Genomic DNA, 56,597 nt, shown 5'->3' with positions numbered 1-56,597 from the left:
GCTTATGCCGGAGCCGGTGAGGATCAGAACTCGATGGCGACCGGTACGGCTGGGAACCTTGGTATCGTCACCGCCTATAACGACATGCTCTCGGCCCACCAACCGTTCGAGCGGTATCCCGAGTTGATCCGTCAGGCGATCCGCGCGGCAGGTGGCACAGCGCAGGTCGCAGGCGGGGTTCCCGCCATGTGCGACGGCGTGACCCAAGGCGAGGCGGGGATGGAACTGTCTCTGTTTTCGCGTGATGTGATCGCGCTGGCGACGGGCGTGGCGCTCAGCCACAACACCTATGACGCGGCGGTGTTTCTGGGCGTTTGCGACAAGATCGTGCCCGGACTGATCATCGGCGCACAGGCCTTTGGCCATCTGCCGGCCGTCTTCCTGCCCGCTGGTCCGATGACCAGCGGTCTACCGAATGACGAAAAAGCCAAGGTGCGTCAGCAATTCGCTGCCGGAGAGGTTGGTCGCGATGCTCTGATGAAGGCTGAAATGGCAGCTTACCATGGCCCCGGCACCTGCACCTTCTACGGTACCGCCAACACCAACCAGATGCTGATGGAGTTCATGGGCTTGCACCTGCCGGGCTCTAGCTTCGTCAACCCAAACACGCCTCTGCGCGATGCGCTGACTGAGGAAGGCGCACGCCGCGCCCTGTCTCTCAGCGCGTTGGGCAATCACTACACACCGGTCTGCCAGATCCTCGATGAACGCGCCTTCGTCAATGGTATCGTTGGCCTGATGGCCACAGGCGGCTCGACCAACCTGCTGATCCACCTGATCGCCATGGCGCGCGCGGGTGGTATCGTTCTGGACTGGGAGGATTTCTCGGATATTTCTGCCGTGGTCCCTCTGGTCGCGCGGGTCTATCCCAACGGTCTGGCCGACGTGAACCACTTCCACGCCGCCGGGGGCTTAGGCTTTACCATAAGCACGCTGCTGGACGATGGGCTGCTGCATCCTGACACGCTGACTGTCGCGGGGCAGGGGCTTCACAACTATACCAAGGAGCCCAAGCTAAAAGACGGCCAGTTGGTCTGGGAAGACGGCGCTGGCCATAGCCTGAATGAAAAGATCGTGCGCCCGGCCAAGGACCCGTTCCAGCCCACCGGTGGTCTGTCGCGCCTGACCGGAAATCTGGGCACCGGCGTCATGAAGGTCTCGGCTGTGGCACCCGAGCACCAAGTGGTCGAAGCGCCCGTCCGTGTGTTCCACGACCAAAACGACGTCAAAGCCGCATTCAAGGCCGGAGAGCTCACTGATGACGTCATCGTGGTAGTTCGGTTCCAGGGTCCAAAGGCTAACGGTATGCCCGAGCTGCATTCGCTGACGCCGATATTATCGATCCTTCAGGGCAGGGGCCAAAAGGTCGCTCTGGTCACCGATGGCCGCATGTCTGGTGCGTCGGGCAAGGTTCCCGCCGCCATCCATGTCTGCCCCGAGGCGCTGGACGGTGGTGCCATCGGCTATCTGCAAGACGGTGATCTGCTGCGCGTCGATGCCGTAAAGGGTGAGCTGGAAATCCTCACCCCTGGCGTCCTCGACCGCAGCCCAGCGACTGCTGATCTGTCTGCCAACCAGCACGGCGTTGGTCGCGACCTCTTCGGCTCGTTCCGCCAGAATGTCGGGTCCGCCGACACAGGTGCCAGTATTTTCGGAGTTTAACCCATGTCCAAAACCCAACGCACCCGCGAGATCTGCGCGCTGGCCCCAATCGTTCCGGTACTGGTCGTGGATGACGCCGCCCACGCCCGCCCCTTGGCCGAGGCGCTGGTCGCAGGTGGTCTTCCTGCGCTCGAAGTCACCCTGCGCACCCCTGCCGCGCTGGACGTGATCCGCGCCATGGCCGCTGTGCCCGGAGGCGTCGTGGGCGCAGGCACGCTGGTCACCCCCGAAGACGTCCGCGCCGCCAAGGAAGCTGGCGCGCAGTTTGGCGTCTCACCCGGCGCAACCGATACCCTGATCGCCGCCTGTGAAGCTGAAGGCCTGCCCCTTCTACCTGGCGCGGCTACCGCGAGTGAGGCCATGGCCCTGCTAGAAAAGGGCTATGACATGCTGAAATTTTTCCCTGCCGAGGCCTCGGGCGGTGCGCCGGCCCTCAAAGCGATAGGGGCACCTCTGCCGCAGATCACCTTCTGCCCCACAGGCGGAGTATCGCCCTCAAATGCCCGCGACTACCTTTCGCTGTCCAACGTGGTCTGCGCCGGTGGAAGCTGGGTCGCGCCAAAGCAGATGGTTCAAGAGGGCGACTGGTCCGGGATCGAAGCGCTTGCGCGTGAGGCGACCCACCTGACGGATTGACGCCGCAAGGCGAAACGCTAGGGTAGGCCACAAGTTAAGCAGGTTACCCTCATGACAAACCAAACCTCCCTCGTGCATGGGCGCGAGTATCTGGCCATTCCGGGCCCTTCGGTTATGCCCGACGCGGTGTTGCAGGCCATGCATCGCCCTTCGCCCAATATCTACGATGGCGCGTTGATCGAGATGATGCCCGCGCTGACGCAGGACCTGAAGCGCGTGGCCGGAACCCAGCACAACGTCGCCATCTATATCGCCAACGGCCACGGCACGTGGGAGGCCGCGCTTTCGAATGTGATCGCCCCCGGAGAAACCGTTCTGGCCCCAGCCTCGGGTCGTTTTACCCATGGCTGGGCCGAGATGGCTGAGGGGATCGGCGCAAAGATCGACCTGATAGACTTCGGCTTGTCTTCACCCTGGGATCTCGACCGTATCGCCGAGGCTCTGAACGCCGACAATGAGCACAAAATCAAAGCTGTGCTTGCCGTCCACGTGGATACCTCCACCTCGATCCGAAATGACATTCCAGGCCTGCGCGCCCTGCTGGATGACTTGAACCACCCAGCGTTGCTAATGGCCGACTGTATCGCCTCAATGGGTTGCGACCGGTTCGAGATGGACGCTTGGGGAGTCGATGTCACCGTGACAGCCTGCCAGAAGGGCCTGATGACCCCGGCGGGCACCGGCTTTGTCTTCTTCAACGACAAATCGCAGGCGAAACGCGCTGCAATGCCCCGTGTTTCGCAATATTGGGACTGGCAACCGCGCGCCAACCCCGAGCTGTTCTATCAGTATTTCAACGGCACCGCGCCCACCCATCACCTCTACGGCCTGCGAGCTGCGCTGGACTTGATCCATGGCGAGGGTCTTGAAAACGTCTGGGCCCGGCACGAACGCCTCGCCAAGGCTATCTGGGCCGCCTGTGATGTCTGGGCGCAAGGCGGAGCGCTTCATTTCAACGTCACCGACCCGACCCATCGCAGCCACGCGGTCACCGCCCTACGCCTGACCGAGGGGCGCGGCACACCGCTGCGCAACTACACCGAAAACCAGCTTGGCCTGACGCTCGGCATCGGCTTGGGGATGGAGGACTGGGACGGTTGCTTCCGTCTGGGCCATATGGGGCACGTCAACGCGCAGATGATCATGGCGATGCTGGGTGGCATGGAAACCGCCATGGCGGCACTTGATATCCCCCGCGGCCAAGGCGCGCTGGAAGCAGCCGCCGCGACATTGGCCATATAGCGCCAATCCGCCCCTTCATCTGGCCGAAAATATCCTCGGGGGGAATCGCGCCTTGGCGCGATGGGGGGCAGACAGCCCCCCTATACCGCGCGAGCTTGCGCCAAGGCCAAAGGCAGGGCCGCTTCAAAAGCCGCCATCTCTGCCTCTGCACCACAACTCACCCGGATGCAGCGGTTCTGCGGCACCGCAAATGGCATCCGCACAAACACACCCTGTTCGACCAGCGAGTCCAGAACAGCCTTCGCAAACACCCCGTCACGCCCGCAGTCAATCGCAACGAAATTCGTGGCCGAAGGCAACGGGATCAAACCGTTGGCCTGCGCAATGCGTCCGATACGATCCCGAGCTTCAGTGATCCGGGCCTGCACCTCTGACAGCCAGTCGCCATCCTCAAGTGCCGCCAGCGCGCCGGCTTGCGCAGCCCGGTTCATGCCGAAATGGTTGCGTACCTTGTTGAACGCCGCAATCAATTCGGGGGCACCGATGGCATAGCCCACCCGCGCGCCTGCCATCCCGTACACCTTGGAGAACGTCCGCATCCGGATCACACGGGGATCATCGGCGACAACAGGCGCAGCAGTGCCGTCAGGCGCACATTCGACATAGGCCTCGTCCAGAACCAGCAGGCATCCTGAGGGCAGAGCCTCCATCGCGACCACGATATCGGCGCCCGAACGCCAGCTTCCCATCGGATTGTCGGGGTTTGCCAGATAGACCAGCTTGGCATCCACCTCTGCGGCCTTGGCAAACAAAGCGGCAGGGTCTTCGTGATCGTCGCGATAGGGAACCTTGTGCAAAACGCCTCCAAAGCCCGCCACATGGTAGTTGAATGTGGGATAGGCCCCGTCTGAAGTCACCACCGCATCGCCCGGCCCGATCAATAGTCGCACCAAGTAGCCCAACAGCCCGTCAATGCCTTCGCCCACCACGATATTTTCGGGGGTAACTCTGTGATGCGCAGCCAACGCATGGCGCAGATCGTGATTCTCGGGATCACCATACATCCAGATCTCACTGGCGGCCCGTTGCATCGCTTCAATTGCTCGAGGCGAGGGGCCAAACACGCTTTCATTCGCACCAAGCCGTGCCTTGAAGGGGGCACCGCGTTGGCGCTCCTGCGTTTCCGGCCCCACAAACGGGACGGTTGCGGGCAGGGATTGGGCGAGCGATGTGTAGCGAGGTTTGGTCATAGGCGCAGATAAGCCCACCGTGCGGGTTGCTGCAAGCCCGAGCCTCGACATGCCTCAACGTCGCGGTGGAACTGCACTCGCATTCGGGGCAGTCTTACTAAGACTGCAAAACAAGGAGGTCCGGAATGGCGCGCGTATCTGTCGAGTACAAGGATCACATCGCTCATGTCACGCTGACGCGCGGCGACAAGATGAATGCTCTGGACGAGGCGATGATCAAGGCGCTGCTGGCCGCTGGGCAAGAGGTTGCGGCCTCAGACGCCCGCGCCGTGGTCTTCTCGGGTGAGGGCAAAAGCTTCTGCGCCGGTCTCGACATGGCGAGTTTCGCGAAAATGGCCCATATGGACCCGACCGAATGGCTGATGACCCGCAGCCATGAAGACGCCAACGAGATGCAGGAACTGGCCCTGATCTGGCGGCGCATCCCCGTTCCTGTCATCTGCGCTATCCAAGGCGCGGCTTATGGGGGCGGCCTGCAGATCGCTCTGGGCGCGGATATCCGCATCGCCCACCCCGAGGCGAAGCTAGCGGTGATGGAGATGAAATGGGGTATCATTCCCGATATGGGGGGCATGGTTCTGCTTCCGAAATTGGTCCGCTCGGATGTTTTGAGGCTGCTGACCTATACCGCGCGTCCCATTGGGGCTGCACAGGCGGCCGAGTGGGGCCTGGTCACCAAGCTGTCCGATGATCCACAGACCGAAGCACTTGCATTGGCTGAAAACATCGCCTCGCAAAGCCCCTCAGCCATCCGCGCCGCTAAGCGCCTCATAGACTTTGCCGAAACCAATCCGCGCGCCGATGTGTTGCTGGCCGAGTCCTCGGAACAGGTGGATCTGATTGGAAAGCCTGACCAGATGGAGGTTGTGATGGCACAGATGCAGGGCCGAAAGCCCGAGTTCAAGTGATCACCGCATGAAGGCACGCCGCGCGTCTCGGGCCATGTTGTAGCGCATTTCGAGATCGGCGATCTTAGACATCGTGGCTTTGCGGGCCTCGGGATCGGTCAGTCCGGCATATTCCTTGCGGGCCTCGTCCAACTGTTTTTTGATGTCGAACTCCTCGGGCAGTACCCCGGCTTGCGCCATGATCCGATGACCGGCCGAAATGGCGGGATCGCTTTGCGCTTCGCCAGAGCGATCAGGCAGAGGCGCACCTTCGCCCTCAAGACCCTGTAATTGACCCTCGGCCTGAGCCTTCTTGATCTGGCGTTCCACCAGTTTTCCAAGTGATCCGAACATGGGCAAAGGATAACTTTTTCAGGCGTGGGGAGAAAGGGATCATCGCAGCTTGGTGGTGAAGATGTAGGCGACGCCTCCAGCCATCAAGCCCCAAACCGCAGCGCCCAGACCAAACACCGTGATCCCTGAGGCGGTGATGGCGAAGGTCAAGATCGCGGCTTCGCGTTCGGCGGGTATTTCCAGTGCTGCGAAGGTCGCGTTGGCCATAACGCCAATCAGGGCCACGCCGGTCAGCGTACCCATCAGAAGCGGGTCGGCATGGGCGGCAAAGCCGGTGATCGCCACGGCAAAGATACCGAAGACGCAATAGAACACGCCAGCCATGATTGCTGACCAATAACGCAAAGAGCGGTCTGGGTGGCTGTCTTCGTTCGAACACATCGCAGCGGTGATCGCCGCCAGACAGGTTGCGGGGGCTCCAAATGGGGCCGACAACAAGCTGGCCCCCCCGACGGAGGAGAACAGCTTGCCAGGTGCGGGTGTGTAGCCAAAGCTGCGCATCACGGCGATGCCAGGGATGTTTTGGGTTGCCATTGTGACGACGAATAGCGGCAGGCCGATGCCGATGGCTGACGCAAGCGAGAATGAGGGCATCGTCCAGACAGGCGCGGCCAGATAGGCCTCGGGTCGGACGGACGCACCATCGGCGCTGAACACAACCACCAGCGCTGCTGCGACGACGGCTGCCGGAACAGCAAAAAGACGGTTGAGACGTCCAGAGATGAACCATGTCAGGATCACGGGCAGGGCCTGCCAGGGTAGCTCAACAGCCGCTTTGAACGGGACAATGCACAGGGGCAACAGCACTCCGCCGAGCATCGCCTGTGCCAGAGTGGTCGGGATTGCGGCGGCCAGACGTCCCAGTGGTTTCCAAAGCCCGGCTAGAATCGTCAAGGCTCCGGCGCAGAGGAAGGCTCCGATTGCGCCTGAGAAGCCTGCGACAGGGGTAGCCGAAACCGCCAGTAATGCCGCTCCGGGGGTAGACCAGGCCACGCTGATTGGTTGCTGGTAGCGCAGGCTGAGAGCAATCGCGGCCAGCCCCATGGCAATTGCAGCACTCATCAGTCCCGAGGCTGCTTGGGCAGCTGTTGCGCCCATCGCACCCAGCCCTTGCAGCACGATGGGAAAAGAGCTGAAGAACCCGACAATGGCGACTACGAGTCCTGTCGAGACGGTCTGCATCGGAGGGAAGGGTCGTGCCATAGGGGCCTCGGAGGGTTGTTGTTCCGAACTGCTATCAAGCGCGGGCTGGCGCGAACAAGGGGAAAGCTCTGAAGGAAAAGAAAAAACCTCACCACCGGTTCGGTGGTGAGGTCGGGATTTCCGTATTTGGAACGAGAAGAAGATCAGGCGAGTTCGGCCAGACGAGCGAGGGCTTCGTTCAGCTTGGCCTCTTCTTCTTCGCGAGCAGCAAGGTTGGCTTTGGCTTCCTCAACCACCTCTTCCGGGGCCGAAGCCACGAATTTGGGGTTGTTCAGACGTCCCCGCAGACCGCCGAGTTCCTTGGCCAGTTTGCCTTTGGCTTTTTCTAACCGTTCCTTCTCGGCGCCGATGTCGATGATGTCGGCCAGCGGCAGGCCGAAGCTCGCGCCCGGGGCGGCAATCGAGATCGTGCCTTTTGGCAGCTCATCAGCCTTGGTCAGACTATCGATCCGGGCAAGACGTTTGATCAGTGCTTCGTTGCGGCCCCACGCGGCTTGACCGTGATTGTCGATCTCGGTCACCAGCATCGGTACGTAGAGGCCCGCCGGAACCCGCATTTGCGCACGGGCGGAGCGGGTGTTTTCGATCACCGAGATCACCCAGTTCATTTCGCGATCCGCGTCGGCATCGATCAGGTCGGCAGCGGCGTAGGTCGGCCAGTCGGCGTGGACAACCATCTTGGCGCGGTTGCCGGTCAGCGCCCAAAGCTCTTCGGTGATGAAGGGCATGATCGGGTGCAGCAGGACCATGCACTGATCCAAAACCCAGCGCATGGTGGCGCGGGTCTCAGCCCGCGCCTCGGTGTCGTCGCCTTGCAGCAGTGGTTTTGACAGCTCCACATACCAATCGCAGACTTTGCCCCAAACAAAGGCATAAAGCCCATTCGCAGCATCGTTGAAACGATAGCTTTCCAGCGCAGCATCGACCTCTTCCCGCACGCGGGCAGTTTCACCGATGATCCAGCGGTTGACGGCCGCCTTGGGCTGTAGGTCAGCCACATCCAGTTGTGGGACGGCGACGGTGAAGACCTCGTTCATCTCAGCAAAGCGGACGGCGTTCCACAGCTTGGTGCCGAAGTTCCGGTAGCCGGTGATGCGCTCGCGGGACAGTTTCAGCACACCGCCAATCGCCGCCATCGAAGCGTTGGTAAAGCGCAGCGCGTCGGCACCGAATTCGTCCACGATCTCCAGCGGGTCGATGACGTTACCGGTGGTCTTGGACATCTTCTTGCCCTTCTCGTCGCGGACGAGCTGGTGCAGGTAGACGGTGTGGAACGGAATCTGATCGACTACGGCCAGTTGCATCATCATCATCCGGGCGACCCAGAAGAACAGGATGTCGAAACCAGTAACCAAGACATCCGTGGGGAAGTAGCGCTCCAATTCTTCAGTCTGTTCAGGCCAGCCCAGCGTGCCAATGGGCCAAAGACCGGAAGAGAACCAGGTGTCGAGTACGTCCGGGTCGCGCCAAACCGGGTAGACCAGCTTGGTCGGGTCCTGTTCGACTGCGTAATGAGCAAGGCTTTCAGCGAACTGATGCATCGCTTCCTGCTTGTCGGCAACTTCGACAACCGTCGCGTGGCTCAGAGGGCTGGGAATGTTTGCGTTGTCGTCGAGGAATTTCTCGGTGACAGCTTCAAGGCTCGCTGCACATTCCATGACATTGCCACGGTGCAACATGCCGCCTTCGTTCAGCAAACGGCCCAATTCGACCAGATCAAGGTCGCCGTCGTTTTCGTCGTCCTTGAAGTTCTCAGCCGAGAGATCGAGGCCATACCAAACCGGAATCTGATGCCCCCACCACAGCTGGCGCGAGATGCACCAGGGCTCGATGTTTTCCAGCCAGTGGTAATAGGTCTTCTCGCCCGACTCGGGGATGATCTTGACCGTGCCGTCCTTGACTGCATCCAGCGCGGGGCCGACCACCTTTTCTGCGTCGACAAACCACTGGTCGGTGAACATCGGCTCGATGACGACTTTTGAGCGATCGCCGAAGGGCTGCATGATCGGTTTGCTCTCGACCAGAGGGACCAGCTTGTCCGCGCCCTCATGATCGGGCTTCAGAGCGGTTGAACCCAGACGCGGATCATCCGCGCGGGTCATAACGGCCAGACCGTCCGCAGTGATTTCTTCGACAACCTTCGCGCGCGCTTCGAACCGATCTAGGCCGCGCAGGTGGCCAGGGATCAGGTTGATCGCGTCGATTTCGTTCTCGGTGAACTCACGTCCGCGCGCGTATTCCTGCGCCTTGTCCGCTTCTTCCGCGTAAGGCGCACCATCAGCCCGCATCGCGCCCTTGGTGTCCATCAGGCGGTACATCGGAATGCCGCCGCGCTTGGCGACCATGTTGTCGTTGAAGTCATGCGCGCCGGTGATTTTCACCGCGCCCGAGCCGAAATCGGGGTCCGGATACTCATCGGTGATGATCGGGATCTGACGGCGATGCTCTTTCGGACCAACAGGGATTTCGCAGAGTTTGCCAACGATTGGCGCATAGCGCTCATCCGAGGGATGAACCGCAACCGCACCGTCGCCCAGCATGGTCTCAGGTCGGGTCGTGGCGATCGAGATATAGTCGCGCTCTTCCTCAAGCACGATATTCCCGTCCTCGTCCTTCTCGACATAGGTGTAGGTCTCGCCGCCAGCCAGCGGGTATTTGAAGTGCCACATGTGGCCCGCGACTTCGATATTCTCGACTTCGAGGTCCGAGATCGCGGTTTCGAAATGTGGGTCCCAGTTGACCAGACGCTTGCCGCGATAGATCAGACCCTTTTCGTACATGTCGACGAAAACCTTGATCACGGCATCGTGGAAATTGGCCGAGTTCTCATGCCCTGTGCGCGGATCGCCTGCCGCCCCGGCCATCGTAAAGGCGTTGCGCGACCAGTCGCAGGAGGAGCCGAGGCGCTTCAGTTGCTCGATGATCGTGCCACCGTATTCGCCTTTCCACTCCCAGACTTTCTCAAGGAATTTCTCGCGACCCAGTTCGCGCCGACCCGGCTGCTGCGTGGCGGCAAGCATCTTTTCAACCTGCATCTGCGTGGCGATGCCCGCGTGGTCTTGGCCGGGTTGCCAGAGAGTGTCGAAGCCGCGCATCCGGTGCCAACGGATCAGGATGTCCTGAAGCGTGTTGTTGAACGCATGGCCCACGTGCAAAGCACCTGTCACGTTGGGCGGCGGGATCATGATGGTAAAGCTCTCGTCACGCGATTTGTTTGCGCCTGCCTTGAAGGCTCCGGCCTGTTCCCAGGCCTCGTAGATGCGGGCCTCAGCCTCGGCCGCGTTGAATGTCTTTTCCATCGCCATGGGGTGCGTCCTGCGTCATCAATCTTGGGTTAATGCGTGCAATAGCGAAAGGATGGCAAAAGGGGAAGGCTTTGCACTCAAATCCACAAGGCATTCGGTCCGCCGGGACCGTGAACCAGGCCACAGACGGCCACTGGGTTGTTCAGCTACACTTGTAACGTGCAGTCACGAGACGGTGCGACCCGATAAGATGCGGCTTCACTGCTCGTTTCGTGATCTGTCGTCAGACGGTTTCGGGAATTTTGCAATGCGTTTGAGCTTTCGTAATATATTCAGACATATGGTGGCTGTAACGATGAGGTCACGCATGCCGAACGCCTTAGTCATGATGATGCCCAAATGCCCACTTAGGCTTGCAGCTATGCTTCAACGTCTCACGGTTTCGTTGGATCTCTTGTCCAGCATGCGGATGATACCCATCCTTGAGTATACCTCGCCTCTACCGGCGCGCGGGCAAGTGATGGGCCGGCGGTCGAACGGAGGCGGGATATGGGCGCGTGGGCCTCAGTTGCCGATGCACCGTGAAGGCCAGGGCGGCGCAATGCTGAGACGCGCGCGCACCCTCGAAGAGTACAGGAGTGGCTGAGATATGATTCTGTCACGGTTAAGCAGAAAGGTACTTGGATGGCTCGGGCGGCCCTTACGCTCTGAGCATTCCGCCGAGGCGCTGCACCGTGAGCCGATCAGCCATGTTGTCATTCTCGATGGAACCATGTCGACGCTGGAGCCCGGCCTCGAAACCCATGCCGGGCAGACGTTTCGCCTGTGTCAGGAAATGGGGCCTCAGGTTTCCGTGTTTTATGAGGCCGGCGTCCAGTGGGAAAGCTGGAAGTCTTCGCTCGATGTGATGATGGGGCGGGGGATCAATCGGCAGATCCGTCGGGCCTATGGCTATCTGGCCTCGCGCTACAAACCCGGAGACCGGATTTACTTTATAGGGTATTCCCGTGGGGCCTACGGTGTTCGCAGCCTTGCGGGTGTGATCGACATGATCGGGTTGTTAAAGGCGGAACACGCGACCGAGCGGAACATCAAGCAGGCCTACCGCCACTATGAATGCAACCCGAGTGGCACGGCGGCCCGCGATTTCCGCCGCAAATTTTGCCATGAGGATGTGGCAATTGAGATGGTCGGGGTGTGGGACACGGTCAAAGCGCTGGGTCTGCGCCTACCGCTGCTGTGGCGTTGGGCAGAGGAAAAGCACGCCTTCCACAATCATCAACTGGGCCGCGCGATCCGCCACGGATATCACGCGATGGCCCTGAACGAGACCCGCGAGGTCTATGAACCTGTCCTGTGGAGATGCACACCAGAGTTCAAAGGCCATGTTGAACAGGTCTGGTTCCGGGGCACCCATGGCGATGTGGGTGGTCAGTTGAACGGCTATGAAGAAGCACGCGCCCTCAGCAACATCTCTCTCATCTGGATGCTGGACAAGGCCGAGCGGCACGGGCTGCCGCTGCCGGAGGGATGGCGCGCTCGTTTTCCGACCAATGCTCAGGGGGCGTCGGTTGGAACGTGGCGCGGGTGGGGCAAGATTTTTCTTCTGCGCAAAAGACGGATAGTGGGCAAGGACCAGTCCGAACACCTCCACGCCTCGGTCGCGCCGGAGGATGTGCCTGGGTGGCAACCTGAACCAGACCTACCATCCCATCCGGCGCAGTAAAATGCCGATCATGTGCCCGCGGCTCCAAGATCACCGCCACCTCAATGTCAGGTTCGAGCCCAATGCAGCAACCGAAATTTAATGAAAGCCCTACCCTAAATCCGCCGATTTCTTGAAGCCTTGCCAGACGAATTCAAAATCTGCAATCTTATTATGAGTCGGCTTCAAACTATTGAAAATTCCCGGTGGTCCTAATCGGAGGCAATTGCAATGGCTTTTTCCGCCCAAAACAGAAACTGTATTTTGGCGTTAATATCTTCGTTTTTTTTTGGCCTCGGCGAATACTTTAGGCGCGCAAAGTAATGATCCAACCGAGTGGTCTAGGACGGAACCGTTTCCTAACCAAACTGTTTATTATCCAGGAACCGAGGCTCTGGGTCCTGACGAAATGCGAGTTGTCGCCTGTGGCACCGGTATGCCTCAGCCGCGTCTGAAACAAGCTGCGGCATGTTTCTTAGTTGAATTGGGAAATGGCGAAAAGTTTATCTTCGATATGGGAGAGGGATCCTTTGAAAGGATCATGGCGCTTGGGATTCCACTGGATCAGCTGGATAAAGTCTTCTTGGGTCACCTGCACCTAGATCATGCTGGCGATTTTCCAGCCTTTTACTTCACCGGTCCCGTAAACAACCGCCTAACGCCTGTTCGCCTTTGGGGGCCCGAAGGCATCAAGCCTGAGTGGGGAACAAAGTCTTGGGCAGATCACATGAAGAAAATGTGGGCATGGGAAGAAGCCACTCGTGGGGCGGCGGTCGACCCCAGAGGGCTGCAACTTGAGGTTAACGAATTCGATTGGAAAATCGTAAATAACGTCATTTTTGACGAAAACGGTGTTCAGGTCAGAACCCTGCCAGCCATACATGGTGAACAATCAGTTAGTTTTCTACTTGAATGGAACGGTCTGAAGTTTGCTTTTTCATCCGACACGCTACCTACGCGATGGTGGAGAGAGCATGCGGTAGGTGCGGACCTTGCAATTCATGAATGCTTCACCCCTCCAGATTTCATGATCGAGAAATATGGGTTTGCCCCTTCCGAAGCAATATTTGTTGGTTCTCAAGGGCACACTTCCGCGCAAGCATTCGGCAAGATTATGTCCGAAACGGAACCAAGATTGGCGGTTTGCTACCACTTCCAAAACGATCATGACATTGCGCTGGCCGTCTATTCAGCAATCCGAGAGACATATGATGGGCCATTGGATTTGGCGGCTGATTTTATGACCTGGAATGTAACCAAAGATAGTATTCGTACTCGTCAAGGAGTGCCCAATGAAGAGTCTTTCCCGGCACCAGTACAAATGCCCAAGCAACCGCCTGACTCAGCTGCAGAGTTCCCGTTCTCCGAATTTGATCTCGAGAGCATGGATATCGGAGCAGCTGAAGCTACAAACGAAATGATCAGGGCATTCAACGAACGCACAGGAAATGACGAAGTCGGAGCTTATACAAGCATTCCCTTCCAAGAGTGAATAAGGCGTCTGATCACCCCAAAGAATTGGAAGTTCTGAGGTCGGCTTTGCCCGCACATCCGACGCCCCGATCTAAAACACCTTTGCAGAAAGCTGCGAGGGTGTTTTTGAAAGCGCCCGTTACGCCTAGCGTTGTTCTGACTTCGCAACTCTTCTGATAAGAGGCTCGGAGAAACCCCGTACCCTTCCCACATTCCAGAATAGAAATATGGTTCTGGCGTTCCCAATCACCGCCGACGGTCGCGGCGCGAGCTCATGGGTTGGAAGGCCACGCCGACATGCGCCTCGCAGTAGGGCTTGCCCGCTTCAACCGGCAGGCCGCAGAACCAGAAATCCTCGGTCGCGGGGTCGCCGACGGGCCATTTGCAGGTCTTTTCGGTCAGCTCCATCAGCGTCAGCTTTTTGGCTTTCTTCTCAACCTCGTTGACCTTGGCCAACGCCTCGGGGCTGATCTCATTCGCCGAAGGTTGCGGCGGCAGAGGTTGACCCGCCGGGATAATCTGACGACGGGCGGGAACCGCGGGCTTCGTCTCCGCTGCCGGGGCAGGGGCCGGACGCGCGGGTTCGGTCTTGGGGGCGGGCTTTGGTTTCGCCTCGGCCTTGGGCGCGGGTGCCGGTTTTTCTTTTGGCTCAGCCTTGGGGGGCGTTGCTCCGGTTGCGCGGTTGGACAGGCCCAGACGGTGGACCTTGCCGATCACCGCGTTGCGGGTCACGCCGCCCAGTTCCTTGGCGATCTGGCTGGCCGACTGGCCCTCGCCCCACATTTTCTTCAGCAGTTCTACGCGCTCGTCAGTCCAGGACATCGGTTGCCTTTCAAAAGCGGAAAGCGGCCCCGGATTCGGGCCGCCTTGGGAATTCATTTCAGCGCCCTATTCTAATCACTGCGGGCCGAGTTACAAGCGGTCTTCGAATCAGCTAAGAGGCTCTCATGCAGAATCTTATGGATCAGGACGCGCGCCGGTTTGGCGCGGTCAATTGGATGGGCCTCTACACGCTGGCCAAACGCGAAACCCTGCGCTTTATGGCGGTGTGGACCCAGACCTTACTGGCCCCGCTGGTGACGGCTGGATTGTTCCTGTTGATCTTCACCATAGCCATCGGCCCAAGCCGGCCTGACGTGATGGGTGTTCCGTTCCTGATCTTTTTGGCGCCTGGTATCATGATGATGACGGTGATCCAGAATGCTTTCGCCAATACCTCGTCTTCGATGGTGATCTCGAAAGTGCAGGGGAACATCGTGGATACCCTGATGCCGCCGCTGTCCCCTCTGGAGATCTTACTGGGTTATCTTGCAGGCGGCATCGCGCGCGGCGTTCTGATCGCCTGTGTCGTGGCCCTCGCGTTTCTGGTGTTTCTATCGATTGCGCCGCAGAACCTTTTCATCACCATGATATTTGTCATCTTGGGCGGTGCTTTCATGGGCGCCTTGGGTCTATTCGCCGGTATTTTTGCCAATAAATTCGACCAGATGGCGGCGATCACCAACTTCATCGTCACGCCTTTGGCCTTCCTGTCGGGGACCTTCTACTCGGTCGAGGCGCTGCCACCTGTGCTGAACAAGCTCAGCCACTTGAACCCGGTTTTCTATCTGATCGATGGTCTGCGCTATGGGATGATCGGAGTGTCCGACAGCTCACCTTGGCTTGGGATGGCAGTGTGCACCGGGGCGACGCTTTTCGTTGGTGCGGTGACCTGGCAGATGTTGCGGACGGGCTATCGGCTCAAAGCCTGACGGTGCAGGGTCTCGCGCCAGACCAAAATCAGCGCGCCTGTCAGGATGATGGATGAGCCGATGATGCTGATCCGATCCGGGATCACACTAAAGATCGCAAAGTCGTAGAACGCCGCGAAGATCAACGTGGCATAGCTGATGGGCGCAACGAACGAGGCATCGGCGCGGGCCATTCCGTTGACGAAACAGGCCTGCGCGCAGGCCATCAGCCCCCCGATTCCGGCCAAGGCCCCCCATTGCGCGGGGGTCGGCGCCTGCCATACTGAAATCACCGCGACTGAGGCGATGGTCAGGCCCAATCCGTTATTCACCAACAGAATCTGGATCGGAATCTCGCGGCCTGAGAGTTTTTTGATGAAAATCAGCTCCATCCCGATCACCGCGGCCGCCGTCAGGGCCAATAGGGCGGCTGGTTGGAAACTGGCAGGCGTTGGGCGCAAGAGAATCAGTGCCCCGGTCAAAGCCACCGCTGCGGCCAGCCAACGCCAAGGGCCGACACCTTCTTTCAGCAGCGGGATGGCGAGAACCATCGCAAAAACCGGGTTCAAGAAGGAAATCGCAGTGGCGTCCGCGATCGGGATATAGGCGACGGATGCAAACATCAGCGTGATCCCCAGCCATCCAAAACTTGTTCGGCCAATATGCAATCCCCAATGAGGGCGCCTCAGCGCCGGGCGCAGAACAGCTGTGGCGGTCACGATCACCACAAAGGCAAACAGAAACCGCCCGTGGCTGATCTGCATCGGATGCAGCGCAGGGCCAAGCGTGTCTGTCCCCAACGCTTTGGCCAGCAATGTTGTACCCGCCAGCAGGGCGCTGGCGGCGAAGATCAACAGGGCCGCAAGCGGCGGGTTCTGAGGTGTAGGCGTCATGGCCAAGCGGTGCGCCAGAGGAGTTGAAATAGCAAGCGTGAAATGGCGGCTTCTCATCTCATTGTGAAATTTCAGGGCTTTCCAATTATTAGTCTTCCCAGACAGATCGAACCTCGCTATACGAGCCGCCATGATCAAAACCGCACATATCCTGCGCCTCCGACGCCGACGCTTGACCGCGTAACCCGCCCGTTTGATCTATTTGCGCTGTCCAAATCCGCGCGTTCTCCACCAAATCAGTTGACGACCATGGCCCGGGTGTATCACTCACAGGGCTTAAGCTATCTTAAAAGGATGATCCGATGATCCCGTCCGTTCTGCCGACCTATAACCGTGCGCCCCTGACTTTCGTGAAGGGCGAAGGCGCCTGGCTGACCGAGGCGGATGGCCGACGGTTTCTGGATCTCGGAGCGGGCATAGCGGTGAACGCGCTGGGCCACGCGCATCCAGCGCTTGTGAACGCGCTGACCGAGCAGGCGCACGCGCTGTGGCATGTCTCGAACCTTTACCACATTCCGCAGCAGCAGGCGCTGGCCGACAAGCTGGTAGAACATACTTTTGCGGACACGGTGTTCTTTACCAACTCGGGCACCGAGTCCTGCGAACTGGCCGTAAAAATGGCCCGCAAGTACTTCTATGACAAAGGCCAGCCCGAGAAGGTCGAGATCATCACCTTCGATGGCTCGTTCCACGGACGGTCTTCGGCTGGTATCGCCGCCGCCGGGTCCGAGAAGATGACCAAAGGCTTCGGCCCTTTGTTGCCTGGCTTCGTGCATTTAACTTTCGGAGATCTGGACGGCATCACCAACGCGATTACCGAAAAAACAGCGGCAATCATGATCGAGCCGGTGCAGGGCGAAGGCGGAATCCGCCCCGTTCCCGACGCCGAACTCAAAGCCCTGCGTCAGATATGTGACGAACACGGCCTGTTGCTGATCTTGGACGAGGTCCAGTGCGGCGTGGGCCGGACCGGTAAGCTCTTTGCCCACGAATGGGCGGGTATCACGCCCGATATCATGATGGTCGCCAAAGGCATCGGCGGAGGCTTCCCTCTGGGCGCGGTGCTGGCCACGGAAGAGGCCGCCAGCGGCATGACCGCAGGCACGCATGGCTCGACCTACGGAGGAAATCCACTCGGTTGCGCCGTTGGTTGCGCCGTGATCGACCAGGTCGCCACGCCTGCCTTCCTCGAAGGCGTCAACCGCAAGGCTGGCTTGCTTCGCCAGAAACTCGAAGGCTTGGTGGCCGACCACCCCGAGGTTTTCGAAGAGGTGCGAGGCGCCGGCCTGATGCTGGGTCTGAAGTGCAAAGCGACAAATATCGAAGTGGTCAACGCGGGCTATGATAACGAGGTCATCACGGTTCCCGCTGCCGACAACGTCATTCGCCTGCTGCCGCCACTGACCCTGACCGAAGACGATATTGCCCAGGCGATGATCCGCCTCGACAAGGCCGCAGCGCAAATCGAAGCCAACCTGGCCACCGCCTGATCCTTCTCCTGTTCACAAATACCTCGGGGGCAGCGCCCCCGACCGTTGATAGCCAAAAGCGAAACGATATGAACCATTTCCTTGATATCCACAAAACCGGCGCAGCCGACCTGCGCAACATGATTGATCAAGCGGGCGCGATGAAACAGGCCCGCCTTGGACGGCCAAAAGCCGCGCTGGATGATGAACAGCCGCTCAAAGACCATATGGTCGCGCTGATCTTCGAAAAACCCTCGACCCGGACGCGTGTGTCCTTTGATGTCGGTGTTCGCCAGATGGGCGGTCAGACCATGGTTCTGTCCGGCAAGGACATGCAGTTGGGGCATGGCGAAACCATCGCCGACACGGCGCGTGTCCTGTCACGCTATGTCGACATGATCATGATCCGCACCTTTGACGAGACCGTCTTGACCGAGATGGCCGAATACTCGGACGTACCTGTGATCAACGGCTTGACCGACCGCACCCATCCTTGCCAGATCATGGCCGATATCCTGACCTACGAAGAACACCGCGGCCCTATTGCGGGTAAAAAAGTGGTCTGGACCGGCGACGGGAACAACGTTTGCGCCTCGTTCCTTCACGCGGCAGGGCAGTTCGGCTTTGACCTGACCTTCACCGGCCCGGCACAGTTCGACCCCGAGGAAGAATTCATTGGTTTTGCCCGTCAGAAGGGCTCGAAAATCGTCGTTGAGCGAGATCCCTACAAGGCCGTTGAGGGCGCAGATCTGGTGGTTGCCGATACCTGGGTCTCAATGCATGACAGCCAATCCGCGAAAGAGCGTCGCCACAACATGCTGCGACCCTATCAGGTCAATACTGAGCTGATGTCCCATGCCAAGCCGGACGCGCTGTTCATGCACTGCCTGCCCGCCCACCGCGAGGAAGAGGCGACCTCCGAGGTGATGGACGGCCCGAACTCCGTGATCTTTGATGAGGCCGAGAACCGCCTTCACGCCCAGAAAGCAGTGATGCGGTGGTGTCTGGGCGTCTAGGCCTGTCTCGTTACCTCCCAAACACGCAGTTTGGCGAGCGCCCGTCCGCTCGCCAATAGAACCAACGCGCATAGGGCTGTCTTGGTCATGATCTCCATCGTGCCTTCGATCAGCATGGCATGCACAACGCTTCCGATGATCGTCACGGAAGCCAGCATCGTATGCGTTAGCCGCCAGACACGAAACCGCAAGGCCATGCGCTGTCGGTAGATACCCAAAAACGCCGCGAAAAAAGCCGCCCACATCGCGATCACTCCCCACGCAGAAAACGGAGTCGCTGAGACGAAGAGCAACGCATCCACCACATCCGGAGGGCTGGTAATCCAAAGGCCGCCAACATGGATAAAGATCGCCACGATCAACGTAATCCCGACCCATCTGTGCAGGCGACGGCTGTTCATCGGGACAAGACCCGGCAAAATTCTGGCCGCCAGTAGAGGTTGAAGCAACAACAACCCAAGGCTCAGAACCCCGGCAAACCCTGCTAGGATGTAGATGGGGTCACGCCAAGCGAGATAAGGGCTGGTTGCAGTCGCGATCAACGGAACAAGCAGCGCCGCCCCAATCCCCAGCCAAATCAGAGCGCTGCGGATCACGTCGCTCAGGCAGGTTGCAGTACGAAATGTGCGGCCAGCGTTTTGTCTTTCGCGCTGGACATCACGGGCCGCAGGAACACCGTCTGGAACTCACCGCTGTCATAGGCCAAATGCCCATGCGGTTGGCCGAAGGCAGGCACGATCTGGGGCATTTCCAGCCGAAACTCACCATTAGCGTCGGTCAAGGTAGCTCCGTGACTGTGAAGATCGCGCTCGTGCCCTTCGGTCGTGTGCGCCCAGATCTGGATACGTTGACCGGGCAGGGGCGCTCCGTCTCCGGCGCGTCGCACGGAGCCTGTCATCCAGAACCCTCCGCCACCGATCCTGTCGACGACCGGCGCGCCGGGGCGATAATTGTTGGACCCACCGCGCATAGACTGGGTCGCAGCAAGCCCGCTGGCATGCGCTCCGCCCGATAGACCTGTCGCGAGGGTGCCAATGCCGGCAACAATTAAAGACCGGCGGGTTATTTGAAGGCGCGTCATGGAAACTCTCCTGTCATGTGGCCCACATTCTACCCCGACCTGACAGGCCGGGTTCGCCTATTCCAAAATATAGCACGCTTGTTTGGAAAACCGAGCGCGCGCCGTCTAAGCGTGGACGATTTAATGTTCACGGCTATGTGAGGGTGCATGGCCCACCGAGCTTCAACGAACCAGATGCCGCACCAAGTATGTGCATATTTGCGCGATACATGTCGTGAACTCTGCGCTACAGTGCATCCAGGAACGTTAGAAAGTTAGCCCGTCCGACCAAAGGAGATCAGGCATGAGCTGGAACCCGACTCACACCCCCGACTGCGTCACGGAAAACCCGGCGCTTGAGACGTTGATCATCCCACGTGCTCGCGATCTGGGTGGGTTCGAAGTGCGCCGGGCGCTGCCATCGGTCGAACGCCAGCTGGTCGGACCGTTCATCTTCTTCGATCAGATGGGTCCAGCCGAGTTCATCACCGAAGGCGGCATCGATGTCCGCCCGCATCCTCACATCGGGCTGGGGACCGTGACCTATCTGTATCAGGGCGAGTTCGAACATCGAGACAGTCTGGGTACGCACCAAATGATCTACCCCGGTGAGGTCAACTGGATGGTCGCCGGTCGCGGCGTGACCCATTCTGAACGCACAAGTGCCGAAACACGCGCCCGCGAAAACAAGCTTTTCGGTATCCAGACCTGGATCGCCTTGCCCGAAGCGCATGAGGATATGGCACCGGATTTCGAGCATCACAAACAAGGCGCGCTGCCCCATATTCAGGACAAAGGCGTCAGCGCCCGCCTGATCCTCGGCTCGGCCTATGGTGAGACAAGCCCGGTCACCATGCTGTCCGAGACCTTCTATCTGGATGTCCAACTGGACCCTGGAGCGTCATTTCCGCTGCCAGACGACCACGAGGATCGGGGTGTCTATGTCACCGAAGGCTCGGTCGAGATCGCGGGCGATAAATTCGAGGCAGGGCGCATGATGGTTTTCCGTCCGGGCGACAAGCTCTCGGTCACGGCCGGGCCGATGGGCGCGCGGCTTATGTTGCTGGGCGGCGCGACCCTCAACGAAGAGAGATATATCTGGTGGAATTTCGTGTCCTCGTCGAAGGAAAAGATCGAACACGCAACGCGGGAATGGAAAAACGCCGACTGGGCGAACGGAGCCTTCCACCTGCCCCCCGGCGATGATCAGGAGTTCATTCCAATCTCGCCGGAACTGGAACGCACCAAACCCAGACTGGCCCGCTGAACGCCACGTTACCCCGCTCTGGGCTTGCCCCGACACGCCAACCCGGTGATCCTTCCGGCAACGGAGGGATCGGCATGAAGATCGTCATTGCAGGTGCGGGTAGTATCGGTTGCTATTGCGGTGCATTGCTGGCTGATGCCGGGCATATGGTTACTCTGCTCGGCCGCGCCCGCGTCTTGGACCCGATCCGAGAGCAGGGGCTGACGGTTACCGATTTCTCGGGTCTCGATCTCACGGTTCCGCCGACGTCGCTGACACTCAGCACAGATCCCACTTGTCTGGCCGAAGCCGATCTGATCATCGTCACTGTGAAATCTGGTGCGACCGAAGACATGGCGGCGCTGATCGCTGCGCATGCTTCGCAGTCGACCCCGGTCCTTTCGTGGCAAAACGGGATGGAGAACGCCCGAACCCTGCGCGCCGCATTGCCCAACCACGATGTCCGCGCAGGGATGGTCCCTTTCAACGTGGTTCCAAACCGACCGGCCACCTATCACCGCGCCACGTCCGGGGATATCGTCATACAAGCGGGCCCGGGGTCCTTGGCCGAACAGCTGACCAGTGCCCAGCTTCCAATCACCGAGAGCGACCAGATCGAGGCTGTTCAATGGGGCAAGCTTGTCATCAACCTCAACAACGCGCTGAACGCGCTATCGGGCCTTACGCTGGTCGAACAACTGACGGACCACAATTGGCGTCGCCTGATGGCTGATCAGATGGCCGAGGCGCTTTCGGTTCTAAAAGCCGCCGGTCACCCGGTCGCCTCGACCACGCCGCTGCCTGCATGGATGACGCCGCATATCTTGCGCCTACCGACACCGCTGTTTAAGCGCGTCGCCTCAAAAATGCTGACCATCGACCCCAGCGCGCGAACCTCGATGGCCTATGACCTCAGCGCCGACCGCCCCACGGAAATCGACAGCCTGCAAGGCGAAATCATCCGTCTTGGCCAGTCCCTGAACAGACCAACCCCAATCAACAGCCGGGTTGCCGAATTGGTCCGCGCAACCCCTACAGAACCCATGCGGCCTGCCCAGATCAGACCCTGATCCGCTCTTCATCTGGCTAAAAATATCCCGGAGCGCGAGGCAGAGCCTCGCAAATCCCCAGCTTATCCAAATGCAGTCAGCATCCAGAATATCACGGCGGATAACGCAGCCGCCGCCGGAACGGTCACCACCCAAGCGGCCACGATCGTCATGAAATGCGACCGACGAACCAGCTTGCGCCGCTGATGCTCTTCCCGCGCCAGTCGCTGCTCGGGAGGGCGTTGGCGGTTAGATTGCGCCCAGCGTCGATCAGAATGCCATTCACGGTAGAAACCCACGCCAAAAACGGCGCCCACGGTAATGTGGGTCGAACTGACCGGTAGTCCCAACCAACTGGCCAGGATCACGGTGATGGCCGCAGACAGCGCGACGCAAAAGGCGCGCATCGGGTTCAGCTTGGTGATCTGACTGCCCACCATTCGGATCAGTTTCGGCCCGAACAGGAACAGACCGAACGAAATCCCAAAAGCTCCGATCACCATGACCCATGTGGGAATAGTGACTTTGGCGGCAAAATCTCCGAACTCGGCTGCGTGCACGATAGCGGCGAGCGGTCCGACCGCATTCGCCACGTCATTGGCCCCATGCGCAAAGCTGAGGAAGGTCGCAGAAATCACCAGAGGCAGCCCGAAAAGGGTTTTCAACGACCGCGTGCGGTTCTCTAGCCCTTGTGAGCGGCGGCGCACCCAAGGCACCGTCACGGCCCATGCCAGCAGACCAGCACCCAGACCGATGAGAACAGCTGTGTTCAGATCAATCGCAACGATTTTCTTCAGCCCCTTCACCGCCAGATAGGTGGCGAACGCACCGGCCATCAGCCCCACGAGGATGGGCACCCAGCGCTGCGCGGCTGCAATCTTGTCGTCCTGATACTGGATTTTGGCCTTGATAAGCGCCAGAAACACAGCTGCAATCACGCCTCCCAGAACCGGCGAGATCACCCAGCTGGCCGCGATCGCCCCCATGGTGCCCCAACTGACCGCACTCAGCCCTGCCGCGGCAACGCCAGCACCCATGACTCCGCCCACGACGGAATGCGTGGTCGAAACAGGCGCGCCCAGCCAGGTCGCAAGGTTGACCCACATGGCCGAGGAGATCAGCGCCGCCATCATCGCCCAGATGAACACATTGCTGTTCTGGACCGAGGCCGGATCAATGATCCCCTTGGAGATGGTTGAGACCACATCTCCACCCGCCAGCAACGCGCCTGCGCTTTCGGCAATGGCCGCGATGGCAATCGCGCCGCCCATGGTCAGGGCATTTGCACCCACGGCCGGGCCCATGTTGTTGGCCACGTCATTGGCGCCGATATTGATTGCCATATAGGCCCCGAACGCAGCCGCTGCGACGACGATCACGCCACCATCCGCCTGCCCAAACAGAACCGCCGCCGTCAACCCGGCCAGTGCCATGAAGGCCAGCGCGATGCCCGGCGCCAGCAAGGGGCGGGCGACATGCGCATTTGCTGTCTCGACCCGCGAGATGCGATGCAGGTCGCTATCCAGCGCTTTCCAGCGCGGTTTGGAGTTCGTGTTCGACATGGGTGTGATAAGGTCCAAAAAGATTGACGCCGGTCCCTACAGGTTTAGCGACCTGAGGGCAACCATGACGCCACTTGACCTTTAAAGATGCCTTAGCAGGGCCTTGAGTTCGGGCTCATCAACTCGTTCAGCGGCAATCTTCGGCGTCACCCAGCTCCGCTGCCGCTGATCTGCTTCGGGGAAGTCATCCAGCAGTTTCGTCACGCGCAGATGGTACACGCTGGTCAACACCGCTTCGATCGAGCCGTCTTTGAGGACCTTGTCATAGGTGAAGTGACCCACCGGCTCTTTTTTGGCTTTGGCCTCGCGCACGCCGGCCTCTTCCCAGGCCTCTTGCAGGGCAGTTCCGGCACCGTCCAGTCCGTCGATCGGCCAACCTTTGGGAATGATCCAGCGCCCGGTATCGCGGCTGGTCACCAAAAGAACCTCGTGGCCTGATTTGGTCTGACGCGTACAGAGGGCGGCCACCTGCACGCGCTTAGGTCGCTGTATCATAGGTCGTCCGACCTCATCCCAGATTCTCTGCAACTGCGCTTTCATTCTTCTGCCGCTCGGAAAACATTTTACCTCAATGCATGTTCAGATAGTCGTCGGAATAGATGAATGCAACGTAACCCCGAAAAAACGGCTTTTCTTAGGGGTTTGGCGGCAATTTTGTCGCAATTTGGGGGGAATTCGGCAAAATTCGGTGCTTGGTGATGCCTCAGCCGGGCCTTCGTTTGGCCCGCAACGTCGGATCGGCCTGCGTTGGATCTTCGGGCCAAGGGTGTTTGGGGTATTGCGCGCGCATGTCCTTGCGTACATCCGCGTAAGAGCCAGCCCAGAACCCTGGTAGGTCGCGGGTGATCTGGATCGGGCGTTGTGCGGGAGACAGTAGGGTGATCTTCAGCGGCGTGCCTCCGACCACCGGATGGCGCGTGACACCGAATAGCTCTTGCAGACGCACCGAGATTTCGGGCGCATCGCCGCCGTAGTCGATGGAGACTTTGCGGCCCAGTGGGGTAACGAAGAATCCCGGCGCGCGGCGGTCCAGCTCTTGCGTCTGCGCCCAGTCCAGACGGGCCCGCAGCGCGGGCAGCAGGTCAAAGCGCTTCCAATCCTCTGCACTGCGCACGCTCGAGAGCATGGGCAGCAGCCAGTTCTCCAGCGTGTCGATCAGCCCTTGGTCCGAGAAGTCGGGCAGGTTGACCCCATCGGCGCGCACAAGCTCAACACGCGCGGCCAGCCGGGCGGCTGCACCTTCCAACCGCAGCCCCAGATCGCGCACGCCGTCCAACATGGCACGGGCGATCGCGTCTTCGGGGACGTCTTTCCAGATCCGGTCCTCTAGCGTGATAGCGCCGAGGCGTTCTTGCCGCCTTGCAATGACCCTTCGGTCGCGTTTTGACCAGACGCAGGTGGTCTCCCATCCGATCTGATCTGCGAACATGGCGCGAATTTCACTTTCGCTGATCTGCACGGCCATGCGCGCCTTCGCATCGCGCGGGTTACCGTCGGTATCCAGGACCACTAAATAGGGCGCGCCAGCCAGCGTGTCTCCATTGTCCAGCACAACGCCCTTGCCGCCGGACAGCACATAGCGCGGTGCCTCGCCCTTCCGCCTTTGACCAATTCGGTCGGGGTAGGCTAGCGCGGCCATTGACGCGGGGCTAAGGTTTTCAGCCACAGATCCGGCCTGCGCTCGCAGCCGTTTGGCCTCGGCCTTGACCCGGTCCAACACGCCCATATTGACCTGCCAAACTCGGTTGCGCTGAAACGCACGGGCGTCGCGCAGTGCCTCAAGCCGCAAGGATAGGTCAACCGGAGCGCCCTTTAGCGGGTCACGTTCCGCCATCAGTGCGGCCAGAGGGGCTGCCTGCGCCCCCGCCGTAACCAACATATGACCCAAGCGGGGATGTAGGGGTAGGGCAGCCAGTGCACGCCCATGATCCGTGATCCGCCCCTTGCCATCCAATGCGCCCAGTAGGATCAGCAGCGCCCGTGCCTCGGCCAGAGCGCCCTCGGGCGGTGCGGTCAGAAATGCCAGATCGCTGGCCTCGGCCCCCCATAGTGCCAGCTCCAGCGCAAGTCCGGTCAGGTCGGCCGCCTCGATCTCGGCAGGAGGGTAGGCGGCCAATGCGCCCTCTTCGCCTTTCGACCACAGCCGATAGCACAGCCCGTCTGAAACCCGACCCGCCCGGCCCGCGCGCTGGGTTGCCTCGGCCCGCGTGACTCGTTCCGTCACCAACCGCGACATGCCCGAGCCGGGATCGAACCGCGCCCGCCTCGCCTGTCCCATATCGACCACGACGCGGATATCGGGGATCGTCAGCGAGGTTTCGGCAATCGAGGTCGCCAGCACCACCTTCCGTCCGCTCTCAACCGGTGCAATGGCCGCGCGCTGGGCGGCAAAGGGCATGGCCCCAAAGAGAGGGCGCACAACGCACCCTTTTGGCAATCGCCCGGACAGGGCGCTTTCTGCGCGCCGAATCTCACCCTCGCCCGGAAGGAACACGAGGATACCGCCACCGATGGCGCGGCTGTCCCGCTCGGCTTTTGCGACCAAATCAACTAGCGCGTCCAACCGTCGGGCCTGCGCACCCAGTGGTTTCTCCAACCATCGCGTTTCAACCGGATAGCTGCGACCTTCCGAGGTCACCAGCGGGGCCTCCATCAACTTCCCTACGGGGTCTGCATCCAGCGTCGCCGACATGGCCAGCAGGATCAGGTCGTTCCGCAGGGCTCCGGTCACCTCAAGACACAGCGCCAGCCCCAGATCGGCGTTTAGAGAGCGTTCGTGGAACTCATCGAAAATAACCGCGCCGACGCCGGGCAGGTCCGGCTCGGATTGCAGCATGCGGGTCAGGATGCCTTCGGTGACTACTTCGATCCGAGTGGATTTCGACACTTTCGCATCGCCCCGGACGCGGTAGCCGACCGTTTGCCCGGCGCGTTCGCCCAGTGTTTCGGCCATCCGTTCGGCTGCGGCGCGGGCAGCCAGCCGCCGGGGTTCGAGCATCACGATCCGACCAGCGCAAAGTCCGGCCTCTAGCATCGCCAGAGGCACCCGCGTCGTCTTGCCCGCACCCGGCGGGGCCTGCAGCACGGCGCGACCATGGGTTCTCAAGGCCTCCAGCAAGTCCGGAAGGGTGTCATCTATCGGCAAACGGCTCATGCGGCCTTATCGCCAAAGCAGGACCCGACGTCCAGAAGCAGCGCAGTTAATCCCGCGGGGCCTCTGGACAAACCACGCGTCGCACATTCATCTATGGCGGATTCTAGAGGGACCGGACGGATGGACATAGCTGACTTGGGCGATAGGATATTGCAGGGCGAGCGTCGGGCCTTGGCGCGTGCGATTACCTTGGTCGAAAGCCAGCGCGAAGATCACCGGGCGCAAGCGACCGAGTTGCTGGCCCATCTGGCGCAGTCCGGGCGGCAATCCCTGCGGATCGGCCTGTCGGGTACGCCGGGTGTCGGCAAGTCCACCTTCATCGAAAGCTTTGGCATGATGCTGATCGGGCAGGGGCTGCGCGTCGCAGTTCTTGCCGTCGACCCCAGTTCGGCTCGTTCGGGCGGCTCCATTCTGGGCGACAAAACCCGGATGGAGCGTTTGAGCCGCGAGAAAAACGCCTTTATCCGGCCATCTCCCAGCCAGAGCCACCTTGGCGGCGTAGCCCGCCGCACCCGCGAGGCCATCGCCCTGTGCGAGGCAGCGGGCTACGACGTCGTCCTGATCGAAACCGTGGGCGTCGGTCAGTCCGAAACCGTGGTTTCGGAGTTGTCGGACCTGTTCCTGCTGCTGCTGGCCCCGGCAGGTGGGGATGAGTTGCAAGGCGTGAAGCGCGGTATCATGGAGATGGCCGACATCATCCTGATCAACAAGGCCGACGGAGACCTGAAAGCGACCGCAACCCGCACTTGCGCCGACTACGCCGGAGCCCTGCGCCTGTTGCGCAAGCGGCCTCAGGACCCCGAAGGTTTCCCGAAGGCCATGCCGGTGTCAGCGGTTGAGGAACATGGGCTGGACAAAGCATGGGCTGAAATCCAGAGCTTGACCGATTGGCGGCGCGAAGCAGGGCACTGGCAATCCAACCGCGCCGCGCAAGCCCGCTATTGGTTCGATCAGGAGGTGCGGCATTCGCTGCTTGCACGCCTCGAAACGGCGCAGGCCAAGGCGCAGATGGCGCAGCTTGATGCCGAAGTGTCTCAAGGTCGCCTCAGCCCTGCCGCCGCGGCCGAGAAAATGCTGGCGAGCCTGATCTGATGACACTTTCATCTTTTCAAAAATACTCACGCCGTAGGCACGGTCCGGTGGGCCGTTCCGTTGCAAGAGGTTTCGGAAAAGAATCCGTCCGCTGCGTCTTGACCCTTCCAGCGATTCCCACTACACGCATCCAACCAGTTTTCGGGCGCGACTTCGGGTTGTGCCCCTTGTGATTTGGCCGCAGGCATTTTGCCGGGCCTCCAGAAACAAAGGAAGAAACCATGTCGCGCCGTTGCGAACTGACCGGAAAAGGCCCGATGACTGGCAACAATGTCAGCCACGCCAAAAACAGAACTCGTCGTCGTTTTCTGCCGAACCTTAACGACGTTACCCTGCAGTCCGAGACCTTGGGTCGCGGTGTTAAGCTGCGCATTTCCGCAGCTGCCCTGCGCTCGGTCGACCACCGTGGTGGTCTGGACGCGTTCCTGGCGAAAGCCAAGGACGAAGAGCTGTCGGCAAACGCTCTGAAAGTTAAAAAGGAAATCGCCAAGGCACAAGCCGCGGCATAACTCCTTACACTTACTAAAGTTTTTAGCCTCGAACCTAAGTGGTTCGGGGCTTTTTTGTTTGGAAACGATTAGCGGGAACTGTGAAGATTTAGGAAACAAAATCCTCTTGAGTGATCTTGTTCACAGACCGGGGCGCCCTATTTTTGACATTATTGGTTTATCAACAACGAGTGTTGTCCAATGTCATTTAAGAGTTTTTATTTCTTTCTTTTGCTTAGTAAGCTGGCAAGTAAGACATTTTCCGCATGTTCCCGGATGCAGCGCCGGGTGAACCGGTCTCATACCAGCCTCACAAAGGGAACCGTAAATCGGCGCGGCCTGGAATACTGAAGCTATTTCGGGCGCGACGGTTTGGCGCTTGAAGCCTGTTGGCTCAGCGGCCTATATCGAAGCCGAATGAAACGTTTCGTGCCTCGAATCCTGCCCGTTGTGATTTGCCTGTTGGTTGTTCTGACAGGGCAGGGATTGGCCGTTTCGCGCGGAGTTGACCGCGCCGTAGGCCAGATGGTGCTGTGTACGGGCACAGGACCCGTTGTCGTCTATATGGATGAGGACGGGCAGCCGACAGCGCCTCCGCACTATTGTCCTGACTATGCTTTGGCTCTGCTGGGGGCGGTTCATCCGCATCCTCCGGTCGTACCTGATGCGCCGCTGTTGGGTGGTGTTCATCCGCTCAGCCGCGATGAGAACCTGATCGCGCTGCCTTTGCCGCGGAAACCGGCGCGGGCCCCTCCGGTGAAGGTCTGATTCCCTTTCGATACAAATCAGACCAAAAGAAATAGGAGAGGCGCGATGTCCCTCAAATCCACTCTGTTCGCAACACTGGCCGGTTGTGTGTTGGCCGTCCCAGCCTTTGCCGCCGATATCATCGTTGTAGACGACGCATACGCTCGGTCGTCTGGTAAGGCAGCCAAGGCGGGTGCGGCCTTTATGGTGATACAGAACACCAGTGATACCGATGATCGCCTGATCAGTGCGACTTCGGACGTATCGGCTCGGGTCGAGCTGCACACCCATATGATCGACGATGCGGGCGTGGCCAAGATGGTGCATGTCGAGGAGGGCTTTGTGATTCCAGCGGGTGAGAGTTTAGCGCTCAAGCGCGGGGGCGCCCATGTGATGTTCATGGGTTTGAAGGACCCGTTTGAACAAGGCGAGATGCTGCCGGTTACGCTGGTTTTTGAAAATGCAGGTGAGGTCGTGATTGAGATTCCGGTTGATCTGGAACGTCAGGACAAGCACGGCCATGGAGACCATGGGTCGCATTCGAACTAGGTGAACGCCTGTCTTCGGGCCGCGTTGCGGCCATCATCCATGCGTAAGGCCGGGCACAGAGCCCGGCCTTTTGCATCCCTAGGCTGGTGTTGGCACATCAGCGATTGATGGTTTTCATGCCGACCCGGTCGCTGGCGTTGTGCAGACGGGTGGCCAGCCAGAACATCACGGCTGCAATCGCAAGTGCTGAAAAGGCGATGGCCCATCCCAGTGCGATCAATGCAACGGCTGGCCATATCATCAGGACCAGGCCGATGATCAAAGCTGCGATCCCTGACCCACGCATCGAGCCGCGTTGAGGGTCGCGCTCATTCATTTGTTGTGAAGCGGCCAGTGAGCCGATGCCGATGATCAATGCCCAGGCGCCCAGTAGGAAGAAGGCCAGCTTGACGGTGCCTTCGGGCCAGATCAGCAGAACGAGGCCGATCAGAACAGCGCCGATGGCCGCCCCGCCCAACAGCCCGCGACGACCAACCCCCAAAAGAGTCAACCCGCCGTCGATGATCAACAGTGCCCCAACCAGCCGTAGCAACAGCGCGATGCTGCTCGAGGGCCAGAACAGCGCGGCGATCCCGACCGCACCCGCCAGCACCCCACGTATCAGAAACGTCCACCACAGGCTTGAAAGTTGCGCGCTCAGCCTGTCTCGCTCGGTCATGCTGTTATCGTCCAGAATCTCGCCGGTTTGGGGGTCTTGGTCGGTCATTTTACGGCCTCTTGAAAAACCTTGTTGAAATAGAGCGGGATAGTCCCGCTTTGTCGTTCGCACTAGGTTTGAATCTGTAGTAAGCGATCAACCCATTTTGGCACAGTTTCGGACGCTTTGCCCAGAAGATGGTCGTCGAAGCCTCCGCCGGTCGGCTCAAGATTGATCTCGATTGTTCGCGCTCCAATTGCTTGAGCTTCGTGGACAAAAGCTGCCGCTGGATAGACTTGGCCTGATGTGCCGATCGCAGCGAAGATCGTGGCGGAGGCAAGGTGATCGAATATCTCCTCCATATGATAGGGCATTTCGCCAAACCAGACCACGTCAGGGCGCGCGGTGGGGACATTGCAGGCCGGGCAGGCCTCGCCCACGGCCATCTCGGGCGGAGCTGTCCAACGGTGGCCGCATGATGTGCAGAGAGCGCCAGACAGTATCCCGTGCATGTGGATCACATCCTGCGCGCCGCCGGCCTCGTGCAGCCCGTCAACATTCTGCGTGACGATCACAACCTCGCCCGGAAAGTCCCGTTGCAGCCGGGCCAGCGCCCTATGCGCCGCGTTGGGTTCCACCTTGGCGGCCTGTACGCGGCGGGCGTTGTAGGACCCCTGAACCAAGGCGGGATCACGGGCGAAACCCTCGGGCGTTGCCACATCCTCGATCCGGTGTTGCGCCCATAGGCCGCCCTCATCGCGAAAGGTGCTGAGGCCGCTTTCGGCGGAAATCCCGGCCCCGGTCAGAATGACGATCTTTTCCATATGCCCCTCACGCGTTACAGATTGGCCCATGACACATCGTATCCTCTTTGTTTGCCTGGGCAATATCTGTCGGTCTCCTGCGGCCGAGGGCACTTTTCGCGCTCGCGCGCCCCACCATGAAATCGACAGCGCCGGGACGGCAGGCTGGCATATCGGCAAGCCGCCTTATGGCCCGATGCAATCCGCAGCGAAAGCCCGGGATATCAAGCTGGACGATCTGCGGGCTCGTCAATTCGTGGTTGAGGATTTCGAGCGGTTCGATCTGATTGTTGGGATGGACGCCGAAAACATCGCGAATATCGAGGCCCTGCGCCCATTCGGCAATCAGACCCCGGTGCGTCTATTGACCGATTTCGCGCCTCAGACCGGCGCTGATCACGTGCCCGATCCCTACTACACGCGGGATTTTGACGGCGCGCTGGATCTGATCGAAACCGCAGTTGAAGGGCTTGCCACGCATCTTGAGGGCTAGCTATCCATCACCTTCAATTGCCCGCTGAGCCAGGGCAGCTTGGCAATGGCCGGATCGATCATTTGGCTTTGCATCAGCCGTCGCATCATGCCCGAGACCTCTTGCGGGACCTGATCGGACCAGTCGGTGCGGGTGAACAGCGAAATCGTGCGCGAAAATGCCCCGAGGGGGCAGGGATGGGCCTGCAGGTCCTCGTGGAATCGGGCCGCGCGCATATATCCCAGCGGTGTGGTGATCGCCCAGCCCAAGCCCCGAGCCACCATCGCCATCAGGGCCAGGTGTGAGCCGATCTCGAACCGCTCTTCGAACTCGATCTGTTGTCGGGCGATATGGCTCTCAATCTGACGGCTGATCAGCTGCTCACGCGCATATCGCAGGAACGGCAGTTTCTCGATGGCCTCGGTTCCATTGCTGACGCTGCTCGGCGCGACCAGAATGAAGGGGTCCTGCACCAGAGGATACTCTACCACACCCTCTAGCACCTCGCCGCTATGGGCTGAGACGGCCATATGCAGGCGCTGTGCTTCAAGCTCGGAAAACAGATCAAGGCTGGGCAAGGTGATCAGCTTGAATTTCGAGCGCGTCAGGCTGTCGGCCAGAAGGGTCGCAAGCCGCGGTGTCAGGTCATTATCGAAATCGTCAATTAACCCGATCGAGAGCGTCGTGAGGTGCCCAAGATCCATCACGGTCAGCTCACTTTGGGCCATCTGCAGCTCTGACAGAACCGCCTGCGCGCGGGTCAGAAAACTGCGCCCTGCCTGCGTAAGCCGCATTGGCCTGCGCCCGTGATCCACCAGATCGGTACCAATGGCCTTTTCCAGATTGCGCAATTGCTGAGAAACCGAAGGTTGGCTGAGCCCCGTGATCTCGGCCGCTTGCGCCACTGATCCTGTCCGGGCCAGCGCCTCAAACACCTCAAGGCCCCGCAGGGTCAGCCCTTTCATCACCATAATATACACCTTTCGCTGCGCCTTTTCTGGGGCGCAGCGGGCATCAGGTCAAGGTTTCAGAATGGCCTAGCTGCAGATCGCCTGCGCCATCTGGCCAAAGTTCTGATACCGATCCCACAGCGCGTCATCGCGTGCCGTCTGAGACATCTTCAATTGCTGCGCCTGATGGGGGTCGGTGAACCATTTCGAGACGGTCTTCTGATCACTGCGCGTCAACGCCTGATCTGCCACGCGCTGGATACAAGAACACCGTGCCCGCGTCGCCGCCTGACGATCCGACGCCAAACACGCCCGCTTGATCTGCGATGCGTCCACAACCGGAGCCACGGCCGTCAGCGACGCCGCACAAAATGCGATTAGGAGGAACTGTTTCATGCTCATGCCTCGTTTTTGCCTGCTTGGAGGGATCTTGCGCCCCTCTCAATCTGCGCGAGAGTATGAATCAAACATGGCTTGGGATCAATACTTAGGACTTCACAAAGCAAGACCGTGGCTTCACGACGTCTTAGTGGCATTCGCGCGATCTGCATCGGCCCGGCAGTTGGGGGGGTGATATTCTGAAAAAACAAAGCGTCTGGCTCTGCGTCCCGAGGTGCTTTCGCAACAAACATGCTTTCTGACTCAATCCCGTTAGCCTTTAGGATGCTATGTCGATCAAGCAAGATGTGATGATAGCAAACGGCGCGTGCATCGGAGAAATGGGCAAGGCCAACATCAACAAGGCTGATTGCAGGAACAAATACGTCTGGCGCCCCAAACATAAGCTCAGCCGCAGGATGCGTGATCAGTAGCCGATGTTGCTGTGAAACGCTTATTGCAATTGGATTTTGCAATGGGCCGGGGGGGATTTCGACAGCTCTAAAACTGCCGCTCGCGATGACATCTTGCGATCCGACCCAGGTGATCGGCAGGTACCCGTCGTCTTTTGTCCAGACCAAGTCGCCCACCTGAAGCTTCTCAATCGGGATATCACCCTCTGGGGTCTTTATGAGTGTTCCGCGGCAATAGCAGATGGGGCTCACATATTCTGAGGAATCAAAGCTCGGACCCTCTTGCGTGCTGACGACGGTCAGTGGGATACCTGACGGAGGAAACTCGCCCGGGCCGCCGATGAATGCTATCCCTTCAACTGTACCAAAGGCGGGGGAGGAGTTATTCACATTGAAGGCAACAGCCTGGTAGGTATTGGTTCCATCCGTCAGGGTAATGCCATATTCGGCCTCAACCCGCGTACCACTGGAAAACAGGGTCCCATCAATTGTTTGGTCGCCATCCAAGCGCTGATTGCCATCATTGTCTGCAAAGCTCGTGTCTGAACCTGCGTCCGTGATGAAGACTTCTGTAACAGCTAGAGTGTCGAACGTAATTGTTTCACCAATCAGATGGATGCCGGTGCCCTGGGTGAGGCCGTCCAGCCCTTGCGCGACCGAAACCGTTAACTGGCTTTCGCCCAAAACGAAGATAGAATAATCGGCCACCTGATAGCTGCTTTCTGGTTCTTATTCGGATCAGTCGCTTTAGTCATTCTACCCATTGGCTAGAATCCGGTAAATGCTACTGGTCAGAAAGCTGCGAGGATGGCCTTTTTTGCAACGCTTCAGCGCTTGACGAGACCACAAACTCCGGACATATCCCAATCCATGACAGACCTCGCTCATATCCGCAATTTCTCCATCGTCGCGCATATCGACCATGGCAAATCCACCCTTGCTGACCGGCTCATCCAAGAGACCGGAACGGTCAAGGATCGCGACATGAAGGAACAGCTGCTCGACAGCATGGATATCGAGCGGGAACGTGGCATCACCATCAAGGCCAACACGGTTCGCATTGACTATACTGCCGACGATGGCGAGAAATATGTGCTGAACTTGATCGACACGCCCGGCCACGTCGATTTCGCCTATGAGGTCAGCCGTTCGATGCGCGCGGTTGAGGGCTCTCTGCTGGTCGTGGACTCGACTCAAGGGGTTGAGGCTCAGACGCTGGCGAACGTGTACCAAGCCATCGACGCCGATCATGAGATCGTACCGGTGCTGAACAAAATCGACCTGCCCGCGTCCGATTGTGATCGCGTGGCGGAACAGATCGAGGACGTGATCGGCATCGACGCGACCGACGCCATTCAGGTTTCGGCCAAGACGGGGCAGGGCATCCACGAGACGCTGGAAGCCATCGTACAACAACTGCCCGCGCCGCAGGGCAATCTCGACGCGCCGCTTAAGGCGATGCTGGTGGATTCGTGGTACGACGCCTATCTGGGCGTCATCGTGCTGGTTCGCATCATGGACGGCACGTTGAAAAAGGGCATGCGGGTCAAGTTCATGTCGAACGGCACCCTGCACCATGTCGACCGTGTCGGCGTTTTCCGTCCCGAGATGGAGATGGTGGACTCACTTGGCCCCGGTGAGATCGGCTTTCTCACGGCCTCGATCAAACAGGTCCGCGACACCCGTGTCGGTGACACCATCACCAATGACCGTAACGGGACCGAAGACGCTCTGGACGGGTTCAAACCCGCGCAGCCGGTGGTGTTCTGCGGCCTCTTCCCCGTCGACAGTTCCGAATTCGAAGACCTGCGGGATGCGATCGACAAACTGGCTCTGAACGACGCCTCGTTCTCGTTCGAAATGGAAACCTCCGCCGCGCTGGGCTTTGGCTTCCGCTGCGGCTTCTTGGGCCTTCTGCACCTTGAGGTCATCCGCGACCGCATCGAACGCGAATATGATATCGAGCTCATCACCACCGCGCCGTCGGTGATCTATCACGTCTACATGAAAGACGGCGAGATGATCGAGCTGCACAACCCCGCCGACATGCCCGACCCCTCCAAGGTCGACCATATCGAGGAGCCGCGCATCAAGGCGACCATCCTTGTGCCCGACGAATACCTCGGAGACGTTCTTAAACTCTGCCAGGACCGTCGCGGCATTCAGCTGGACCTGACCTATGCGGGCACCCGCGCCATGGTCGTCTATGACCTGCCGCTGAACGAGGTCGTCTTTGACTTCTACGACCGCCTGAAATCGGTGACCAAGGGCTATGCCTCGTTCGACTACCAGATGACCGGCTATACCGAGGATAATCTGGTCAAGATGTCGGTGCTGGTGAATGACGAACCGGTCGACGCGCTGTCCACCATGGTTCACCGCGACCGGGCTGAAATGCGGGGCCGGGCGATGTGCGAAAAGCTCAAGGACCTGATCCCGCGCCACATGTTCAAAATCCCGATCCAGGCCGCCATCGGAGGCAAGGTCATCGCCCGCGAGACCCTCTCGGCCCTGCGCAAAGACGTGACCGCGAAATGCTACGGAGGCGACGCCACGCGGAAACGCAAACTGCTGGACAAGCAGAAGGCGGGTAAGAAGAAGATGCGTCAGTTCGGGAAGGTGGATATCCCGCAGGAGGCATTCATCTCTGCGTTGAAGATGGACAGTTGACCGCGTATTCTCTCTCTGGAAATGAGGGATATTATGAAGCAAGAAGAAAGCTTTACGGTTACAATCAAACGCAAAGAAGGCGAAAGCTTTCAATGCAAAATTGACTTTGCGGACGACGACGGAGAGCCCAGTTCGGGCAAAACCCTCCCGGGCGAGTTTAGGAAGCTCTCAGACAATTGGACGACAACGTGTGTAAGTTTCTTTGAAGTAGTGCCTTTCTTGTCTGACATCGGATACTTTTATGCCGACCGAGATTTCGAGCAAAAGACACAGGATTTTCTCGGAGAACATGGTACTCTAAAGTCCTCAGAACAGGAAGATGGTCTTACTGTACAGCAGTATGATGTTCCTTTCAGGGAGTTGGAGCTGTTCTCCAAAACTCTTGGTAAAATTAGCCAGCTACTAAAAACCGCCGAAACACTAAAAAGATCTGCGCTAGGTTCTTTGGTCTCAGAGTATGAGGCTTTTTGGGTAGAGTTGTTGGCAATTTTAGCAAGAGTAAGACCGACTGCGTTTCTCGGTGATGAATTTGTTGTCACGGAAGCAGAGTTGACAGATTACGACTCTATCGAAGAACTTCGGTACGCAAAACTGCAACAGGCACTGGATGACATCCTTCACGGAAAATCACATATTGAAGTACTTGATTTTATAGGTAAAAAATTTGGCGGAAATCTGTTGTCTGATAAGAAACTAATTTCTGAGTTTGTTGAGGTCTGCCAAAGACGGCATCTGATTACCCATGCTGGGGCAAAAGTGAATAAGAGATATCTTAGGATTTGCTTAGATGCTGGTTGTGATGTTGAAACGTTGCCGAAATTGGGCGAGAACGTTACGATTTCACGAAAGTACTTGAGGCGCGCCACCGCAAGAATCTACCAAGTCGGCTTCTTTTCGCTCCATCTTTTGTGGCAAAAGTTGCTCCGCGATACAGAAGGATCAGACTCTGCCGTCTTGAACGCTTCACACACATTTCTTGAAAATGATTTGACCAAGATGGCGCGTCGAATTTCCAAGTTTTCGCTGGAGCGGAAATCAAACCGGCCGCATAACGTCGTACACGCGTACCTAATAATAAACCAAGCTCAAACCTATGCCTTCGATAAGTCGTTAGAAGATCGCGAAAGGATTGAGGGAGTTGAGAAATGTCTGTCACAGAGAGATTGGTCAATGAAATCTGCGCTGGTCGAACTTGTCCTTGCATGCCTCAGGAGGGAGTATGAAGGTATTGATGACAAAGTAGTAGCAGCGGCGACCGTTGGCGAACAATCGTTGCAATATCCCGACGTCTTTACATGGAACGTTTTTCGAGAAGCCCGAGACAACTCAACGTTCATAGATGGAGTAACTAGGGCTTTTGGTTCCGTTGTATCGTTGGATGCAAATCGAAGCATAGCTCTCTCAAATCCGGACACTTAGATCGCTTCAAGAGTGGCACACCTCTGAATATTCATCCGAGGTAGCCCGGCGGCACCGCCGGGTCGCGCCGACCCGCCCCCGTCAAACCGAAGGTTTGCCTCCGGCAAAACGGGCGGCGCGTTTGCGCCACCCCTCGGGTTGGCGCTGCCCTCAGTTCTACTTATCAACGGTTGAAAACGCTTTTGCGCCTCGGGGTTCCGCTCTTTCGTGGATGAGTTCGTATGCTGGATGAATTCTGGGACGCCACTCATCCACTCGGGTCGGTCGCGGTTCTTCCCCCTCTATTCCGCCGCTCCGAACGGTTCCTCGAACTAGTACACACGGACCGTTGCGAGTGATCTGTGACCCCCAAACCTCTGACCCAGATCAAGGACCGAATTCGATCAACGCACTAGTGTTTCCGCACAGTTGAATATCTGAATGAGGTCGCAATGCTCCCCCTGATGTTGATCGTTCATATCTTCCTTGGATCTACCCTCGCAGGCACAGCGGTTATCGCTGTTCTGGTGATGGGATACACCGCAGTCCTTCCAATCGTGCTGGCGGCGGCGGTGGGGTTTGTGGCGGCCTTTCCGGCCTCGTATCTGGTGGCGCGCAAGCTGGAGGGGTGACCGCTCGGCCATCGCATGCGAGTTGCAGGGCCGCCCCGCATATTCCGGAAACAAAAAACCTGCCAAGATCGGGTCTTGGCAGGTTTGAATGGTTTCTGCAGTGGGGGAGAGGTTTACTCTCGGTTCCCCAGCAGTTGCAGTAGGAACATGAACATGTTGATGAAGTCCAGGTACAGGCTCAGCGCGCCCATGATGGCGGCCTTACCCAGCCACTCCTGATCACCGGCATGTGCCATCTGCAGGTAGGTATTCTTGATCTGCTGCGTGTCATAGGCGGTCAGGCCGGCGAAGATCAGAACGCCGATGACCGAGATCGCGAAGGCCATGGCCGACGAGGCCAGGAAGATGTTGACCACCATTGCGACGATCAGGCCGATAACGCCCATGATCAGGAAGGTTCCCATACCCGACAGGTCTTTCTTGGTCGTGTAGCCGTAGAGCGACAGACCCGCGAAGGCGATCGAGGTGATCAGGAAGACCTGAATGATCGACTGACCGGTGAACGCGATGAAGATCCAGCTGATCGACAGGCCCATCACGGCGGCGAACGAGTAGAACACCAGCTGTGCAGCCGCAGCCGACATGCGGTTGATCATGGCGCTGAAGCCGAACACAAAGGCCAGCGGTGCGAACATGATCACCCATTTCAGCGGCGAGACATAGATCGAATGACCCAGCGCGGTCAGGTAAGTGTTCGCGTTCAGTTGCGCCACGGCTGCCGACGGATCGGTGGTGATCGACAGACCCGAGATCGCCCAGGCTGCGAGGAAAGTGATGAACATGCCCACGGACATCGTGCCGTAGACTTTGTTCATATGGGCGCGAAGGCCCTCATCAATCTCGGCGGCGCGTGCGCCTGCGGCCGTCCGAATCGTATCGAATTGTGCCATTTACAAAGGTCTCCCTAAACGTATCTGCGTGCGGCCCGTAAGTATTGGCCACTTTCCTGCTGAATATCGGCAACTGTAGGCTGTGTTTCAAGAGTTTCTGCAGTATTTCCGCCTAAAATACGCAACAAAAACGGCGACCTGCTGCCGCAGATCGCCTATCGCCGAAAAAACATGAGTATTAAAGGCAGCTTTTCCAGAACTGCGGAGCATCCCAGATGGGACGGCGGGCCTCGGCGTCGGCCTGGGCACGGGTGATGCCGATGTCGTTCAGGGCGCGGGTATCCAGCCGAGCCAGTTGTTGGCGTTGACGTCGTACGGACAGGACGGACCGTATACGCGCAAACAGGGATTGTTTGTGTTGAGGGCAAGGGCGGTTCAGGGCGATCGAGTTCATGGTCTATCCTTTCGTTTTTCAGATGTTTTAAGTCGGTCTCATCAACTTTCTTGATTTATATGGCGAGTTAAGGCATATTTTAAAAACGAATATTTTTGATTGGATGCATAAGGATTCGTGAACATGAGAAATCTGGACATCACCACATTGCGATCCTTTGTGGCTGTGGCCGATCAGGGTGGCGTTACCCGGGCGGCGGGGTTTCTGCATCTGACGCAATCAGCCGTCTCCATGCAGTTGAAACGCTTGGAAGAGCTTTTGGATCTGGAGCTTCTGGACAGAAGTGGTCGGACCATCGCGCTGACCGCCTCGGGCGAGCAGTTGCTTGCCTATGCCCGTCGGATGATTGCTTTGAATGATGAGGTGATCTCGAAACTCACGGATCAGGCCTTTGAGGGCGAGGTGGTTCTGGGTGTCCCTCATGACATTGTCTACCCGGCGATCCCGCGCGTACTTCAGCGGTTCAATGCCGATTTCCCGCGTGTGCGGGTGCAGTTGATCTCGTCCTATTCGCTGCAGCTAAAGGATATGTTTAAGCGCGGAGAATGTGATCTGATCCTGACGACTGAGCCTTCGTCATCCGACGGCTCTGAGACCATTGCCGAGCTTCCGCTGCGCTGGATCGGGGCGCCCGGTGGCTCGGCCTGGCGCAAGAACCCGGTGCCGATTGCGCTGGGGCGGCGCTGCATGTTCCGCCCGCAGGTTATCGCGGCGCTGGATGCCGCAGGTATCCCGTGGGAGCTTTCCGTCGAAACCGAGAATGACCGCACCATCGAAGCGACCGTCAGCGCTGATCTGGCGATTCACGCGATGCTAGATGGCACCGAGGCTGCACACCTTGAACAGATCGACTCGGGTGGTGTTTTGCCCGAGCTGCCCGCGCATATGATCAACCTCTACGGAGGAGAGCCGGGGCGCGATGCAGTCATCGAGGCGTTGGCGCAACTGGTGCGCCAGAATTTCCGCATGCTGGGCAGCACGCCCCTTCGGGCCGTGGTGGGCTAGGGCGTAATCACGATCTTGCCGGTGGATTTGCGCTCTTTCAACAGGCGGAGGCCGTGTTCGACTTCGTTCAACGGCAGGGTGTGGCTGATATGAGGCGTGATCTTCCCTTCGGCATACCACTGGAACAACGTCTGAAAACTGTTGCGCACGATATCGGGGCGGAACCTGAGGTAGCCGCCGATATAGAAGCCGATTACCGTCAGGTTCTTGACCAACAGGTGGTTGGCCGGGATTTGAGGGACTTCGCCACCAGCAAAGCCGATTGGCAGCAGACGACCTTCGGGGTTGGTGGCGCGGAAGGCGGCTTTGAACACGTCGCCGCCAATCGCGTCATAGACGACATCGGCGCCTCCCAATTCTTTGACGCGGGCGCGCAGGTCTTCAGAGGCGTCGATCAAGTGATCTGCCCCGGCAGCCTGTGCAACTGCCAGCTTTTCAGCGTCGCGCGCCTGGGCGATGACGGTTGCCCCCATCAGTTTGCCGATCTCCACTGCGGTTAGCCCGACGCCACCGGCTGCTCCGGTCACAAGCAGGGTTTCACCCGGCTGCAACTGGGCGCGATGGTCCAGGGCAAGGTGACTGGTCCCATAGGCGATCTGAATAGCGGCAGCCTCTTCAAAACTAGTCTCATTCGGGATGGGGATGGCTCGATCCGCGTCGAACACGCCGTACTCGGCCAACCCGTCCTGACCCGAGTACACGGCGACACGGTCTCCAATCTCCAAGCCAGAGACTGCAGGCCCCAGTTCGACGACAACGCCGGCGATTTCCATACCTAAAGTGAACGGAGGGTTAGGCGTATCCTGATATGTGCCCTTCTGCATCAGCAAATCAGCGAAATTCAGGCCGCATGCTTTGATGGCGATTCTGACCTGTCCCTCGGCAGGTGTCGGCGTGGGTACTTCGACAATTCGCGCGTCAGCGCCTTTGGATTCAATGCGATATGCAAGCATGTTGGTCCATCTCAGTTTTCAGGGAATAGGTCGCAGTAAGAGCGAAATTGTCAATGCGTTCAGCTGATTGTGCGCGCTAACGAAGACGGTTTGGTTAGAAAAAGCCGCCAAAATCCTAGACACGCACAACCATAAACCAATGTACAGAGATTCCAATTCAACCAACTTGAAAAAAAAGTCAAAAGCGGCAATATTGGACGGCAGTGCTGTATCGGGGGATCGCACATGTCTGGTTGGGGGATGCTTATGGGGACTTCTCTAACCTCTGTTTATGTGAACGGCGCGAAGTCCCGCAACAGATGTGTGTGTAGTAGAGGAGAATACCAATGACTCATCACGTCGATGTCCATGTGGGCAAGCGTGTCCGACATCGCCGCTGGCTGATTGGCATGACCCAACAGCAATTGGCGCAGCAAGTTGGTATCAAGTTTCAGCAAATCCAGAAATATGAAACCGGGGCGAACCGAATCAGTGCCTCCCGTCTGTGGGACATTGCCGATGCGCTGGACGTACCGGTCAGCTTTTTCTTTGAAGGTCTTGAAGAAGGCCAAAAAGAGAAATCCGACAAGAGCGCGCTACCTGCTGACCTGATGGGTGACAAGGAAGCTCTGGATCTGGTGCGCTCTTACTACGCGATTCCGGAAAACCAGCGTCGCCGCTTGTTCGAACTGGCACGCGTTCTCAGCGACGTTGCCTGATCACCACGGCTTGACACCGGCCTGTGTTCGCAGCACCTGTGCTGCATGAGCCAGACCGACCTGACCGACCTTGAAGTTGCCGAAGAAATGGCTGACGCCGCGCGCGCAGCCATCCTTCCGTATTTCAGACAGACCAATCTCGAAACCGACAACAAGCTGGCTGGCGGGTATGACCCCGTCACTGTGGCTGATCGCGCGGCGGAACAAGCAATGCGGGCGGTTCTGGCACAGCGTCGGCCAGAAGATGGCATTCTTGGTGAAGAATTCGGTCAGGTTGAGGGGTCTTCAGGCCGAATCTGGGTGCTTGATCCGATCGACGGCACCCGAGGGTTCGTCAGCGGTACACCGACCTGGGGCGTTCTCATCGCTCTGTCAACGCAGGACGGCCCAATCATGGGCGTGGTGGATCAGCCCTATATCGGTGAGCGTTTTGTTGGCGGATCAGGCATCGCTCAACTGACTGGGCCTTTGGGCACAACTCCGTTGAAAACGCGCGGCACACAGGTGTTAGAGCAGGCAACCCTTTTTACGACCTTCCCTGAGGTTGGCACGTCAGAGGATCGTGCGGGTTTTCAGGCCGTCGCTGAGTTGGTTCAACTGACCCGCTATGGCATGGATTGCTATGCCTACGCCCTGCTTTCTGCCGGTCAGGCAGATCTGGTGATCGAGGCCGGGTTGAACGCCTATGACATTCAGGCGCCGATTGCAGTGATTGAAGCCGCAGGCGGTATCGTCACCGATTGGCAGGGTGGCCCGGCCCACCATGGCGGAAGGGCATTGGCAGCCGCCAACGCTGAAATTCACGCCGCGGCGTTGGAAATCCTGCGTAACTATTGAATGTCATTGCCGCAATGGCCGCGCGTGGATAAACTGACCCGAGCCGGTTCTTGCGCCCGTTTTCCGCTGGCTAATGCACTCCTTGCTTGAGACGGGCAGAAGCAGGAGCGTAAAATGCCCGAAATACTGATCAAAAACGCCGATACCATCCTGACAATGGATGATGATCGCCAAGAGCTGCACGGCGCGGATATCCTGATCCGGGGCGGCCAGATCGCCGAAATTGGCCAGGGTCTGACGACAACCGGAGAGATTCACGATGCCTCGGGCTGCGTCATCACACCCGGGTTGGTGAATACACATCACCACCTCTACCAAACGCTGACACGGGCGGTTCCCGGCGGGCAGGACGCCTTGCTGTTCGGTTGGTTGCAGACGCTCTACCCGATCTGGGCGCGGTTCGGACCGGATGAGATGTTCACTTCGGCGCAGATCGGGCTGGCCGAACTCGCCCTGTCCGGCTGCACGCTCAGTTCCGACCACCTGTACCTCTACCCGAACGGAGCGCAGCTTGAAGACACGATTGCCGCCGCTTCGGAATTGGGGATACGCTTTCATCCCACGCGCGGGGCGATGAGTATCGGTGAAAGTGACGGAGGCCTGCCGCCCGACAGTCTGGTCGAGCGTGAGCAGGACATTCTCAACGACATGATCCGCGTGGTGGATGCGTTTCACGATCCTTCGGAGGGGTCGATGTGTCGGGTGGGCCTTGCACCGTGTTCGCCCTTTTCCGTCAGCCGCGACCTGATGCGAGACGCAGCACTTCTGGCGCGCGATAAGGGGGTGATGCTGCATACGCATCTGGCCGAGAATGACGAAGATATCGCCTATTCCGAAGCTCAATTCGGCTGTCGTCCAGGCCAATATGCCGAGGAGCTGGGTTGGACCGGCGCAGATGTCTGGCATGCCCATTGCGTCAAATTGGATGGGGTCGAGATTGACCTGTTTGCAAGAACTGGAACCGGCGTGGCCCATTGCCCCTGCTCGAACTGTCGCCTCGGGTCTGGCATAGCGCCAGTAAGAAACATGAGGGATCAGGGCGTGAAGGTGGGGCTGGGCGCGGACGGGTCGGCCAGCAATGACAACGGCAACCTGATGCTCGAGGCGCGGCAAGCCATGTTGCTGCAACGCGTGATGAATGGCGCAGACGCAATGTCCGCCCGCGAAGCGCTTGAGATCGCAACCCGAGGTGGAGCCGACGTGTTAGGACGTTCCGATTGCGGCCGACTGATGCCGGGCAAACGGGCTGACATTGCCATCTGGGATACCCGCACAAGCCTCGAAAGCGCGGGCAGCTGGGACCCGGCGGCCCTCCTTCTGGCGGGGCCAATGCAGGTCAAGCATCTGTTCGTCGATGGCCGCCAGATAGTGCGCGGCGGTCAGATCACGACGATTGACCTGCCGCGCACCATCAAGACCCAAAACCGTCTGGCCCGCGCGCTTGCCCAATAGCGGGATTCGCACTTCATCTGGCTAAAAATATCCCCGCCGGAGGCCTGTGCCGAAGGCGCATTCAGCTGGCGACCTGCGCCCCTCCGATCCACACATCAGCAATAGCGCGGTCGTCGCCCATCATGATGGTGGGGAACACGGCCTCCCACATATCATCGGCATGTGCCTCGCGCTGGGCGATAGCCGGGGTCGAGGCGAGGTCAATCACCACCAGATCGGCCTCCATCCCTGGGGCGACATTCCCGATGCAGTCGTCCATCCTCAGCGTTTGCGCCGACCCGACTGTACCCAGCCACAGCAATTGCGCCGGGTGCAAGGGGCGGCCACGCAGCTGGCCGATCTCATAAGCGGCAGCCATGGTCCGCAGCATCGAAAAGCTGGACCCGCCACCGGTATCGGTGGCCAGGCCAACGCGGTGGCCGTCCCGGATCAGCCCGTTCATGTCGAACAGACCCGATCCGATGAAGGTGTTCGAGGTCGGGCAATGCACCAAGCCGGCGTCCACCTCGCGCAGCCGATCCCGCTCACGATCTTCCAGATGGATGACGTGACCATAGAGGCCATTCTGTCCCAGCAGGCCGAACTCCTCATAGGTATCCAGATAGTCGCGCGCATCCGGGAACAAGGACCGGACCCACTCAATCTCATCAGTTTGCTCGCTCAGATGGGTTTGCATCAGGCAATGCGGATGCTCCGCCCAAAGTGCGCCCAAAGCCTCAAGCTGTTCGGGTGTCGAGGTGGGCGAGAACCGTGGGGTGATCGCATAAGACAGACGATCCACGCGGTGCCATTTCTCCAACAGGGCCTGAGACTGATCATAGGCCGTTTGTGCTGTATCCCGTAGGCCCTCTGGCGCGTTGCGGTCCATGCAGGTTTTGCCTGCAACAACCCGCTGACCGCGCTGTTGGGCGGCCGAGAAAAAGGCATCGACGCTTTCGGGGTGAATCGTGCAAAAACTGCACATGGTCGTCGTTCCATGCGCGGCTGTCAGGTCGAGGTAACGGTTGGCGATCTCGGTGGCGTAATCGATATCGCCGAACTTCATTTCTTCGGGGAAGGTATAGGTGTTCAGCCAATCGATCAGCCGCTTGCCCCAACTCGCGATCATGGCGGTTTGCGGAAAATGAACATGCGGGTCGACAAAACCGGCCATGATCAGGTGCTTGCCGTAGTCCGTAATCTCGGCATCCGGATGCGCGGCGCGTAGGCTATCCAGCGCGCCGACCGCCCGCACCCGCTCATCCTCGATAACGACCGCTTCGTCGAGTTTGGTGCAATCCGTTGGCTCTCCCTCAAAAGGGGAGCCGTCAAAACTCAGAACGCGCCCTTTCAAAAGCGTCTTTTGCGCCATTCGCCTTGTTCCTTAGCTGTTTAGGCCCGTTCACCAGCATATGCGTGCGAAAGATGAGGGTAAATCGGCGCATTGTCATTGTTTTCCGGTAGCTGCTTCTTCTAATTAGGGGCCAATGGCATGACTAAGAACGGGAGCAGCACATGACCACAGGCATTGATGATCCCGTAACCGACTCCGCTGACGAAGACGTTTACGCGCTGGACCGCCGCACTGTTGCGGCGATCCTGTTTGCAGTGGACGTGGATGATCGCGACAAGCTGGTCGAGTTGATGGAGCCGCTTCACGCAGCCGACATCGCCGACCTTCTGGAACAGATCAATCCCTATGACCGTGCGCGCCTGATCCGTCTTTATGACAAAGAGTTCGATGGCGACATCCTTTCGGAACTTGATGAGGCCGTCCGGGAAGAGGTTATCGGTGTCCTGAAACCCGACGTTCTAGCCGAAGCGGTTCGGGACATGGACAGCGACGATGTCGTTGACCTGCTGGAGGATCTGGAAGAGCCGCAACAGGAGACGATTCTGGACGCGCTTGAGGATTCCGAGCGGGTCGCGGCAGAGCAGGCGCTCTCGTACCCTGAAAACTCGGCTGGTCGTTTGATGCAGCGCGAGGTCGTCATGGCGCCCGAGCATTGGACGGTGGGGCAGGCCATTGATTTCATGCGCGCCAATGATGATCTGCCGGAACAGTTTTATCACGTCGTGTTGGTTGATCCGCGCCTGAAGCCTGTTGCGCAGATCACCTTGGGTAAGCTGATGGCCGCGCGGCGCGAAGTACCGCTGCGGGATCTGGCGGAAGAGGAATTCCACATCATCCCCGTCGATCAGGACGAAGAGGATGTGGCCTATGCTTTCAACCAGTACCACCTGATCTCGGCGCCAGTGGTCGATGCCGATGGCCGTTTGGTCGGTGTCATCACTATCGATGACGCCATGGTGGTTCTGGACGAAGAACATGAGGAAGACATTCTGCGTCTGGCGGGGGTGAGCGACGAAAGCTCGATCTCGGATAGTGTCGCCGCGACCAGTCGCCGCCGTTTGCCGTGGCTTGCGGTGAACCTGTGTACAGCGATCTGTGCCTCGCTGGTGATTTCGCAATTCGAGGCCGCGATTGATCAGTTGGTGGCCCTTGCGATCCTGATGCCAATTGTCGCCTCGATGGGTGGCAATGCAGGGACACAATCGTTGACGGTTGCCGTGCGGGCACTAGCCACGCGCGACCTGACCGCCTCGAACGTCATGCGTGTGATCCGACGCGAGCTGTTGGTCGGCATGCTGAACGGCCTGTGCTTTGCGATCGTTCTGGGCACTGTGGGGATGCTTTGGTTCGATTCGCCTCTGCTTGGGGTCGTGATTGGGTCAGCTTTGGTCGTGAACATGATCATCGCGGGCTTTGCAGGTACGGTAGTACCGGTCTTGCTGGACCGAATGGGCATTGACCCGGCGCTGGCATCTGGGACGTTTGTGACAACCACAACGGATGTCATGGGCTTCTTCATCTTCTTGGGACTTGCCAGCGTGGTGCTTCTGTGACCGATCTGACTGAAATCAAAGCGATGGCGCGCAAGGCCGCGTTTGCTCGTCGCAAAGCGGCGTTTGATGCCTCTTTGCCGGGCGCTGCGGGCCGTTTGTCCGAGATACTGGCAGGCCACCGAGGCGTGCCCATGTCGGGCTACATGCCAATCCGGACAGAGATCGACCCGCTGCCTGCAATGGCTGAGGCCACAGCCTACGGTCCCGTTGGTGTGCCGGTGATTCAGGCCGCGGGGCAGCCGCTGAAATTCTCGCGTTGGACGCCTGAGGGCGCTTTGAAGGATGGGCCTTTCGGGGCAAAAGTACCCGAGGTCGACGATTACTTCGACCCCGAAATCCTGATTGTTCCTCTGGTGGCTTTTGACGCCAAGGGTGGCCGTCTGGGCTATGGCGGCGGGTTCTACGACCGCACGTTGGAAGGGCTGCGCGCCAAACGCCCAACCCTGGCGATCGGCTTTGCCTTCGATGCGCAAGAGGCCGAAGGACTGCCGTTGGAGCCCACCGATCAGTTGCTGGATATGGTAATCACGGAAAGCCGGATTCTGACGTTCTAAGGCTGCCTCGTTAGATCGAGTGGTTTTCGCGGAAGTATTCCCAAGCGTCTACCTCGCGGCCGCTGGCCAATATGCAAACGCCGGTTTGCCCGTCGGCACCGTCGCGGATTTCATATTTGCCACCGCTTTCCACGCAGAATGTGGCTGCAGGGTTGGCAATCTGGGTGTTGGAATCGCTCGTTCCCGCCTGGTCACAAGCGGCTAGCGCAGTAAGGCCAAGGGCAGACAATAGGATACGCGACATCAAGTTTCTCCGATCTAAAGGGCTTTGACGGTTTATTACGGCAGCATAACCACTTGTGCTTCGCGTTGACCAGACTTACGACCGTTGGGATGAGGATACTTTTTCTGGGTGACGTCATGGGCCGCGCGGGACGCACGGCCATCCAACAGCATCTGCCGCGTCTGCGCGACGAATGGCGTTTGGATTTTGTTGTGGTCAATGGCGAGAACGCCTCGAACGGGATGGGGCTGTCCGGGGATCATGCCAAACTGCTGCTCGATGCGGGCGCGGATTGCGTAACGCTGGGCGACCACGCCTTCGACCAGAAAGACATGCTGCAACATATCGAGAAAGAGTCGCGTATCGTGCGCCCGGTGAACTTTGCCAAGGGCGCGCCGGGGCGGGGTCATCGCCTGTTCAACGCACCCGGAGGGCGCAAGGTTCTGGTGGTTCAGGTTCTGGGTCAAGTCTTCATGAAGCGGCCATTTGATGATCCGTTCTCGGCGGTCGAGCCGATCCTGAAGTCCCACCCGCGCGGCGGACAGGCCGATGCCATCATCGTGGATATGCATTGCGAGGCGACATCCGAGAAAATGGCGATGGGCCACTATTGCGACAAGCGCGCCAGCCTTGTGGTGGGCACGCATACGCACGTGCCGACGGCGGATTCGCAGATTCTGCCCGGCGGTACCGCTTATCTGACGGATGCGGGGATGTGCGGTGACTATGACTCGGTCATTGGTATGGACAAGGTTGAGCCGATGCGGCGGTTCATCACTGGTATGCCCAAGGCGCGCTTTTCTCCGGCCAATTGCGAAGCAACCCTCAGCGGAGTGTTCGTCGAGACCAATGATCAGGATGGCAGCGCAAAATCAGTGCGCATGGTCCGCGTGGGCGGTCGGTTGGAACAGGCCGGGCCGTAAATACTTGCCCTGACCCGCGCAATGCTGGAAACTGGAAGTCAGGCGCTTGGGCCTAGGGTTCGGACTGAAAACCACGAATGCAATTCCTCTCACTGACAGACACGGGCAGCGCGATACTGGCGCTTTTGGTGGTCGCGGGCATGTTCTTGATGTTCCTGCGCGAGGTCTACCCGACCGAGGTCGTGGCCATTGGTGGCGTCGCGGTGATGCTGGTGACGGGCATTCTGCCGTACCAAAGCGCGCTGGCCGTGCTATCGAACCCCGCGCCTTGGACGATTGCCGCGATGTTCATCATCATGGGGGCATTGGTGCGGACCGGAGCGCTGGATGCGTTCACCTCAACGGCCCAAAAGCAGGCGCAGGTGAACCCGCGCATAGCGATTGCCTTGCTGATGGGGTTTGTAGTGGTGGCGTCCGCGGTGGTGTCGAACACTCCGGTGGTTGTCGTAATGATCCCGGTCTTTGTCCAGATCGCCCGCACGCTGAACGTACCCGCCTCGAAGCTACTGATCCCTCTCAGCTACGCGGCTATTCTGGGCGGTACGCTGACCCTGATCGGGACCTCGACAAACCTGCTGGTGGATGGCGTGGCCCGGGCACAGGGCATGCAGGCATTCACGATTTTCGAAGTCACGCCGCTGGGTATCGTGCTGGTGATCTATGGCATGGTCTATTTGCGCTTCATCGCGCCGCGCCTGTTGCCGGAACGGGACAGCATGGCCTCGATGCTGAGCGACCGGTCCAAGATGAAATTCTTCACCGAGGCGGTCATTCCCCCGGAAAGTAACCTGATAGGGCGCGAGGTCACCGGCGTGCAGCTGTTCAAGCGACCTGGTGTGCGCCTGATCGACGTACTGCGCGGCGACGACTCTTTGCGGCGCAACCTCAAAGGGGTGACGCTGAATGTCGGCGACCGGGTGGTTCTGCGCACCGAAATGACTGAGCTTTTGAGTCTGCAGAGCAACAAGGAGCTCAAGAGGGTTGATCAGCTTTCGGCTGTCGAGACCAAAACGGTCGAGGTTCTGATCACTCCGGGCTGTCGGATGGTAGGTCGAGCGCTGGGTACGATGCGTCTGCGCCGTCGTTATGGTGTCTATGTGCTGGCGGTGCATCGGCGGAACCAGAATATCGGTTTGCAGCTCGATGAACTTGTCGTGCGGGTGGGGGATACTCTGCTGCTCGAAGGGTCTCCGGCTGATATCCAGAAGCTGGCCGCCGATATGGACATGGTCGATGTCACCCAACCCTCGGCGCGGGCCTTCCGCCGAAGCCATGCGCCAATTGCGATTGGTTCTCTGATCGGGATCGTGGTTCTTGCGGCTCTCGGCGTTGCACCGATCTTGCTGCTGTCCATCCTAGCCGTCGCTGCAGTCCTTCTGACGCGCTGCATCGACGCGGATGAAGCGTTTTCCTTTGTCGAGGGTCGCCTGCTGGCGCTGATCTTTGCCATGCTGGCCATCGGGGCCGCTTTGGACGCCTCGGGTGCGGTGTCCCTGATTGTCGAAGCGGTCGCGCCGTCACTGAGTGTTTTACCACCTTTCCTGATCATCTGGGCGGTGTACCTGCTGACCTCGGTTCTGACCGAGCTGGTCTCAAACAACGCGGTCGCTGTGGTTGTCACGCCGATTGCAATCGGTCTGGCGCAAGCCGTTGGGATGGACCCGCGTCCCCTTGTGGTTGCCGTCATGGTCGCGGCTTCGGCCTCTTTTGCGACGCCAATCGGGTATCAGACAAACATGATGGTATATGGCCCCGGCGGTTATCGGTTCACTGATTTCATGAAGGTGGGTATTCCGTTGAACCTGACCGTTGGGCTGTTGGCATCACTTCTCATTCCGCTGTTCTGGCCACTGTAAGATCGGCGCTGACCCGCCGTCATTTTGCGGTGCCTCTTGCAAATCTTGGCCGATACACAAAGCTTTATGAATGTATTTTGCGACAAGAGGATTGGATCATGCCTGCAAAAGGAACCGCAATTGCCGCGATCGCCTGCGCGATGATGGCGAGCACTGGCTTTGCCGGAACAGTCGAAGGCTCGGCCAGTTATCGCGAAAGGATCGCCGTTCCGCCCGATGCAACCCTGTTTGTTGAGCTTCAGGATGTTTCGCTTGCCGACGCGCCAGCCGTGACGCTGGCGGCGCAGCGCTACGCTCTGTCAGCCGTTCCCGCGCCCTTCAAGCTGAGCTATGACGATGCCCTGATCAAGGACGGGCACCGCTACTCTGTAAGGGCGACGATTACTCAGGGGCAAAAGCTGCTTTTCACGACGGACACGGCCTATCCGGTAATTTCAGATGAGGCCGGGAACTCCGTCGATTTGATGCTCGTGCAAGTTCAGGCGCAAGGGGCAACAATGTTGGAGAATTCGGACTGGATCGCCGCATCGCTAAACGGTGAGCCGATCGAAACGGAGAGACGGCCCGAGCTGATTTTTGGCCAAGGCGGCGCGTTCTCGGGCACCGGCGGGTGCAATCGGTTCACCGGTCAGGCCGAGATCTCAGGCAACCGGATCGAGTTTCCCGACAATATGGCGGCCACCCTCATGGCTTGCCCGCCACCTTTGGATGAGATCGAACGCGCCTTCCTGAAAACAATGCAGAGCGTCACCACCTTCGCCATACAGGGCAATGCGTTGGCCCTTCTGGATGAGGCGGGCGAACCCGTCATCAAACTGGTCCGCAAACAGTGACGCGTTAGGCTACAGCGCGGGATCGCCCTGCGTTGCGGCCTGAGAAGATGCAGCCGCCAAGGAAGGTGCCTTCAAGCGCGTTGTAGCCATGATAGCCTCCGCCGCCGAAACCGGCGACTTCGCCGGCAGCAAACAGGCCGGGCACCACTTGCCCGTCCGCTCCGATCATCTGACTGTCCAGATTGGTCTGCAGCCCGCCAAGCGTCTTGCGGGTCAGCACGTGCAGCTTGACCGCAATCAACGGGCCGTTTGAGGGATCGAGGAACTTGTGTGGCTTGGCCGTCCGTATCAGCTTGTCACCGCGATAGTTGCGCGCCGCCAGAATCGCCATCATCTGGGCGTCTTTCGAGAACGGATTGTCGACCTGAGAATCGCGCGCCTCGATCTGTGCCCTCAGATGGGCTTCATCAATCAGACCTCCGCCCAACTGGTTCATGCCGCTGACCAGCTCGGTCAGAGTGTTCGCGACGATGAAGTCCTCACCCTTTTCCTTGAAAGCCTCAACAGGGGCTGTCGCTTTGCTGCCCGACAGAATGCGCTGGCGGATCACCTCCTTCCAACTGCCCGAGGTGAAATCGGGGTTCTGTTCTGACCCCGACAGAGCGAATTCCTTTTTGATGATCTTCTGGGTCAGAACGAACCAGCTATACTCGTGTCCTGTTTTCAGAATTTCGCGTAGCGTCCCCAGCGTGTCGAACCCCGGCAGGCAGGGCGGTTGCAGCCGATGACCCTTGGCATCGAACCACATCGAGCTTGGACCGGGCAAAATGCGAATACCGTGCGAGGGCCAGATCGGATCCCAGTTTCGCACGCCTTCGGTGTAGTGCCACATACGGTCTCCATTGATCACATGGCCGCCTGCCTTTTCGCTGATCGCGATCATGCGCCCATCGACGTGAAACGGGACACCTGCGACCATGTCTTGCGGAGGTTCGCCCAGACGGTCGCAGGGCCAGTTCTTGCGGACCATCTCAAAATTCCCGCCGATCCCGCCCGAGGTGACGATGACCGAAGGGGCGTAGTATTCGAACTCGCCCAGCTCTTCACGGTTGGTTTTGGCGCCGCGCTGGGCTGTATCCTCGGCCAGAACTTCGCCCGAGACACCTTTGGCACAGCCGTTTTGCATGATGATGTGGCTGACCTGATGGCGGAACTTCAGCTGGATCAGCCCGGCGCTGACATGCTCTTTCACGCGGCGGATGAAATGTTCCAACACGCCGGGGCCGGTGCCCCAAGTGATGTGAAACCGCGGCACCGAGTTGCCATGTCCGTTCGCATAGGAGCCTCCACGCTCGGCCCAACCGACTACCGGGAACCAGCGCAGACCCATGTCATGCAGCCAAGGGCGCATTTCCCCTGCGGCGAATTCGACATAGGCTTCGGCCCATTTCCGCGGCCACAGATCGTCATCACGATCGAACTGCGCGCTGCCCATCCAATCCCGCAAAGCCAGGTCGTGGCTGTCCTTGATGCCCATCCGGCGCTGCTCGGGCGTGTCGACCATGAACAGGCCGCCGAGGCTCCAGAACGCTTGTCCGCCCAGGAAGCTCTCGGGTTCCTGATCCACAACGATCACCTTCTTGCCCCGGTCGCCCAGCTCAGCCGTAGCCGCCAGCCCGGCCAATCCGCCTCCGACAACGATCGCATCTGCCGTGTTATTGGCCATATCAGGTCCTTTCAGCGTTTGCGAAACCAAAGGAGGAAGGGGAACACAACGACATACATAGTGACGCCATAAACCGCCGAGGGCAAAGCCAGAGTGCTGAACCCGGTCTTGGTTCCCGTGATCAATGCCGCCAAGGTCAGCCCAAGGGTTGAGTTCTGGATACCGGTGTCAATCGAGATACTTTTGCACTCGGCCCAAGAAAGGTTCGCGGCGCGCGAGACACCCAGACCGATCAGAAGCAGGGCGATATTCAGAGACACCAACCCGGTGCCCATGATGCCAAGGTTCTCAATAAAGAGCTGCCAGTTCCCGGCCACTGCGGCGATGACGATCAGCAGGAACAGAGCGCCAGCGAGTTTGGACAGCCCGCCCTCAATACGGTTTGCAAACCCGGTTGCGAACCTGCGAACCGTGATGCCAATGGCGACGGGCAGGGTCGTGATCAGGAACATGGCGATCGCCAGCCCAGTGATCGACACTTCGGGCGCGTCTTCGCCCATGAAATGCGCGATGGTCCAGGCAGCCAGGATCGGCACAGTCAGGATCGACAGGATACTGATCACCGCTGTCAGGCTGACCGAAAGCGCCACATCACCCTTGGCAAATTTCGTCAGGATGTTGCTGGTTACACCACCCGGACAAAAGCTGAGGAGCATGAAACCGACCGCAATCTCTGGCGGCAGACCTAGCAGTTTGACGGTCACAAACGCCGCGATTGGCAGCAGCACAACCTGACATAGCGCACCGATTGCAAACGGGTATTTGCGGGTCAGGACGCGTCGGAAATCGGCGATCTCAAGCCCGATACCCAAAGACAACATGATGATGGCCAGCGAAACAGGCAGGCCGACATTGATTAGAAAATCCAAGAACAACTCCTCCCAAAGTCGTTTGAATGCAGACTAAGCGAGGGGGAAACCGTCAGGCAACCGCGTCGTTAGGTCATCTATAGCGTTCTACAAACCGGCGCAGGATTTCGCCGGGCTGAGTGACGTCGGCGGCGTTGCAGATATCGATCAGGCGCTGGGCGTCCTCGGGCGGGAAATAGCCGTGGTGCTTGTAGATGTTGATGCGCTGCTCAAAGTCTTTGGCGTCAGCTTCCGGATGGAACTGAGTGGCATAGACGTTTTCCCCCCAGCGGATCATCTGAAACGGGCAGGGGTCTGAGGCGACAAGATGCACGCATCCATCGGGCAGGGTCTGGACGGCCTCTTTGTGGCCCACAAACGCGTCGAACTTGGGCGTAAGGCCCGCAGTCAACGGATCAGCGGCGCCGTCCTCTGTCAGACGGCAGGCCGAAGGGCCAACCGGTTCGCCGAACTTGGCCTTGCTGACGTCGCCACCCAGATGCGCGGCCAGAACGCCTAACCCATAGCAGCAGCCCATAAAGGGATGATCCTGTGCCGTGATCTGAGGCATCAGCCCCATGACCGCGTTTTCGATCTTTGTGTCCAACTCGGATTTCGTCGCGGGATCGTCGCTGACGCAGCCCGGGCCTCCACCAACGATGACACCTGCATATTCGGTTACATTCAAGCCTTCGGGTAGGTCTTCGCAATCCAGCCGGATGCGATGGGTTTGCTCAGGCGTCAGGCCGGTTTTGTCGAGGATCGAGGCATATTCGGCGTCCGATGCATCAGCTTCGGGGCGCAATTGAAGGATCAGAAAGCGTTTCATAGTTGGGCTTTACCTGTCAAAGCGGCCAGAAGACAAGGATCGCGGGGATTGAGACCGCGATGATCAAGATCTCAAGCGGCAGACCCATGCGCCAATAGTCACCAAACCGATAGCCCCCGGGGCCCAGAACCAGCGTGTTGTTCTTGTGCCCGATCGGCGTCAGGAACGCGGCCGAGGCGGCAACGGCAACCGTCATCAGGAACGGATCGGGGGAGACCTCGAGCGTGCGGGCCATCTGGATGCCGACCGGGGCGGCGACGATGGCCGTGGCAGTGTTGTTTAGTACGTCCGACAGGGTCATCGTCACGACCATCAGCACGGTGAGGATGGCCCAGGCGGGTAGGCCATTTGTCAGCTGGATCAGGGCATTGGCGATCAATTCGGTGCCGCCTGAGGTCTCTAACGCGCTGCCCAGTGGGATCATCGAGCCGAGCAGCACCACAACGGGCCATTCGATATGGTTGTAGATGTCACTGATCGGCATGATCTTGGTCAGCACATAGGCCACGACAACAAAACCCAGCGCGATGGGCAGGTAGATCAAGCCGATGCTGGCCGCCAAAACCGCAGCGGCGAACAGACCGATGGCGAGCCAGGCTTTTTCGTTTGCCGTCACGTTCAGGCCCCGCTGCGCCAATGGCAAGCAGCCCAGCCATTCTGTCACGTCGGCACCCCGGTCGCGGGGGCAGAGCAGAAGCAGGATGTCGCCGGCCTCGACCTCGGTCTTGCGGACCTGTTCGGTGATGCGACGACCTTGGCGCGAAATGCCCATCAGAACCGTGCTTTGCCGCCACGCCAGACCCAACCCCTGCGCGGTACGGCCGGTGATGCGTGCGCTTTCCGTGGCGACCACTTCGATCACCTCAAGCCCGTCGCCCTCGGCGGTCAGCACCTCTTGCCGGCGAGTGTCCGAGAAGTCCAGCTTTAGCGCTGCGCGGAATTCATCCAGCGCTTCGGGCCGCGCTTCCAGTACCAGCGCGTCGCCCTCTTTCAGAGTAGCGTGGGCAGATCGGCCATAGCGCCGTTTGCCGTCGCGGATCAGGCCAATGATTGCCACGTCGGACTTCTCAGCATCCTCGTACAGCTCACTGACGCGCTTGCCGATATGGGGTGACTCGGAGGGCAGGGTGAGTTCGGCGATGTATTCGGCCAGCGCTTCGGAGGCTTCTTCCTGCGCGCCTCGGTTCGGGATCAGCCGCCAGCCGATCAGCGAGACAAATGCCAGCCCGGCGATGGCCGCGATTCCGCCAACGGGGGCGAAGTCGAACATCTTGAACGGCTCGCCCAAGGTCTCGGCCCGGATCGAGGCGATGATGATATTGGGCGGCGTGCCGATCAATGTCGCCATGCCGCCAAGGATCGTCGCAAAGCTGAGTGGCATCAAAGTCAGCCCCACAGCCCGCCCGGCCTTGCGCGCGGTCTGTATGTCGACCGGCATCAGCAGGGCCAGCGCGGCGACGTTGTTCATGAAGGCTGACAGAACCGCGCCGATCCCGCCCATCAGTGCGATATGGGCGCCAAGACCGCGCGAGGCATCTACGAGGGTGCGTGTGATCAGGAACACGGCCCCTGACCGGACAAGCCCGGCCGAGACCACCAGCACTAGGGCAACGATGATCGTTGCGGGGTGCCCGAACCCGGCAAAGGCGTTGTCGACTGGTACAACGCCCAGCGTGACCCCGATCATCAGGGCGGTGAAGGCCACAAGGTCATACCGGAAACGTCCCCACAGGAGCATTCCAAAG

General features: G+C 59.2%; 53 protein-coding genes (2 of these 53 cut by a window edge). 28 read left to right on the top strand and 25 right to left on the bottom strand.

All coding sequences use genetic code 11. From position 1 onward, the window contains the following. The 3 genes in view from edd to ACP15L_RS08475 are tightly spaced (at most 51 nt apart) and all read left to right on the top strand, a layout consistent with a single transcriptional unit that may run on beyond the window. Nucleotides 1–1,662, top strand: the 3' portion of a protein-coding gene (edd, locus tag ACP15L_RS08485; protein WP_425083845.1) for a phosphogluconate dehydratase. It extends 144 nt beyond the left edge of the window; the window shows 1,662 of its 1,806 coding nt (coding positions 145–1,806); its start codon lies beyond the left edge, outside the window; the stop codon is at nucleotides 1,660–1,662. A gap of 3 nt (nucleotides 1,663–1,665) precedes the next feature. Then, nucleotides 1,666–2,298, top strand: a complete 633-nt coding sequence (locus ACP15L_RS08480; protein ID WP_425083844.1) for a bifunctional 4-hydroxy-2-oxoglutarate aldolase/2-dehydro-3-deoxy-phosphogluconate aldolase — start codon at nucleotides 1,666–1,668, stop codon at nucleotides 2,296–2,298. 51 nt (nucleotides 2,299–2,349) lie between these two features. After that, the gene (locus ACP15L_RS08475; RefSeq protein WP_425083843.1) at nucleotides 2,350–3,540 is read left to right on the top strand and encodes a pyridoxal-phosphate-dependent aminotransferase family protein; all 1,191 of its coding nucleotides are present in this window, start codon (nucleotides 2,350–2,352) and stop codon (nucleotides 3,538–3,540) included. An 80-nt stretch (nucleotides 3,541–3,620) separates the two neighbouring features. On the opposite strand, the gene ACP15L_RS08470 is transcribed toward ACP15L_RS08475, so the two are convergent. Further along, a complete protein-coding gene (locus ACP15L_RS08470) occupies nucleotides 3,621–4,730 on the bottom strand; it encodes a pyridoxal phosphate-dependent aminotransferase (RefSeq protein WP_425083842.1) in 1,110 nt (369 codons plus the stop codon). 125 nt (nucleotides 4,731–4,855) lie between these two features. Between ACP15L_RS08470 and ACP15L_RS08465 the strand changes: the two genes are divergently transcribed. Beyond that, complete coding sequence (locus ACP15L_RS08465; RefSeq protein WP_425083841.1) at nucleotides 4,856–5,638, top strand: crotonase/enoyl-CoA hydratase family protein; 783 nt, start codon at nucleotides 4,856–4,858, stop codon at nucleotides 5,636–5,638. Here the strand turns inward: ACP15L_RS08465 and ACP15L_RS08460 are convergent, their stop codons facing one another. From ACP15L_RS08460 to ACP15L_RS08450, 3 genes are all read right to left on the bottom strand, one after another. Continuing rightward, nucleotides 5,639–5,971 carry a DUF1992 domain-containing protein gene (locus ACP15L_RS08460; protein WP_425083840.1) on the bottom strand — a complete coding sequence of 111 codons (333 nt, stop codon included), beginning with the start codon at nucleotides 5,969–5,971 and terminating at the stop codon, nucleotides 5,639–5,641. 39 nt (nucleotides 5,972–6,010) lie between these two features. Continuing rightward, nucleotides 6,011–7,174: a benzoate/H(+) symporter BenE family transporter gene (locus ACP15L_RS08455; RefSeq protein WP_425083839.1), complete on the bottom strand. Its 1,164-nt coding sequence runs from the start codon at nucleotides 7,172–7,174 to the stop codon at nucleotides 6,011–6,013. A gap of 143 nt (nucleotides 7,175–7,317) precedes the next feature. Further along, entirely contained in the window at nucleotides 7,318–10,479 is a 3,162-nt protein-coding gene (locus tag ACP15L_RS08450; RefSeq protein ID WP_425083838.1) for a valine--tRNA ligase, read from the bottom strand. A 589-nt stretch (nucleotides 10,480–11,068) separates the two neighbouring features. On the opposite strand from ACP15L_RS08450, the gene ACP15L_RS08445 reads away from it, so the two are divergent. Further along, the gene (locus ACP15L_RS08445; RefSeq protein ID WP_170471890.1) at nucleotides 11,069–12,145 is read left to right on the top strand and encodes a T6SS phospholipase effector Tle1-like catalytic domain-containing protein; all 1,077 of its coding nucleotides are present in this window, start codon (nucleotides 11,069–11,071) and stop codon (nucleotides 12,143–12,145) included. Nucleotides 12,146–12,413: 268 nt separating this feature from the next. Then, nucleotides 12,414–13,616 carry a guanitoxin biosynthesis MBL fold metallo-hydrolase GntH gene (gene gntH, locus ACP15L_RS08440; protein WP_425083837.1) on the top strand — a complete coding sequence of 401 codons (1,203 nt, stop codon included), beginning with the start codon at nucleotides 12,414–12,416 and terminating at the stop codon, nucleotides 13,614–13,616. Between the two features lie 227 nt (nucleotides 13,617–13,843). On the opposite strand, the gene ACP15L_RS08435 is transcribed toward gntH, so the two are convergent. Continuing rightward, nucleotides 13,844–14,419, bottom strand: a complete 576-nt coding sequence (locus ACP15L_RS08435; protein ID WP_425083836.1) for a GcrA family cell cycle regulator — start codon at nucleotides 14,417–14,419, stop codon at nucleotides 13,844–13,846. Nucleotides 14,420–14,544: 125 nt separating this feature from the next. Between ACP15L_RS08435 and ACP15L_RS08430 the strand changes: the two genes are divergently transcribed. Continuing rightward, entirely contained in the window at nucleotides 14,545–15,348 is an 804-nt protein-coding gene (locus ACP15L_RS08430; RefSeq protein ID WP_425083835.1) for an ABC transporter permease, read from the top strand. Here ACP15L_RS08430 and ACP15L_RS08425 read toward each other — a convergent pair. After that, complete coding sequence (locus ACP15L_RS08425) at nucleotides 15,330–16,220, bottom strand: DMT family transporter (RefSeq protein WP_425083834.1); 891 nt, start codon at nucleotides 16,218–16,220, stop codon at nucleotides 15,330–15,332. The two genes, ACP15L_RS08430 and ACP15L_RS08425, sit on opposite strands and share 19 nt — an antisense overlap. A 302-nt stretch (nucleotides 16,221–16,522) precedes the next feature. Here ACP15L_RS08425 and ACP15L_RS08420 point away from each other — a divergent pair, with 302 nt between their 5' ends. Next, nucleotides 16,523–17,710, top strand: a complete 1,188-nt coding sequence (locus ACP15L_RS08420; RefSeq protein WP_425083833.1) for an aspartate aminotransferase family protein — start codon at nucleotides 16,523–16,525, stop codon at nucleotides 17,708–17,710. Nucleotides 17,711–17,778: 68 nt separating this feature from the next. Next, the gene (gene argF / locus ACP15L_RS08415; protein WP_425083832.1) at nucleotides 17,779–18,705 is read left to right on the top strand and encodes an ornithine carbamoyltransferase; all 927 of its coding nucleotides are present in this window, start codon (nucleotides 17,779–17,781) and stop codon (nucleotides 18,703–18,705) included. Here argF and ACP15L_RS08410 read toward each other — a convergent pair. Both ACP15L_RS08410 and ACP15L_RS08405 read right to left on the bottom strand, forming a co-directional pair. Continuing rightward, a complete protein-coding gene (locus tag ACP15L_RS08410) occupies nucleotides 18,702–19,298 on the bottom strand; it encodes a ferric reductase-like transmembrane domain-containing protein (protein WP_425083989.1) in 597 nt (198 codons plus the stop codon). The two genes, argF and ACP15L_RS08410, sit on opposite strands and share 4 nt — an antisense overlap. A gap of 8 nt (nucleotides 19,299–19,306) precedes the next feature. Then, nucleotides 19,307–19,786 (bottom strand): twin-arginine translocation pathway signal, encoded by a 480-nt coding sequence (locus tag ACP15L_RS08405; protein ID WP_425083831.1) that lies wholly within the window; start codon nucleotides 19,784–19,786, stop codon nucleotides 19,307–19,309. 283 nt (nucleotides 19,787–20,069) lie between these two features. Between ACP15L_RS08405 and ACP15L_RS08400 the strand changes: the two genes are divergently transcribed. Further along, nucleotides 20,070–21,032 (top strand): pirin family protein, encoded by a 963-nt coding sequence (locus tag ACP15L_RS08400; protein WP_170640329.1) that lies wholly within the window; start codon nucleotides 20,070–20,072, stop codon nucleotides 21,030–21,032. A gap of 74 nt (nucleotides 21,033–21,106) precedes the next feature. Further along, on the top strand, nucleotides 21,107–22,081 hold the full coding sequence (locus tag ACP15L_RS08395; protein ID WP_425083830.1) for a 2-dehydropantoate 2-reductase: 975 nt from the start codon (nucleotides 21,107–21,109) through the stop codon (nucleotides 22,079–22,081). Nucleotides 22,082–22,143: 62 nt separating this feature from the next. On the opposite strand, the gene ACP15L_RS08390 is transcribed toward ACP15L_RS08395, so the two are convergent. The 3 genes from ACP15L_RS08390 to hrpB form a co-directional block, all read right to left on the bottom strand. Beyond that, nucleotides 22,144–23,622: an inorganic phosphate transporter gene (locus ACP15L_RS08390; protein WP_425083829.1), complete on the bottom strand. Its 1,479-nt coding sequence runs from the start codon at nucleotides 23,620–23,622 to the stop codon at nucleotides 22,144–22,146. Between the two features lie 81 nt (nucleotides 23,623–23,703). Beyond that, complete coding sequence (locus tag ACP15L_RS08385; RefSeq protein ID WP_170377943.1) at nucleotides 23,704–24,162, bottom strand: NUDIX hydrolase; 459 nt, start codon at nucleotides 24,160–24,162, stop codon at nucleotides 23,704–23,706. Between the two features lie 163 nt (nucleotides 24,163–24,325). After that, on the bottom strand, nucleotides 24,326–26,776 hold the full coding sequence (gene hrpB, locus ACP15L_RS08380; RefSeq protein ID WP_425083828.1) for an ATP-dependent helicase HrpB: 2,451 nt from the start codon (nucleotides 26,774–26,776) through the stop codon (nucleotides 24,326–24,328). A 120-nt stretch (nucleotides 26,777–26,896) separates the two neighbouring features. On the opposite strand from hrpB, the gene meaB reads away from it, so the two are divergent. The 4 genes from meaB (at nucleotide 26,897) to ACP15L_RS08360 (ending at nucleotide 29,652) form a co-directional block, all read left to right on the top strand. Further along, nucleotides 26,897–27,868 carry a methylmalonyl Co-A mutase-associated GTPase MeaB gene (gene meaB, locus ACP15L_RS08375; protein WP_425083827.1) on the top strand — a complete coding sequence of 324 codons (972 nt, stop codon included), beginning with the start codon at nucleotides 26,897–26,899 and terminating at the stop codon, nucleotides 27,866–27,868. A 221-nt stretch (nucleotides 27,869–28,089) separates the two neighbouring features. After that, entirely contained in the window at nucleotides 28,090–28,377 is a 288-nt protein-coding gene (rpmB, locus tag ACP15L_RS08370; protein WP_085794823.1) for a 50S ribosomal protein L28, read from the top strand. A gap of 408 nt (nucleotides 28,378–28,785) precedes the next feature. Beyond that, nucleotides 28,786–29,124 carry a hypothetical protein gene (locus ACP15L_RS08365; RefSeq protein ID WP_425083826.1) on the top strand — a complete coding sequence of 113 codons (339 nt, stop codon included), beginning with the start codon at nucleotides 28,786–28,788 and terminating at the stop codon, nucleotides 29,122–29,124. A gap of 45 nt (nucleotides 29,125–29,169) precedes the next feature. Then, nucleotides 29,170–29,652, top strand: coding sequence for a copper chaperone PCu(A)C (locus ACP15L_RS08360; protein ID WP_425083825.1), 483 nt, complete (start codon nucleotides 29,170–29,172; stop codon nucleotides 29,650–29,652). Between the two features lie 97 nt (nucleotides 29,653–29,749). Here ACP15L_RS08360 and ACP15L_RS08355 read toward each other — a convergent pair whose 3' ends face one another. Both ACP15L_RS08355 and ACP15L_RS08350 read right to left on the bottom strand, forming a co-directional pair. Next, the gene (locus tag ACP15L_RS08355) at nucleotides 29,750–30,358 is read right to left on the bottom strand and encodes an HdeD family acid-resistance protein (RefSeq protein WP_425083824.1); all 609 of its coding nucleotides are present in this window, start codon (nucleotides 30,356–30,358) and stop codon (nucleotides 29,750–29,752) included. A gap of 62 nt (nucleotides 30,359–30,420) precedes the next feature. Continuing rightward, on the bottom strand, nucleotides 30,421–31,113 hold the full coding sequence (locus ACP15L_RS08350; RefSeq protein WP_425083988.1) for an NAD-dependent deacylase: 693 nt from the start codon (nucleotides 31,111–31,113) through the stop codon (nucleotides 30,421–30,423). Nucleotides 31,114–31,141: 28 nt separating this feature from the next. Here ACP15L_RS08350 and ACP15L_RS08345 point away from each other — a divergent pair, with 28 nt between their 5' ends. After that, on the top strand, nucleotides 31,142–31,585 hold the full coding sequence (locus ACP15L_RS08345) for a low molecular weight protein-tyrosine-phosphatase (protein WP_425083823.1): 444 nt from the start codon (nucleotides 31,142–31,144) through the stop codon (nucleotides 31,583–31,585). Here the strand turns inward: ACP15L_RS08345 and ACP15L_RS08340 are convergent. The 3 genes from ACP15L_RS08340 to ACP15L_RS08330 all read right to left on the bottom strand — a co-directional run bounded on the left by ACP15L_RS08340 (nucleotide 31,582) and on the right by ACP15L_RS08330 (nucleotide 34,013). Continuing rightward, the gene (locus tag ACP15L_RS08340; protein WP_425083822.1) at nucleotides 31,582–32,535 is read right to left on the bottom strand and encodes a LysR family transcriptional regulator; all 954 of its coding nucleotides are present in this window, start codon (nucleotides 32,533–32,535) and stop codon (nucleotides 31,582–31,584) included. The genes ACP15L_RS08345 and ACP15L_RS08340 overlap by 4 nt on opposite strands. Before the next feature lie 66 nt (nucleotides 32,536–32,601). Further along, entirely contained in the window at nucleotides 32,602–32,910 is a 309-nt protein-coding gene (locus ACP15L_RS08335) for a hypothetical protein (protein ID WP_170554568.1), read from the bottom strand. Nucleotides 32,911–32,912: 2 nt separating this feature from the next. Further along, a complete protein-coding gene (locus ACP15L_RS08330) occupies nucleotides 32,913–34,013 on the bottom strand; it encodes a Hint domain-containing protein (protein WP_425083821.1) in 1,101 nt (366 codons plus the stop codon). A gap of 162 nt (nucleotides 34,014–34,175) precedes the next feature. On the opposite strand from ACP15L_RS08330, the gene lepA reads away from it, so the two are divergent. The 3 genes from lepA to ACP15L_RS08315 all read left to right on the top strand — a co-directional run bounded on the left by lepA (nucleotide 34,176) and on the right by ACP15L_RS08315 (nucleotide 38,005). Beyond that, nucleotides 34,176–35,975 (top strand): translation elongation factor 4, encoded by a 1,800-nt coding sequence (lepA, locus tag ACP15L_RS08325; RefSeq protein ID WP_170665622.1) that lies wholly within the window; start codon nucleotides 34,176–34,178, stop codon nucleotides 35,973–35,975. A 33-nt stretch (nucleotides 35,976–36,008) separates the two neighbouring features. Continuing rightward, nucleotides 36,009–37,394, top strand: a complete 1,386-nt coding sequence (locus tag ACP15L_RS08320) for a hypothetical protein (RefSeq protein WP_425083820.1) — start codon at nucleotides 36,009–36,011, stop codon at nucleotides 37,392–37,394. A 431-nt stretch (nucleotides 37,395–37,825) separates the two neighbouring features. After that, nucleotides 37,826–38,005: a CTP synthetase gene (locus tag ACP15L_RS08315; RefSeq protein WP_170377967.1), complete on the top strand. Its 180-nt coding sequence runs from the start codon at nucleotides 37,826–37,828 to the stop codon at nucleotides 38,003–38,005. A gap of 113 nt (nucleotides 38,006–38,118) precedes the next feature. On the opposite strand, the gene ACP15L_RS08310 is transcribed toward ACP15L_RS08315, so the two are convergent. Together ACP15L_RS08310 and ACP15L_RS08305 are read right to left on the bottom strand one after the other, a co-directional pair. Next, nucleotides 38,119–38,895, bottom strand: a complete 777-nt coding sequence (locus tag ACP15L_RS08310; RefSeq protein WP_170377970.1) for a Bax inhibitor-1/YccA family protein — start codon at nucleotides 38,893–38,895, stop codon at nucleotides 38,119–38,121. Nucleotides 38,896–39,073: 178 nt separating this feature from the next. After that, nucleotides 39,074–39,289 (bottom strand): DUF1127 domain-containing protein, encoded by a 216-nt coding sequence (locus tag ACP15L_RS08305; protein ID WP_170471843.1) that lies wholly within the window; start codon nucleotides 39,287–39,289, stop codon nucleotides 39,074–39,076. Nucleotides 39,290–39,412: 123 nt separating this feature from the next. Between ACP15L_RS08305 and ACP15L_RS08300 the strand changes: the two genes are divergently transcribed. Continuing rightward, on the top strand, nucleotides 39,413–40,294 hold the full coding sequence (locus ACP15L_RS08300) for a LysR family transcriptional regulator (protein ID WP_170665615.1): 882 nt from the start codon (nucleotides 39,413–39,415) through the stop codon (nucleotides 40,292–40,294). On the opposite strand, the gene ACP15L_RS08295 is transcribed toward ACP15L_RS08300, so the two are convergent. Next, nucleotides 40,291–41,247: an NADPH:quinone oxidoreductase family protein gene (locus ACP15L_RS08295; RefSeq protein ID WP_425083819.1), complete on the bottom strand. Its 957-nt coding sequence runs from the start codon at nucleotides 41,245–41,247 to the stop codon at nucleotides 40,291–40,293. The genes ACP15L_RS08300 and ACP15L_RS08295 overlap by 4 nt on opposite strands. A 326-nt stretch (nucleotides 41,248–41,573) precedes the next feature. Between ACP15L_RS08295 and ACP15L_RS08290 the strand changes: the two genes are divergently transcribed. From ACP15L_RS08290 to ACP15L_RS08280, 3 genes are all read left to right on the top strand, one after another. Beyond that, entirely contained in the window at nucleotides 41,574–41,945 is a 372-nt protein-coding gene (locus ACP15L_RS08290; protein ID WP_170377978.1) for a helix-turn-helix domain-containing protein, read from the top strand. Between the two features lie 45 nt (nucleotides 41,946–41,990). Next, nucleotides 41,991–42,782 (top strand): histidinol-phosphatase, encoded by a 792-nt coding sequence (gene hisN, locus ACP15L_RS08285; RefSeq protein WP_425083818.1) that lies wholly within the window; start codon nucleotides 41,991–41,993, stop codon nucleotides 42,780–42,782. Nucleotides 42,783–42,896: 114 nt separating this feature from the next. Then, nucleotides 42,897–44,234, top strand: a complete 1,338-nt coding sequence (locus ACP15L_RS08280) for an 8-oxoguanine deaminase (RefSeq protein ID WP_425083817.1) — start codon at nucleotides 42,897–42,899, stop codon at nucleotides 44,232–44,234. Between the two features lie 61 nt (nucleotides 44,235–44,295). Here ACP15L_RS08280 and guaD read toward each other — a convergent pair whose 3' ends face one another. Beyond that, complete coding sequence (guaD, locus tag ACP15L_RS08275; protein ID WP_425083816.1) at nucleotides 44,296–45,585, bottom strand: guanine deaminase; 1,290 nt, start codon at nucleotides 45,583–45,585, stop codon at nucleotides 44,296–44,298. 143 nt (nucleotides 45,586–45,728) lie between these two features. On the opposite strand from guaD, the gene mgtE reads away from it, so the two are divergent. Further along, nucleotides 45,729–47,120, top strand: a complete 1,392-nt coding sequence (mgtE, locus tag ACP15L_RS08270) for a magnesium transporter (RefSeq protein WP_170665608.1) — start codon at nucleotides 45,729–45,731, stop codon at nucleotides 47,118–47,120. After that, nucleotides 47,117–47,674, top strand: coding sequence for a 5-formyltetrahydrofolate cyclo-ligase (locus ACP15L_RS08265; RefSeq protein WP_170554546.1), 558 nt, complete (start codon nucleotides 47,117–47,119; stop codon nucleotides 47,672–47,674). Before mgtE ends, ACP15L_RS08265 begins: the two co-directional genes overlap by 4 nt. Nucleotides 47,675–47,684: 10 nt before the next feature. Here the strand turns inward: ACP15L_RS08265 and ACP15L_RS08260 are convergent, their stop codons facing one another. Then, the gene (locus tag ACP15L_RS08260; protein WP_170377990.1) at nucleotides 47,685–47,918 is read right to left on the bottom strand and encodes a DUF333 domain-containing protein; all 234 of its coding nucleotides are present in this window, start codon (nucleotides 47,916–47,918) and stop codon (nucleotides 47,685–47,687) included. 89 nt (nucleotides 47,919–48,007) lie between these two features. Here ACP15L_RS08260 and ACP15L_RS08255 point away from each other — a divergent pair, with 89 nt between their 5' ends. The 3 genes from ACP15L_RS08255 to ACP15L_RS08245 all read left to right on the top strand — a co-directional run bounded on the left by ACP15L_RS08255 (nucleotide 48,008) and on the right by ACP15L_RS08245 (nucleotide 51,509). After that, a complete protein-coding gene (locus ACP15L_RS08255; protein ID WP_425083815.1) occupies nucleotides 48,008–48,820 on the top strand; it encodes a TIGR00282 family metallophosphoesterase in 813 nt (270 codons plus the stop codon). A gap of 77 nt (nucleotides 48,821–48,897) precedes the next feature. Beyond that, entirely contained in the window at nucleotides 48,898–50,676 is a 1,779-nt protein-coding gene (locus tag ACP15L_RS08250; RefSeq protein WP_170640286.1) for an SLC13 family permease, read from the top strand. 98 nt (nucleotides 50,677–50,774) lie between these two features. After that, entirely contained in the window at nucleotides 50,775–51,509 is a 735-nt protein-coding gene (locus ACP15L_RS08245; protein WP_425083814.1) for a YbaY family lipoprotein, read from the top strand. A 4-nt stretch (nucleotides 51,510–51,513) separates the two neighbouring features. Here the strand turns inward: ACP15L_RS08245 and ACP15L_RS08240 are convergent, their stop codons facing one another. From ACP15L_RS08240 to ACP15L_RS08225, 4 genes are all read right to left on the bottom strand, one after another. Then, the gene (locus tag ACP15L_RS08240; RefSeq protein ID WP_425083813.1) at nucleotides 51,514–53,175 is read right to left on the bottom strand and encodes an FAD-binding dehydrogenase; all 1,662 of its coding nucleotides are present in this window, start codon (nucleotides 53,173–53,175) and stop codon (nucleotides 51,514–51,516) included. 11 nt (nucleotides 53,176–53,186) lie between these two features. Continuing rightward, nucleotides 53,187–54,044: a bile acid:sodium symporter family protein gene (locus tag ACP15L_RS08235; RefSeq protein ID WP_425083812.1), complete on the bottom strand. Its 858-nt coding sequence runs from the start codon at nucleotides 54,042–54,044 to the stop codon at nucleotides 53,187–53,189. A 73-nt stretch (nucleotides 54,045–54,117) separates the two neighbouring features. Next, on the bottom strand, nucleotides 54,118–54,852 hold the full coding sequence (locus ACP15L_RS08230; protein ID WP_425083811.1) for a glutamine amidotransferase: 735 nt from the start codon (nucleotides 54,850–54,852) through the stop codon (nucleotides 54,118–54,120). A gap of 16 nt (nucleotides 54,853–54,868) precedes the next feature. Continuing rightward, nucleotides 54,869–56,597: the 3' portion of an SLC13 family permease gene (locus tag ACP15L_RS08225; RefSeq protein WP_425083810.1), read on the bottom strand. 44 nt of this gene lie beyond the right edge of the window; 1,729 of the gene's 1,773 nt are visible here — the last part of the coding sequence; its start codon lies beyond the right edge, outside the window; it ends in the stop codon at nucleotides 54,869–54,871.

The organism is Ruegeria profundi, from assembly GCF_049800715.1.
In the GTDB taxonomy this organism is placed as follows: Bacteria; Pseudomonadota; Alphaproteobacteria; order Rhodobacterales; family Rhodobacteraceae; genus Ruegeria; species Ruegeria profundi_A.
The sequence above is the reverse complement of the archived record's forward strand: the minus strand, read 5'-3'. Positions and strand labels throughout refer to the sequence as shown.

Coding starts and splice junctions, on each gene's coding strand:
- ACP15L_RS08480 (WP_425083844.1), top strand. CDS start 1,666: ATGTCCAAAACCCAACGCACCCGCGAGATCTGCGCGCTGGCCCCAATC.
- ACP15L_RS08475 (WP_425083843.1), top strand. CDS start 2,350: ATGACAAACCAAACCTCCCTCGTGCATGGGCGCGAGTATCTGGCCATT.
- ACP15L_RS08470 (WP_425083842.1), bottom strand. CDS start 4,730: ATGACCAAACCTCGCTACACATCGCTCGCCCAATCCCTGCCCGCAACC.
- ACP15L_RS08465 (WP_425083841.1), top strand. CDS start 4,856: ATGGCGCGCGTATCTGTCGAGTACAAGGATCACATCGCTCATGTCACG.
- ACP15L_RS08460 (WP_425083840.1), bottom strand. CDS start 5,971: ATGTTCGGATCACTTGGAAAACTGGTGGAACGCCAGATCAAGAAGGCT.
- ACP15L_RS08455 (WP_425083839.1), bottom strand. CDS start 7,174: ATGGCACGACCCTTCCCTCCGATGCAGACCGTCTCGACAGGACTCGTA.
- ACP15L_RS08450 (WP_425083838.1), bottom strand. CDS start 10,479: ATGGCGATGGAAAAGACATTCAACGCGGCCGAGGCTGAGGCCCGCATC.
- ACP15L_RS08445 (WP_170471890.1), top strand. CDS start 11,069: ATGATTCTGTCACGGTTAAGCAGAAAGGTACTTGGATGGCTCGGGCGG.
- ACP15L_RS08435 (WP_425083836.1), bottom strand. CDS start 14,419: ATGTCCTGGACTGACGAGCGCGTAGAACTGCTGAAGAAAATGTGGGGC.
- ACP15L_RS08430 (WP_425083835.1), top strand. CDS start 14,545: ATGCAGAATCTTATGGATCAGGACGCGCGCCGGTTTGGCGCGGTCAAT.
- ACP15L_RS08425 (WP_425083834.1), bottom strand. CDS start 16,220: ATGACGCCTACACCTCAGAACCCGCCGCTTGCGGCCCTGTTGATCTTC.
- ACP15L_RS08420 (WP_425083833.1), top strand. CDS start 16,523: ATGATCCCGTCCGTTCTGCCGACCTATAACCGTGCGCCCCTGACTTTC.
- argF (WP_425083832.1), top strand. CDS start 17,779: ATGAACCATTTCCTTGATATCCACAAAACCGGCGCAGCCGACCTGCGC.
- ACP15L_RS08405 (WP_425083831.1), bottom strand. CDS start 19,786: ATGACGCGCCTTCAAATAACCCGCCGGTCTTTAATTGTTGCCGGCATT.
- ACP15L_RS08400 (WP_170640329.1), top strand. CDS start 20,070: ATGAGCTGGAACCCGACTCACACCCCCGACTGCGTCACGGAAAACCCG.
- ACP15L_RS08395 (WP_425083830.1), top strand. CDS start 21,107: ATGAAGATCGTCATTGCAGGTGCGGGTAGTATCGGTTGCTATTGCGGT.
- ACP15L_RS08390 (WP_425083829.1), bottom strand. CDS start 23,622: ATGTCGAACACGAACTCCAAACCGCGCTGGAAAGCGCTGGATAGCGAC.
- ACP15L_RS08385 (WP_170377943.1), bottom strand. CDS start 24,162: ATGAAAGCGCAGTTGCAGAGAATCTGGGATGAGGTCGGACGACCTATG.
- hrpB (WP_425083828.1), bottom strand. CDS start 26,776: ATGAGCCGTTTGCCGATAGATGACACCCTTCCGGACTTGCTGGAGGCC.
- meaB (WP_425083827.1), top strand. CDS start 26,897: ATGGACATAGCTGACTTGGGCGATAGGATATTGCAGGGCGAGCGTCGG.
- rpmB (WP_085794823.1), top strand. CDS start 28,090: ATGTCGCGCCGTTGCGAACTGACCGGAAAAGGCCCGATGACTGGCAAC.
- ACP15L_RS08360 (WP_425083825.1), top strand. CDS start 29,170: ATGTCCCTCAAATCCACTCTGTTCGCAACACTGGCCGGTTGTGTGTTG.
- ACP15L_RS08355 (WP_425083824.1), bottom strand. CDS start 30,358: ATGACCGACCAAGACCCCCAAACCGGCGAGATTCTGGACGATAACAGC.
- ACP15L_RS08350 (WP_425083988.1), bottom strand. CDS start 31,113: ATGGAAAAGATCGTCATTCTGACCGGGGCCGGGATTTCCGCCGAAAGC.
- ACP15L_RS08345 (WP_425083823.1), top strand. CDS start 31,142: ATGACACATCGTATCCTCTTTGTTTGCCTGGGCAATATCTGTCGGTCT.
- ACP15L_RS08340 (WP_425083822.1), bottom strand. CDS start 32,535: ATGGTGATGAAAGGGCTGACCCTGCGGGGCCTTGAGGTGTTTGAGGCG.
- ACP15L_RS08335 (WP_170554568.1), bottom strand. CDS start 32,910: ATGAAACAGTTCCTCCTAATCGCATTTTGTGCGGCGTCGCTGACGGCC.
- lepA (WP_170665622.1), top strand. CDS start 34,176: ATGACAGACCTCGCTCATATCCGCAATTTCTCCATCGTCGCGCATATC.
- ACP15L_RS08320 (WP_425083820.1), top strand. CDS start 36,009: ATGAAGCAAGAAGAAAGCTTTACGGTTACAATCAAACGCAAAGAAGGC.
- ACP15L_RS08315 (WP_170377967.1), top strand. CDS start 37,826: ATGCTCCCCCTGATGTTGATCGTTCATATCTTCCTTGGATCTACCCTC.
- ACP15L_RS08310 (WP_170377970.1), bottom strand. CDS start 38,895: ATGGCACAATTCGATACGATTCGGACGGCCGCAGGCGCACGCGCCGCC.
- ACP15L_RS08305 (WP_170471843.1), bottom strand. CDS start 39,289: ATGAACTCGATCGCCCTGAACCGCCCTTGCCCTCAACACAAACAATCC.
- ACP15L_RS08300 (WP_170665615.1), top strand. CDS start 39,413: ATGAGAAATCTGGACATCACCACATTGCGATCCTTTGTGGCTGTGGCC.
- ACP15L_RS08295 (WP_425083819.1), bottom strand. CDS start 41,247: ATGCTTGCATATCGCATTGAATCCAAAGGCGCTGACGCGCGAATTGTC.
- ACP15L_RS08290 (WP_170377978.1), top strand. CDS start 41,574: ATGACTCATCACGTCGATGTCCATGTGGGCAAGCGTGTCCGACATCGC.
- hisN (WP_425083818.1), top strand. CDS start 41,991: ATGAGCCAGACCGACCTGACCGACCTTGAAGTTGCCGAAGAAATGGCT.
- ACP15L_RS08280 (WP_425083817.1), top strand. CDS start 42,897: ATGCCCGAAATACTGATCAAAAACGCCGATACCATCCTGACAATGGAT.
- guaD (WP_425083816.1), bottom strand. CDS start 45,585: ATGGCGCAAAAGACGCTTTTGAAAGGGCGCGTTCTGAGTTTTGACGGC.
- mgtE (WP_170665608.1), top strand. CDS start 45,729: ATGACCACAGGCATTGATGATCCCGTAACCGACTCCGCTGACGAAGAC.
- ACP15L_RS08260 (WP_170377990.1), bottom strand. CDS start 47,918: ATGTCGCGTATCCTATTGTCTGCCCTTGGCCTTACTGCGCTAGCCGCT.
- ACP15L_RS08255 (WP_425083815.1), top strand. CDS start 48,008: ATGAGGATACTTTTTCTGGGTGACGTCATGGGCCGCGCGGGACGCACG.
- ACP15L_RS08250 (WP_170640286.1), top strand. CDS start 48,898: ATGCAATTCCTCTCACTGACAGACACGGGCAGCGCGATACTGGCGCTT.
- ACP15L_RS08245 (WP_425083814.1), top strand. CDS start 50,775: ATGCCTGCAAAAGGAACCGCAATTGCCGCGATCGCCTGCGCGATGATG.
- ACP15L_RS08240 (WP_425083813.1), bottom strand. CDS start 53,175: ATGGCCAATAACACGGCAGATGCGATCGTTGTCGGAGGCGGATTGGCC.
- ACP15L_RS08230 (WP_425083811.1), bottom strand. CDS start 54,852: ATGAAACGCTTTCTGATCCTTCAATTGCGCCCCGAAGCTGATGCATCG.